Raw genomic sequence first — 57,671 nt, 5'->3', positions numbered from 1 at the left:
AAAACAAAGCAATTCCAAATTGAAAAACCAGACCAGAATTATAATTTATTTGTTTCTAGTGTTTTCTTTTTTTTCATGTAAAAAAAATGAGATCATCTTATTTAATAAAAGTCATATAGATAATCTGTCCGAAAATAAAAAAGAACATTATTTGGATTCGATTACAGACTTATTGAAAAGTAAAAAAAATGATTCTGTTACCAGGAATCTCTATTTGAATATCGCGTCCGAATATTATTACCTCAATAATTCAAAAAAATCTTTATCTGCGAGTTTAAGCGCTTTGCATTTGTCCAGACAGGCAAATGATAGTGTCAGAATGGCAAAGGCATCTTATTATATTGGAGATTGCTATGAAAACTCAAAAAAAGACAGTGCCTATTTTTATTATCTAAAAGCAGAGAAATTATACTATGCAGTAGATGATTATGATAATGTGGCGAGAATGTTGTTTAACAAATCCCGTGTTTTATTTTATGACGGCAACTATGTAGAATCTGAAATTGAGGTTTCTAAGGCATTGCAATACTTAAAAGAATCAGGAAACCATCAATTGCTATACTCTTGTTATACATTAATGGGGAACTGTTTAGAGAAATTAGTGAACTATAATGAAGCATTAAGATATCATAATCTGGCATTGAGCGAGATTAAGAAAATGAAAACCAATGATGGAATCAATAATTACAAAGTTATTTCAATTATTAATATTTGTAATCTATATGATCTTCAGGGGCAGTATTCAAAGTCTATAAAGCAGTTAGAAGGGCTTGTTTCAAAGGATTTAAAGAAAAAATGGCCACGATTATATGCTAATGTTTTAAGTAACCTGGCGTATTCTAAAATGAGAAGTGGTGATTATGATAATGTTGAAGCAATGTTTACAGAATCACTAAAAATTGTTGACAGTATAGGTATTGAATCTGATATATTGTATAAAAAGATTTATATAGGAGAATATTTTTTAACTCAAAGAGATACTATAAAATCAATTCAAAATCTAAAGGAAGCACGTCAGCTTGCTATTAAAATTAAAAATAGCAATGAAGTTCTGACGTCACTAAAATTATTATCCGAAGTAGATAAATTAAATAGTTTAGGATACACAAATGAATATATCAAATTAAGTGATAGTATCAATTCTGTTCAAAAAAATGCCGACGATAAATATGCAAGGATTGAATATGAAACTTCGAGAATCGAAGATGAAAATAAAATTTTGACAGAGAAAAACTTCTATATTTTAATTATCTCATTTGTATTAGTTTTACTACTACTGATAATTCTTATATTAAGGTATTCAAAATATAAAAATAAAGAATTACAGTTTTTAAAGAAACAGAAAGTAGCAAACGAGGAAATCTATTTATTGTTAATGGAACAGCATGAAAAAATAAATAATGCCAGAGACAATGAAAAATCCAAGATTGCAAAAGAACTTCATGACGGCATTATGAACAGACTTTACGGTGTTCGAATGAATCTGGGATTTTTTAATTCAAAATGCGATCCTGAAATTATTGAAAAAAGAAAGATCTATATATTTGAACTGCAAAATATTGAAAACGAGATAAGAACGATCTCCCATGATTTAAGTCAAAATAATTTTTTTGACGGAAATGACTTTAATATCCTTCTTTTGGGTTTGGTTGAAGGTCAAAAAGATATTAGCACTACACAATTTCAATATATAAATAATGAAGAAATAGATTGGATCTCCATACAAAACATCTATAAAATAAATCTTTACCGTATTATTCAGGAAGCTATTCTGAATATAAATAAATATTCAAATGCTCAAAATTGCGAAATTAAATTTGAGAAAGAAGATTATAATTCTATAAAAATGACCATAATGGATGATGGTGACGGATTTGAAATGAAAAATAAAAAAACAGGAATTGGTCTTAATAATATGAGAGAAAGAGCAGAGCAATTAGAAGGAGATTTTAATGTTGAATCGCAAATTGGTAAAGGAACAAAAATCGAAGTACGTTTTAATTTTCAGATACTATAATTATTATTCAATTCTATATTTTTAATTTCATAATTTTATTTTTTTCCGGGATATTTTAATTTGAATTATTATTCTTTAAAAGTCCTGATTTTTTAAAATATTTACCTATAAAAAAACGATATTGATAGTGATTTAATATCGTTTTTTTTTTATACAAAACTCTCCTTTTTTTATTTTGATCATCCCATAGAATTTCTGATAGCCTGGATACTTATTTTTTTTTCCGGACTGGCTGTATGTTTTGATAACCAGTTATTTGCCTTTTTGTAAAGTTTTACTGAAAGTATCCTGAAAAACCGAATTGATTTTTCAAGGTTATTTTAACCTCCGTAATTAATATCCGAAAAGTCCGTAATTTTTAAGTAACCTATCTCCCTAATTTAGCATAAAATTAATAGTCATTATTAAGATTTCGAATTAATATTTGAGAATTGCGCCAAACAATTTAAGTCTTAAAAAGAATGTAATTGTGATCTGATAAAAAGGATTATAGAGCCTTCAAAAAATTAATTTTTAAAATTTAGCAGAAAAAGCAAAACTCGTTTTTGATCAAAAAAAATAAAAATTTAAAGTTTTATGGATACGAATAAACAGTTAAACAAAAATAGTTTGATTTCAAAATATTGGAAGAAAAAGACATTGGGCAAAGAACAGTTTTACGGTTCTGACCAAGTTGAAGTATCACTGAAAACAGTCTTAATTGATGTACAGGAAATTGATTATTTCAATAAAATCACCAATAATAATACAGTAGCTCAATACACTGTTATAAATGCTGTTTATTCATTTTTGCTTAAACGATTAATGAATAGTTTTGATGGTGATATTGCATCAAATTATGAGAAAACAAATCCTTTGTTCTTTTCGTTTTCAACAGATTTAAAAGTTTCATTTAAAGAATATCTTCACGGTGTAAAGAATGAAATTCTGGAAACTTTAGAACATTCAGATTATGATGTAAAAGAAGTGAATGATTTGAATAAATTTTCAAATTATACTATAAATTTTAATTCCAATACTGCTTTAAAATGTAATGGCATTGTATTGAATATAGCTATAAATGAGTTGGGCACCATTGCTATTAATGCATCTTATTTAGAAGGTTTTGTAAATAATAATGTAGTAGAATATTTAGTTCAGCATGTAAGGTCTTTTATAGTAAATCTTGAAAATAATATAAATGTTATCTTATCAGGATATCCATTATTATCAGAGAAAGAAAAACATCAAATTCTGGTTGATTTTAATCTTTCAGAGCGTGTATTTCCGGATAAGAAAACGATCGTTGATTTATTTGAAGATCAGGTTTTAAAAACTCCCAAAAACACAGCTATTATCTTTAATGGTAAAGAACTGAGCTATTCAGAGTTAAATGAAAAAGCAAATCAGCTGGCGAATTATATTTCTTCTCATTACAAGGTAAATAAAGGAGACGTTATTGGAGTGTTTTTACCAAAGTCTGATTTTGGAATAATCTCTTTATTGGCAATTTTAAAATTAGGAGCAGTGTATTTGCCCATTGACACTAATTATCCTCTTGAACGAATCAATTATTTAATAAAAGATAGTGGTTTGAATTTGCTGATTAATGCGGGTATTGACAACGTGAAAATCGATAATTGTAATATAATATCTATATCTTCAATAGAATTAGAAGAAAATAATTCAGATAGTATTAATACCGTTATTTCACCTAAGGATTTAGCCTATATAATTTATACATCAGGTTCTACAGGACAGCCAAAAGGAGTTATGGTCGAACACCAGGGTACAATCAATATGTTCCTGGATCAAATTAGGACTTTTGAAATTACAGAGAATGACAAAATTGTATGGTTTGCTTCTGTTTCTTTTGATGCTTCTGTATCAGAAATTTTAATGGCTTTGAACAGTGGCGCTGCATTATCTATCCCAACTGAAGATGAAATTAAAGACAGAGATCTTTTTGTTGCCTTTTTAAAAGAGACTCATTCAACAGTAGTTACTTTTCCGCCAAGTTATTTAGGATTATTATCAAATGATGCTATCTCAGGATTAAGATGTATTATAACAGCTGGAGAATCTGCTAATCCTTCTGCCGCTTTAAGTATTACTGATCTTGGAATAGATTATTATAATGCTTATGGACCTACAGAATGTACGGTTTGTGTTTCTATTTATAAAGTTACTAAAGATGATTTCAGCAAATCAATTATCCCTATTGGAAAACCAATTGCCAATACCAAAATTTATATTTTAGATGAACAGCTGCAGACATTGCCAATTGGGGCCTCTGGAAAAATATACGTTTCAGGAGCAGGTTTGGCTAGAGGTTATCTAAACAAAACAGATCTTACAAACGAAAAATTTGTTGCAAATCCGTTTAGTGAGCAACAAAAAATGTATGATACAGGAGATCTTGGTTCTTGGCTGCCAGATGGTACAATTGAGTACCTGGGCAGAAAAGACCAACAAGTAAAATTACGTGGATTTAGAATTGAACTTGGTGAAATTGAGAATGCAATTTTGCAATATTCAAAAGATATAAAACAAGCTGTTGTAAAAGTAATCGAACACAATCACGAAAAAGTTCTGGTGGCTTACTTAGTTTCTGCTTCAATTGTAGATAAATCAGACTTACGCAGCTTTTTACAAAATACATTGCCGGATTATATGGTTCCGGGATTTTATGTGCCGCTGGAAAAATTACCATTAACACCAAATGGAAAAATTGATAGAAAAGCATTGCCAGAACTATCCGGCAATGATAGTATAAGAAAACAATATGTTGCTCCGCGAAATACAACCGAAGAAATTGTTGCAGAAATCTGGCAGGAAGTTTTGAACATTCAAAAAATAGGAATTCATGATGATTTTTTCGAATTAGGCGGGCATAGTTTAATAGTAGGGCAGGTAATCAACAGAATTAATCAGCAATTAGGAAAAACAGTATCTTTTAAAACTTTCTTTTCAAATGCTACTGTCGAAAAAGTGACTGCGAATCTAAAAGACAGTAACTACCTACCAATTCCAAAAACTCCCAAGTCGCCATCATATCCTGTAACTGCATCACAAAACAGATTGTGGATTTTAAGTCAGTTAGAAGGTGGTTCATTAGCTTATAATATGCCGGCTGCCGTAAATTTAAAGGGAGATCTTGATATTAATAAGTTCGAGGAATCGTTTAAAATACTAATCAATCGACATGAAATTTTAAGAACGTATTTTAAAACAAACGAAGAAGGAGAAGTACGCCAGTATGTATCACCCTTAAATCAGGTCGAATTCAAGATGGTTCAGCAAGATTACAGTGTGGTTAAAAATCAGGAAGATGCTGTTACTAATTATTTAGCCGAAAGAAATAAAGAAATTTTTGATTTAGAAAACGGGCCGCTTTTACATGCTTCTTTACTTAAAGTAAGAAGAGATGAATACGTGTTTTTCTTATCCCTACATCATATTATTGGTGATGGTTGGACAATTGAGTTAATAATAGCCGAAATTGTAAAAACATACAATGCGCTAAAGCAAGGCAATCAGGTAGATCTGTCTCCATTAAAAATTCAATACAAAGACTATGCTTTATGGTTTAATGAAGAGCTGCAGCAAGAAAAAAATAAAGTATCAGAAAACTATTGGTTAAATCAATTTTCAGGTGAAATACCAGTTTTAGATTTGCCTGGTTTTAAAACACGTCCGCTAGTTCAGACTTATAACGGAGATACTTTAAGACATACCTTTAGTAAAGAGTTTTTAGATAAATTAAAAAACTTTTCGCAACAACATGACTTAACATTATTTATGACTTTAATGTCTGGTATAAATTCATTATTGTACAGATATACAGGTCAGGATGATATTATTACAGGAACTCCAATAGCAGGAAGAGAACATCCGGATTTAGAGAATCAGTTGGGTTTGTTTTTAAATACACTTGCGATACGTGCTCAAATTAAAGAACAAAGTACTTTTTTTGATATAGTTTCAAATCAAAAAGAAACTTTATTACAAGCTTACGACCATCAGAATTACCCTTTTGATTTACTGGTAAACAAATTAAATCTAAAACGTGATACCAGTCGTTCTGCCTTGTTTGATGTATTGGTTGTACTGCAAAACCAAAGCCAGTTAAAAAATATAAATACTGAAGCTTTATCAGACATTGCAATAAGCGATTTTGATTTTAATGATAAAACGGCTCAGGTCGATATTAGTTTTAGATTTACTGAAACAGATGCTTTACACCTTGCAATAGAATACAATACCGATATTTATGAAGGATACTTAATAGAGAAAATGTTTGCTCATTTTGAAAACCTGCTTATTCAATTAATAGAAAATCCGGTAACTGCTATTGAAAAAATTGATTTCTTGACGGAGTCAGAAAAGCAACGATTATTATTTGATTTTAACGATACTGATATCGTTTATGAAAAAGATAAAACAATACTTGATTTATTTGAAGAGCAAGCCGCTAAAACTCCTGATAATATTGCTGTTATATTTGATAGTACGAAAATCACTTACCGTGAACTAAACGAGCAATCCAACCAATTGGCGGCGTATTTGATCAAAAATTATGCGATTGAATCTAATGATTTGGTTGGGATTAAATTAGATCGAAGCGAGCGTATGATAGTGGCAATTTTCGGAATTTTAAAATCCGGCGGTGCTTATGTGCCAATAGATGTTAGTTATCCGCAAGAAAGAATCGACTATATCGCGAAAGATGCTAATCTTAAACTTTGTATTGATGAGAATGAATTGGATAAATTTAGATTAAATCAGGATTTTTATGCCACAACGCCAATTCAATTAAGTAATTTAAATCATTTAGCGTATTGCATTTATACTTCAGGATCTACAGGAAAACCAAAAGGAGTATTAAATCATCATGCCGGTTTATACAATAGATTGGTATGGATGAAATCGTATTTAAAAGTAGACGATAAACAAAACTTCCTTCAAAAAACACCTTATACTTTTGATGTTTCGGTTTGGGAATTAATTCTGCCTTTTATTACAGGAAGTACTCTTGTTATCGCAAAACCTGATGGACATAAAGATGTTATTTATCTCGAGCAAATAATCGATAAAGAACGCGTTACGATCATTCATTTTGTACCCTCAATGTTAGGTGCATTTTTAGAAAACGCACAAAAAGGAAATTGTAATTCATTACTGCATGTTGTGTGTAGCGGCGAAGAGTTGCCGGTTCTTACTGCGCAGGATTGCAAAAATAAGTTCTTAAACGCGGCATTACACAATTTATACGGACCAACTGAAGCTGCTATTGATGTAACGGCTGTAAATTTAAGTGAAATTGATGTAGTTAAAGATGGCGTGACTATTGGAAAACCTATCGCTAATACAAAAATATATATTGTTAATAATGCATTAGAATTACAGCCTTTTGGAGTACCGGGAGAATTATTAATATCCGGAATACAAGTAGCAAGAGGTTATTTGAACCTTCCTGAACTTACGGAAGATCGTTTTATTGCAGACCCATTTAGGGCAGGTTATCATGTTTATCGCACTGGTGACGTTGCACAATGGCAGCCAGATGGCTCGATCGGATATTTAGGACGAATTGATAATCAGGTAAAAATAAGAGGCAACAGAATTGAGTTAGGCGAGGTAGAAAGTACCATTATAGAATATGGCACCATTCAGCAAGTAGTGGTAATGGCCAAAGAACTAAACTCAGAAAAAGTGCTGGTTGCTTATGTAGTTTCAGAGAATGATCTGGATAAAACAGCGCTTCGTAACTTTCTTCAGAACAGATTACCGGATTATATGATTCCGGGATTTTATATCAAAATAGCACAATTTCCTTTAACCTCGAGCGGTAAGATTGATAGAAAAGTGCTTCCGGCAATTTCATCAGACGATATTGTTCGTAAAGCATATGTTGCTCCTCAAAATGAAATCGAAAAAGAACTGGTTTTAATCTGGGAAAATGTATTAGGTTTAAAAAATATTGGAGTTACAGATAATTTCTTTGAATTGGGCGGACATAGTCTGATTGTATCACAAGTGATTAATAGAACTTACAAGCAATTAGGTAAAACACTGTCTTTTAAAACTTTCTTTACAAACCCTACGATACAAGGAATTGCTAATCAATTGATTGAAAATGAATATGCGCCTATATCTAAAGCAGCACAAAACGAATCTTATCCGTTAAGTGCATCACAAAGCAGATTATGGGTTTTAAGCCAGCTCGAAGGTGGATCCCTGGCGTATAATATGCCCGCTGCGGTTGTATTGAAGGGGGATATTGATGCATCAAAATTTGAGGAATCATTTAAAATACTTATTAATCGTCATGAAATTCTAAGAACCAGTTTCAAAATAAACGAGCAGGATGAAGTACGTCAGTTTATTATTAACGAAGATGATATAACATTTAAAATTGAGCAAAAGGATTTTTCTTTAGTACCCAATAAGGATCATGAAGTAAAAAAATACCTTAAAGCAGAAATTAACAAACCATTTAATTTAGAAGATTTTCCTCTTATAAGAGCCTCTTTGCTTCAGGTAGAAGAACAACAATTTATATTCTTTTTATCTCTTCACCATATTATTGGTGACGGATGGTCAATTGAGATTATAATAGCCGAAATTATACAAATATACAATGCATTATTGCAAGGCAAAGAGATTGGTTTACCCGTTTTAGAGATTCAGTACAAGGATTATGCAGTATGGTTTACCAGCGAATTAGAGCAGGAAAAATTCCAACTTTCAGAACAGTATTGGTTACAGGAATTTCAGGGGGAATTACCCGTAATAGATTTGCCAAATTTTAAAACACGCCCTTTAATTCAAACGTACAATGGAAATCATATAACACATCAATTTCCTGCTTCATTTCTAGAACGCCTTCAGGTTTTTTCAAATCAGCACGATGTTACTTTATTTATGACATTAATGGCGGGTATAAATGCTTTGTTGCATCGTTATACAGGTCAGTATGATCTTATTGTAGGTACTCCAATTGCAGGCAGGGAACATCCGGATTTAGAAAATCAAATAGGACTTTACCTGAATACCCTTGCTATCAGAACTCAATTAAATGAACAAGCCAGTTTTTTAGATGTACTGGAAATTCAAAAAATAAAATTATTAGGGGCGTACGATCATCAAAATTATCCTTTTGATGCGCTGGTAAACCAGTTAAACTTAAAAAGAGATACAAGTCGTTCTGCATTATTTGATGTATTGGTTGTGCTTCAAAATCAAGAACAATTGCGCAATATTAATACAGAAGAACTTTCAGGTATGGAAATTAGTGATTATGAATTTAAAAGCGAAGTTTCACAATTAGACCTTAGCTTCACTTTCATAGAAAATAAAACATTAAACTTAACGATTGAATACAATAGAGATATTTATGATGATTATTTGGCCGAAAGAATATTTGTTCATTTTGAAAACCTGCTGACAAAACTGATTGATAATCCTAAAGCATTGATCCAGGAAGCCGATTATTTAGCTGCTGATGAAAAACAAAATTTACTTGTTGATTTTAACAGTACAGAAATAATTTACCCAAAAGATAAGACGATTGTGGATTTGTTTGAAGAACAAGTTCAGATAACGCCTGATACTATTGCTGTCATTTTTGAAAAAACAACATTAACATATCAACAGCTTAATGAAAAATCGAATCAGCTGGCACATTACCTGAGAGCAAATTTTGAAATTGCATCAGATGATTTAATTGCGATCAAACTCGATAGAAGCGAACGCATGATAATCACCATTTTAGCAATATTGAAAGCAGGGGCAGCTTACGTGCCAATAGACATTAATTATCCCCAAGAAAGAATTGATTATATCGAAAGTGACAGTAATTGCAAAGATGTTATAGATGAAACAAGACTGGATCAATTTGAAGAAATAAAAGAGAATTACCCTAAAACAAACATTGGCAAAATTAATCAGCCTCATGACCTGGCGTATGTAATTTACACTTCTGGAACGACCGGAAATCCAAAAGGAGTGATGGTAGAGCACTTTAGCGTGGTTAGTATTTGTGAAAACTGGAAAATACACTATGCGCTAAATCAAATAGAAGTAAATTTATTACAGCTTGCCAGTATATCATTTGATGTTTTTGTGGGAGATATTTGCCGCTCCATATTAACGGGAGGTAAAATGATCATTTGTTCAAATGATGTAAAACTAAATCCGGAGCATTTATATGAATTAATGCAGGAGCAAAAAATCTCCATTTTAGAAGGTACACCAAGTTTGTTATTGCCATTGATGGACTATATCAGTAGTGAAAATAAAGACTACAGTTTCTTTAAAATATTAATTTTTGGTTCGGATAGTTTTAATAATCAGGATTATAATGCCTTAAAAGATAAATTTGGCAGTGCGATTAAAATTATTAATAGTTATGGTGTTACCGAGGCAACAATAGACTCGACTTATTATGATGATTATAAAAAAGATTTAAATGGCTTTACACCTATTGGAAGACCATTTTCTAATACAAAAATAATCATACTTGATTCCTTTGGTAATTTAGTTCCTTCAGGAGTATATGGTGAGGTTTATATAGGAGGCGAAGGTTTAGCAAGAGGATATTTTAACAACCCTGATTTAACGGCTCAAAAGTTTGTTACCAGCCTTTTTGAAGGTACAGAAAAGCTTTATAAAACCGGAGATTTAGGACGCTGGTTTCCAGATGGAAATATCGATTTTATTGGCAGAAAGGATAATCAGGTAAAAATACGAGGTTATCGAATTGAATTAGGCGAAGTTGAGAATGCTCTGCAACAAAAAAATGATATTGATTCTTGTGTAGTTTTAGCCCGAAATAACGCTTTGGGAGAAAAATATCTTGTAGCATATGTAGTCAGTAAAGAAGAGCAGAAAGTATTTGACTTAATAACACATTTGCAGCATATTTTACCTAATTATATGGTACCGTCTTATTTTGTACAAATAGAGGCTATACCGTTAACTCCTAATGGAAAAATAGATCGAAATTCATTACCAAGCCCTAAAGATTCAAGAATTTCATCAGGAACAGATTATGTAGCTCCAGAAAGTGACTCAGAGAAAGTGCTGGTTAAAATTTGGCAACAAGTATTGGGTCTTGAAAAAATTGGTATAAAAGATGATTTTTTTGAATTAGGGGGTCACAGCCTTACAGTAACAAAATTATTAAACCAGATCAACAGGGAATTTGAAGTTAAAATAAGCTTTAGTGAAATATTTTCTAATACTATTCTTGAAAATCAATTACAGGTAATTATTAAAGCTAAAAAGTCATCTTATCAAAGTATTGGCAAAGCTCCGGAACAATCAGAATATCCATTATCTTCTTCTCAACGTCGTTTATGGCTTTTAAGTCAATTCGAAGGTGGAAACGCAGCATACAATATGCCAAGTATTTTTGAAATAAAGGGTGATTTTACAATTTCTCATTTACAAAAAGCTTTCAATGATCTTATTGATCGTCATGAATCATTACGAACTGTATTTAAAGAAGGCGAAGACGATGTTAAACAAATTGTAATGAAAGCAGATGAAGTTAATTTTCAATTGCAATATGAAGATATAAGCACAGCCGAAAGCCCATTAGAAAGTTTGAATGCCATTATTAAAAATGAAATAGCCTATACTTTTGACTTATCATCAGATTTATTAATTCGTTCAAAAATAGTTCAGACATCTCCTGAAAACTATACCCTTATTTGTGTAATGCACCATATTATCAGTGATGGATGGTCGCTAGAAGTGATCACAAATGAATTATTTGCATTGTATGATGCTATCAAAAAAGGAAGCCAACACATATTACCGGAATTAAAACTGCAATATAAAGATTTTGCAGTCTGGCAGCAGGATCAATTAAAAAGTGAAGCCATAAATGCACATAAATCCTATTGGTTAGAAAAATTTAATACTGAAGTACCAGTGCTAAATTTACCAACCTATCAGGTAAGGCCAACCATTAAAACATATGAAGGAAAATCGCGCTCTAAAAGTTACGATCAGGAACTTCTTAAAAATTTCAATACGTTATGTATGTCACAGGGAACAACGTTGTTTATGGGATTACTTGCAGCTGTAAATACGTTGCTTTATAAATATACAGATCTGGTTGATATAATAATAGGAACTCCAATTGCAGGAAGAGAAGATGATGAATTGCAAAACCAAATTGGTTTGTTTGTCAATACATTAGCTTTAAGAACCCAATTTGATGCCAAATATAATTTCAAAGAATTATTAGCAAATGTAAAACAGGTTACTTTAGGGGCATACGAACATCAAATTTACCCATTTGATGAAATAGTAGAACAATTGCCACTAAAAAGAGACATGAGCCGTAATCCATTATTTGATGTAATGGTAGCGTTTCAAAACACAGATAATCTTAAAGTAGATCTGAATGAACTGGGTGATTTTAGCATCGAAGAATATAAAGCTGCACAGAATGACATTAGCAAATTTGATCTTGAATTTATTTTTGAAGAGACTGTAAAAGGCATTGATTTGGTATTAATATACAATACAGATCTTTATACAGAAGAATTTGTAAACAATATCCTGCATCACTTCGAAGTGCTTTTAAAAAGTATCGTGTCAGAACCGGGATGCGCCATAAGTTTATTAGATTACCTTAAAGAGGGAGAGTTAAGAACGCTTTTGGTCAATTTCAACGATACAAATGTTGCATATCCAAAGACCAAAACAATTTTGGATTTGTTCGAAACCCAAGCGCAAACTGTACCACAGAAAGAAGCCTTAAAAGATGATCTAATTTCTTATACTTATGACGAATTAAATCAGCTGTCAAATCGTATTGCACAATATATTACTTTTAATTATGGCGAATTAAATCAATCCCCAATTGCGGTATTATTAGATCGTTCTGCGCCTATGGTGGCTCTTTTATTAGGAATATTAAAATCAGGAAGAGCCTATATTCCGCTAGATCCTCATTTTCCAAAAGACCGTTTAAGCTACATTATTGCGAATAGTGAAGTAGAAATGATTATTACTGAAAATAAGTACAACATAGAACAGCCAGAAGGAATTACAGTACTTACTTTAGACACTGTTATAAATGGAATAACAGGACTTTTAGGAGATCAGTTAAAAACAATTTCTCCTGACGATACTGCTTACATAATTTATACCTCAGGATCTACAGGAAACCCAAAAGGAGTAGAGATTGGACATAGATCGCTGCTTAATTTCCTGACCAGTATTCAAAACAAACCCGGAGTTGGTGGAACAGATCTCTTATTTTCTGTAACAACCTATTCATTTGATATTTCTATTTTAGAGTTTTTTGTACCCTTAATTTGCGGCGCTGCACTTTATATCGCCAGTAATGAAGTCCTACAGGATTCGAATTTGATAATACAACGATTAGAGGAGTTAAAACCAACTATAATTCAGGCTACGCCAAGTTTTTACCAAATGCTGTTTAATGCAGACTGGTCCGGAGCTGACAACCTGAAAGTACTGTGCGGAGGCGATTTATTAAGTGAAGCCCTGGCAGAAAAAATGATCAGCAGTTGTATGGAAGTCTGGAATATGTATGGGCCAACAGAAACAACTATTTGGTCCAGTATAAAAAGAATCCTGTACAAAAAAGAGGCATCAAACATTGGTAAACCAATCAACAATACAGAGTTCTACATCTTAGATCAGTTTTTAAGACCTAAACCTGCCGGAACCGTAGGCGCCATTTACATTGGAGGAGATGGATTGGCAAAAGGATATTATAAAAATCAAGAGTTAACACAGGCAAAATTTATTAAAAATCCATTCTCTGAAACTGGTTTGATATACGAAACAGGAGATGTAGGAAAGTGGAATGCCAAAGGAGAAATTGAATTTCTAGGTAGAAATGACAATCAGGTAAAAATTAGAGGATACAGAATAGAATTAGGCGAAATAGAAAATGCCTTATTAAAAATTACCTCCATAGATGCTGCGGTTGTTATGGTAAAAGTAGATGCAAATGGCAATCAGGTACTAGTGTCGTATTTGATCAGTAAACTGGATTTAAACGGCCTGAATATTAAATTACATCTAAAAGAATTTTTGCCGGATTACATGATCCCTGCATTTTATATCCAACTGGAGAATATGCCTTTAACACCAAATGGTAAAATTGACAGAATATCGCTCCCAAGCCCTCAAAACATGGAACTGATTTCAATTGTTGACTATATACCGGCAAGAAACGAAACAGAAGCAAAGCTGATAAAGATTTGGACTGAAGTTTTAGGAATTCAGAAAGTGGGTGTAAAAGATAACTTTTTTGAACTGGGAGGTAATAGTTTGAATGCAACCCGCTTGATTGGTTTGATATTGAAACAATTCGAATTGAAAATTTCTATAACAGACTTATTTAAAAATTCAGTTTTAGAAGAACAAGCCGCACTACTTGATACTATTCATCTCTCTGCTGTAGTGAGTTTTAGCCCGTATGAAGATGATGCAGATGTAGAAATATTCTCGATATAAATTTTAAATAACTAACAAGATAACGGTCCAGGACCATTATATAAGAAAGTTCAATTATAATGAAACAAAAATTAACCATATTATTCATGTTAATAAGTGCCGTTCTGTCAGCTCAGACTGGTGACTCAAAAATTACAGGTACAGTGACTAATCCAGCTCATATTCCTGTTGAATATGCCGAGATAATTTTAATAAACAAAGACTCATTAGCAATAAAAAGTGAGCTTACGGATCAAAACGGAATTTTTACCATAGCGGCAGCTCAGGGATGGTACAAATTACAAATACGCAGAGGCAGCAAAATTATTTTTACCAATATAATCGAATTAAACCAGGATATAAATCTGGGTAATCTTGAAGTAGAAGAGATAAACGAACTGCAGGCAGTCAATATCATCAGCAAGAAAAAGCTGGTAGAAAGAAAAGTAGACCGATTGGTTTTTAATGTAGAAAACTCAATTAATGCCTCTACAGGAGATGCCATAGATGTACTGACTGTAACTCCCGGAATTCGTGTCGTGAATGATAAAATTGCCATTATAGGTAAAAGTAATGTAGCGGTTATGATCGATGATAAAATTGTACAGCTAACAGATGAAGCTTTAGCAAATTATTTAAAATCAATTCCGTCTGATGCAATAAAAAGCATCGAAGTAATTGCAATGCCGCCTTCAAAATATGAAGCAACAGGGAACAGCGGCTTACTAAATATAAAATTAAAGAAAGCTAAAAAAGATTCCTGGAATGCATTAATAGGATCCAGCTATACACAGCGAAAATATGGTGATGGATCCGTTATGGGTAGTTTTACTTATAATAAAAATAAAGTAAGTATCTCATCAGGACTTAATTATAGAGAAGGTACGAGATATATAGAACAAGATGATTATGCCAGTTTTCCGGATGGATTATGGTATACGAGATCACCATTTAAAAAGAAGGGTGAGATTTTTAACGGAAACTTAAATATTGAATACAAAGTTTCGTCAAAGTGGGTAATTGGAAGTCAGTTTTTGATCAATAGTAATACTATTAATGTTACCGACAGCCCTTATACACCCGTTTATGATTATGCAACAAATAATGTAATAAGTTCTTTAAAGTCAGACGGAAAGGTGAGCCAAAATCCGGATATAATCTCTCTAAATCTTTACAATGAATTTAAGATTGATACAACCGGGAAAAAGATCACGCTAAATCTCGATTATTTTAATTATAACATTATTGATAGTAAAAGCTATAACGGAATATCGATTGTCGAGAATCCTTTTTCTCAACAATATTATGCCGGAATAAATAATAATAGTCAGGATATCAGAAATTTATCCGGAAAACTGGATGTTGACTTTCCTGTAAAATGGGCCGTGTTGAGTTTTGGAGGAAAAATTTCGAATTCAAAAGCAAATAATGACATTTTTTCATTCAACAGCGGTTTAGTTAATGATCCTGTTACAAATCTTCCGGTAGTAAAACAACAATTTGAATATACTGAAAATGTACAAGCCCTTTATTTTTCCGGAAATAAAAAATTTAATGAGAGATGGGAAGGTCAGTTTGGTTTACGAATGGAAGCCACCCAGACGACCACTTTTGCAGCAAGCCTGGACCAGACCAATAAAAACAATTATGTTAAATTTTTTCCAACCGCTTATGTAACTTTTGCAGCAAATGATAATTCTACTTTTAGTCTGAGTTATAGTAAAAGAATTGTGAGGCCTTCATTTTATGAGCTAAACCCTAATCTTTATTTTGTAAATCCTTTTCAGACTATTGAAGGAAATCCGTTTCTGCAACCTGCATTCGTAGATAATATGGAACTAACCTACACATATAAAAATTTAGAAAGCAAGGTGTATTTCAGTTATGAAGATAATTTGTTCTCCCAGATTCCAATAGCAGATCCGGATACCAATTTTATTCGTTTTACCAACGAAAATTATATCAATACACGAAAATGGGGAATTTCTGAGAATTATGTATATGATAAACTTAAATGGTGGATGAGTAATAATGCCCTCGATTTAAATTATGCTAATTCTACCTCTGATTTGCCTTTTGCTCCGGCACGCAAGGGATTTAATTCCAGGATTTCTACAAGCAATGATTTTATATTAAACAAAGATAAAACGTGGCTGCTAAATTTAAATTATTGGTACAGTTTTCCGGGAATCGACGGAATTTACAAAAACGGGGCTATGAGCTCTACTTCATTAAGTATTCAATATCTCTTGTTAAATAAAAATTTAAAATTTCTGCTAAGAGGAAGTGATCTATTCAAAACTCAAAAAGTGACAGGAAATTCAACGGTAAATGGTGTTTACCAAAATTTTAAATATTACTACGATACGCAATCCATCATGCTATCAGTGAATTATAAGTTTGGTAATAATGATATTAAAGCCAGACAGAGAAAAACGGGTAATGAAGAGGAAAAAGGCAGAACAGGAAATTAATAAAACCAGAACAAATGCAAGCACTACTTAAAAAACTAAATAAAATCAATGTAAAAATTGATTTAGTAGATGAAAAACTAAATATTCAGGCGCCTAAAGGAGTGGTAACCGAAGATTTATTAAATGAAATTAAATTACATAAAAGTGAGTTAATCAAATTCATTGCCTTGTATAAAAATGAAAACAATAGAACTTCAGTAATTCCAAAAGCATCCAAACAGTCCAGCTACGAATTGTCTTCTTCTCAAAAAAGAATGTGGCTGCTAAATCAATTTGAGAAAGAAAGTATTATTTATAATATGCCCGGTGTTTTCGAGTTGAAAGGATTTTTGTCTGTTAATTTTCTTGAGAAAGCCTTTTTAGCCCTTATCGAACGTCATGAATCTTTACGAACATCCTTTGAAGAAAATGATCTTGGAGAAATCAGACAGGTTATATTAGATATTGAACACGTTAAATTTCAATTGCAATATGAAGAAATTCGTGATCATGAAAATGATGCAGAGAATTTAAAATCAATTATTCAGGCTGAAACAAATTTTTCTTTTGATCTATCATCAGATGCGCTGCTTCGTGCCAAATTAATAAAAACATCCCACGATACTTATGCTTTTGTTTGTGTAATGCATCATATTATTAGTGATGGCTGGTCTACTGAAGTCATGATCAATGAGCTATTTACTTTATATGATTTTTATGCCAATGAATTAGTAATTCCGCTTCATCCTTTGCAAATACAATATAAAGATTATGCGGTATGGCAGCAAAATCAGTTAAGACAAAAGGGCAGTGATATCCATAAAAACTATTGGACAGAAAAATTTAGCGGAGAAGTACCCGTATTAGATTTACCGGGTTATCAGTCTCGTCCGGTGGTAAAAACATACAACGGAAACTTCATAACACAGGAAATTAGTACTGATGTGTACAGAGAATTTCAAAACCTTTGTAAGTCTCAGGACAGTACATTATTTATGGGACTGTTATCTGTTATCAAAGTATTATTATATAAATATACACAACAAAGCGATATCATAATTGGGAGTCCAATAGCAGGAAGAGAATATGTAGAATTACAAAATCAAATAGGAGTTTATGTAAATACCTTGGCTTTAAGAACACAATTTGATGGTAATGATAATTTTAAAACAGTTTTAACAAACGTTAAAAAGATTGTACTGGAGGCTTACGAACACCAGGTTTATCCTTTTGACGAACTGGTAGAAAACCTTACTGTAAAAAGAGATATAAGTCGTAACCCTTTGTTTGATGTAGTGGTTACGCTTCAAAATAACAGCAATTCCGGTCAGACGCTGCAAAATAATTCCTTACAGATAAAAGAACTTCAACTCGAAGAAAATACCATAAGCAAGTTTGATTTAGAATTTGCATTTCAGGAAAATGAAAACAAATTAAGTTTAGCCATTACCTATAATACAGATATTTACAACTATGATTTTGTACAAGCTATTCTGAGTCATTTTTCGGTTATCTTGGATGAGGTTGTTAAGCAACCTGTAACTTCTGTACGATCGTTAAACTATCTCACATCAACTGAGAAACGTACTGTATTATATGATTTTAATGACACACATATTCATTATCCTGTTGACCACACTATCATAGAATTGTTTGAAGAACAAGCGGCTAAAACCCCTGATAATATTGCTGTTGTGTTTGAAAATAATACACTTACTTATCAGGAACTAAACGAAAAAGCCAATCAGATAGGAAACTATTTAAGAAATAACTACAACATTCAGCCAGATAATTTTATAGGGGTAAAACTGCATAGAAGCAATGATTTGATTGTTTCTATATTGGGAGTCCTAAAATCAGGAGCTGCTTACATACCAATTGATCCTGCATATCCTCAGGACAGGATTGATTATATTGAAAGTGATAGTAACATTAAAGTATTGATTGATCAAAAAGAACTGCAACTGATATATAATGAGATCGGGAAATATTCTAAATTAAATATTGAAAAAATCAATCATCCTAATGATTTGGCGTATGCCATATATACTTCCGGAACTACCGGAAATCCAAAAGGAGTTTTAATAGAACATAAAAACCTAATCAATTTATGCCATTGGCACATTACTGAATTTGATGTTACAGAGTCTAGTAAAGCTACTTTGTTTTCAGGTGTTGGCTTCGATGCATCTGTATGGGAAATATTCCCTTATTTAATTACAGGAAGTTCTTTGTTTCCTATTAACGACGAAGGAATTCGATTTAATTCGAATAAACTGGTCGATTTTTATCAAAATCACAACATTTCACACAGTTATGTGCCAACAGCAATTTGTAATGATCTTATTAATATGGATGTTGCTGTTCCTAACATTAAGCTTTTAGTGGGTGGAGAAGCACTAATAATTAATAAACAAACAAAATTAGAAATATACAATAACTATGGACCAACTGAAAATACAGTTGTAAGTACATCCTGGAAAGTAAATACGAATAAAACAGGTATTATCCCTATTGGAAGCCCTATTTCTAATACTCAAATTTATATTTTAGACGAGCAGAAACAGCCATTACCTATAGGCGTTTCAGGAAAAATATATGTTTCTGGTGCCAGTATTGCAAGAGGATACTTAAACCTGCCTGAACTTACTGCAGAGAAATTTGTTACTAACCCTTTCGTGGCAAACACTCTGATGTATGAAACAGGTGATTTGGGCCGATGGCTTGCCGATGGCAGCATTGAGTTTTTGGGCAGAAACGATTTTCAGGTAAAAATCCGTGGTCACCGCATCGAGCTTGGTGATATCGAATCTGTACTGATCCATTTCTCCCCATCGCTGAGCCAGGTTGTAGTTGCAGTGCAGGAACAAAAAGGAGAAAAAGTACTGGTAGCGTATTATGTTTCCCAGGATAATATCGATAAATCAGACTTGAGGCATTTTCTTCAAAAAGAGCTTCCGGAGTATATGATCCCTAATTTTTATGTGGCGCTTGACAAAGTGCCGCTGACCCCAAATGGCAAAGTAGACCGTAAGGCATTGCCTGGAATCTCAGAGTCGGATATTATCCGCAGGGCTTATGTTTCCCCTGTGAGCGATCATGAAATTAAACTGGCAGTGATCTGGCAGGATGTTTTAAAAGTAGACCAGGTAGGGATTACCGATAATTTTTTTGAACTCGGCGGCCACAGCCTTATCATGGTGCAGGTAATCAACCATATTTTTAAGGAACTGGGCAAAAGCCTTTCTTTCCGGGATTTCTTTTCCAATCCTACCATTGAGGGATTGTGCGGTAAATTGCAGGAATCGGGTTATGTGCCCATTCCAAAAGCTGCAGCGGCAGTATCGTATCGGCTGACTTCCTCACAAAACCGACTTTGGCTTTTAAGCCAGTTCGAAGGCGGGTCACTGGCCTATAACATGTCTACGGCTGTTGCGTTCAAAGGCACAATCGACCATTTTCATTTTCAGAATGCCTTCAGGATATTAATTGAACGCCATGAGATTTTAAGGACCTCATTTCAAATCACCCCATTGGGCGAGGTGATGCAGTTTGTCAAGGCTGCCGCCGAGGTACATTTTGAGATCCCCCAAAAGGATTTTACGGGAATAAATGCCCAGGGCGATGCGCTTAATGCGTATTTGCAGCAGCAGAACAATGCACCGTTTGACCTTGAAAATGCCCCTTTGATCAGAGGCACGCTGGCCCAACTCACACAAGAGGATTATGTTTTTCAGTTATCAATACACCATATCATAGGAGATGGCTGGTCGATGGAGATTTTAGTGACTGAACTGGTAACAATATACAATGCACTGCTTAGCGGCACCACTGCTAACCTTGAGGCATTAAGAATTCAGTTTAAGGATTATGCCGTATGGATGGCCTCAGATGCCCAACAGGAAAAGTTACAGCTTTCCGGGCAGTACTGGCTGGGTCAGTTTAGCGGTGATTTACCGGTATTGGATCTTGGTTATAAAGCGCGCCCATCGGTACAGCGTTATCACGGAGAGAGCCTTACGCATACTTTTTCGAAAGGATTTTTACAGGATTTGAAGCATTTTTCCCAACAGCACGACCTGACGCTTTTCATGACCCTTATGTCAGGAGTCAATTTACTGCTTCACCGTTATACCGGTCAGGATGATATCATCCTTGGCACGCCCATTGCAGGAAGGGAACACCAGGACCTGGAGAACCAGATCGGGCTTTATCTTAACACCCTTGCGGTTCGTACAAGATTAAACAGCCAGGGCAGTTTTCTGGATTTGGTACGCCATGAAAAACAAGTTCTCCTTGAAGCATATGACCATCAGGGATATCCGCTGGATGAATTGATTGGCAATCTGGACCTTAAGCGCGACATGAGCCGTTCGGCATTGTTTGATGTTTTGGTAGTGCTGCAAAACCAGGCTGAGAATTTAAGTACGGCCGAAGAACTGATCAACCTGAAGGTAAGCAGCTATGAATTAGCCAATAAAACTTCAAAATTTGACCTTAGTTATAGTTTCTCGCAAAGCGATAGCTTAAAACTAAGCATTACCTATAATACGGATTTGTATGAAGCGGTATTTGTAGAAAGAATGTTTTCTCATTTAGAGCACCTTTTGTCCCAGGCCATAGCCAACCCTGCTGTTTTACTCAAGGAGATTGACTACCTGACGCCTTTGGAGCAACAAGAACTTTTAATTGGATTTAATACGCCCCTTACCAGCTATTCAAAAGAGCCTGTCACGGCATTATTTGAAGCACAGGCAAAAAGCAACCCAATGGCTGCCGCCCTTGTTTTTGGGGACAAAAAAGTGAGTTACGAATCCTTGCTGGAAGAAGTCAATTCAATATCGGATTACCTTATAAATAAAGGGGTATCCAGGGGAGATAAAATAATTTTGTGCTTTGAGAGCCATTTAGATAAAGCCATTGCCGGCATGCTGGGTATTTTAAAAGCAGGCGCGGTGTATGTTCCGGTAGACCCTGATTATCCAATCGAAAGAATAGAGTTTATCATTGCGGACACACAGTCAAAATATGTGCTGAGCAACACAACAGATGCCGCATTGTTTGCCAACACGGATGTTGAAGTGATCCTGCTGGACAAATTAAGCCCTGTAGTTTACGGTACAAAAAGCATCAGTATTTCAGGTTCCGATCATGCCTATGTAATTTATACTTCGGGTTCAACGGGCCATCCCAAAGGGGTTCTGGTGAACCACAAAAACATCAGCGATTACGTGTCGGGTTTGTCCAGTGCCACAGCCATTGAGAGCAATACATCTTTTGGATTAATGTCTACCATTGCTACCGATCTGGGCAATACGGTTCTTTTTAGTTCATTGGTATTTGGAAAAATGCTTCACCTGTTTTCCAAAAGCAGCTTAAGGGATGTAGATTATATCCAGGCTTATTTTACGGCCCACAGTATTGACTGTATCAAAATAGTGCCTTCGTACTGGCGTGGCCTTGAACTGGGAGCAGCAGTTGGATCACCTTTAAAAATGATCATATTTGGCGGAGAAGAGCTTAGCATTGATCTGGTAAGAAAGATACAATCAGAGCGTGCGGGCATCAGGATCATCAATCATTACGGGCCAACGGAGACCACCATTGGCAAACTGCTCCATGAGGTAGAGGCGGACCGTGATTATTATAAAATACCTATTGGCAGACCTTTTTCAAACACCCGCTGTTATGTGGTCGATGAGCATTTGTCGCTTTGTCCACAAGGCGTTGTTGGTGAGCTGTTAATAGGAGGAGAGGGCGTATCGGAAGGTTATCTGAATAATGCAGGGTTAACCGCCCAGAAGTTTATAGCCGATACTTTTACTGACAGCCCCCAGAAACTTTACAGAACCGGAGACCGTGTAGTGATGCACTTTAACGGAGAAATTGAATTTAAGGGAAGAATAGACAATCAGGTAAAAATTCTGGGACACCGTATTGAACTCAGCGAGATCGAAAACGTGCTGAACAGCCATGATGCAATAAGCTCTGGTGTAGCCACTGTGGTGAGTGATGCAGAGGGAAACCAAAGCCTTGCGGCATATGTGGTTTATAAAACCGATGCGGTAGAAAAAACAGCATTGCTTGAATTTTTAAGATCACGTCTTCCGGGCATTATGATTCCTGCTTCCATTGTGAGCATTGCCGAAATCCCTTTAACATCAAACGGTAAAATAAACCGAAAAGCCTTACCTGCAATTGACGCAGCTGATAGTGCGGGGAGAACCTACATAGCTCCTGAGAGCGCAGTAGAGATCAAACTGGCCCAAATCTGGCAGGAAGTTTTAAAAACAGAACGCGTAGGAATTACAGACAACTTTTTTGAACTGGGAGGAAACAGCCTAAAAGTAGTAAAAATATTACATAGGGTAAATCACGAATTTAATATCGATATAAACATAAAAAATGTGTTTAAATATCCAACAATCCAGGATTTAGCTTTCCATATTATTATTGCTCAAAAACAGAAAGATATTAGTAGTACAGATAAAAAATTAAAAGAAATAAGTTTATGATACAATTACTAAAAAAAATCAGTGAAAATAATATTTATTTAGATGTTATTGATAATGAATTAAAGCTATTCTCTGAAAATGAGTCTATTGATGCAGCTGTTTTACAAGAGATAAAATCAAATAAGGAAGCTATTTTAGCTTATTTAATAGAAAATAAAGGCTTTTTTACTCAAGGAGATACAGTAAAAACCATATCTAATGTGGCAGTAGCGGAGCATTATGAACTATCAAATGCTCAAAAAAGATTATGGATTTTATGCCAGAACGACAACGTAAGTATTTCGTACAATATCCCTAAGAAATTTGTACTGAAAGGAGACTATAATGTCGATAAATTGCGAAAAGCGATTCGATCTGTAATTGACAGACATGAAATTCTTCGAACAGTATTTAAAGACGACGAAAATTTTGAGGTAAAACAGTGGATCGTAAAAAGTGATGATTTTAAATTTGATATGGAATATTACAATTTTTGTGATGACGAAGATCAAAATCAAAAAGTAGCACAGTACATCAACAGCGATTCTGAAAAAATATTCGACTTAGAAAAAGGTCCCCTAATCAGAGCATCATTATTTCAGTTAGAAAAAGAACACTTTGTTTTTTACTATAATATCCACCATATTATTAGTGATGCCCAATCAATGGAAGTATTAATTAATGACGTTCTTAATTTTTACAATTCCTATGTGGAGGAAACAAACAATAGTTTGCCGGATTTGAAAGTACAATATAAAGATTATGCTTTCTGGATGAATGAAAAATTTCAAAACGATGAATTTGAGGGGCATAAAAAGTTTTGGGAAAATATTTTAGCAGGAGATCTGCCTTATTTAGAATTTCCAAATCTACCCAACAAGTCAAAATTTAAAAATTTTAAAGGATACAGCTATTCCAGCTACCTTTCTCCGGAGCTGTCTACTCAATTTATACAGCTTTGCAGTCAGGAAGGAGCTACTTTATACATGGGATTATTAGCCTTATGGAATATTTTATGCTACAAGTATACAGCCCAAAAAGATATTATTTTAGGCACAACAGTTTCCGGAAGAGAACTGCTTGAATTAGAAAACCAAATAGGTTTTTATGTAAATACAATTCCATTAAAAAACACTGTAAATCCGGAATTAAGTTTTCTGGAACTGTTTCATAGTGTAAAAGAATCATCTTTAACGGCTTTGACTTTTCAGGAATATCCTTTTGACAAAATAGTAGAGGGATTAAACTTAAAATTTGATATAAACAGAAATCCACTATTTGATATCATTTTCGAATTAAAAGATGCAGTACCTGAAGGACTTTCAACAGCAGATAATAGAATATCCGGTGCCGAAGTTAATTCAAAGTTTGATATGGAAGCTGTATTTCAATTGAGAGGCAATTCATTACATATGAATATTAATTTTAACGTTAATGTATATGAGGATGAAATGATTAAGAGGCTTATAAATCATTTTGAGCAATTAATAGCAGAAGTGATTGCTGCCCCATTTAAAAAGATTTCGGAAATTAATTATCTGAGTGATACAGAAAAAGCAGAGTTACTGTTAGATTTTAATCCTGTTGCAGTTTCGTATCCAAAAGATCAAACTTTTTTGGACTTGTTTGAAGAGCAATTGTCAAAAACACCTGATGCAGTTGCACTGGTTTATGAAGAATTGAGTTTTACCTATAAGGAATTAAACGAGCGATCCAATCAGCTGGCAGACAGCTTACAACAGGATTACGCCATTAAAAAAGGAGATCCTGTTGGAGTTTTATTGAGCCGAACAGAATGGGTTATGATTTCGATATTGGGAATCTTAAAAGCGGGAGGTGTTTATGTGCCTATTGAGCCACAATTGCCTAATCATAGAAAAGCCTTTGTTGCAGAAGATACCGGACTGAATTTATTGATAACGGAAACTTTTTACCTTTTTGATATTGATTTTTATAATAAGGATGTGCTGGCTGTCGATGTAGAATTTGAGCCTTTGAACTATAATAAAGATTTTAAAAGAGTAGCCCTTGATACACAGGATCTGGCTTATATCATTTATACTTCAGGGTCTACAGGTAATCCAAAAGGGGTTATGATTAATCACGAATCATTGTTTAATTATCTTTTCTGGTCCAGATCACGTTATTTGGATAATGATTTGGCAAACACCAATTTCGGATTATTTACCTCTTTGTCTTTTGACCTTACCATTACCAGTTTGTTTTTACCGATAATTAGTGGAGGAAGCCTTAATGTTTTTAATTCGAGCGAAAATATATCAGATGTTTTAAGAACATATTTTGAAAGTGATATTTCATGTGTCAAGCTAACTCCTGCGCACATTAGTGTACTGGAAAGCCTGGGTCTTGCCTCGAGCAAAGTAGAAGTTGCCATTGTTGGTGGCGAAGCTTTAGGAAACAACCACGTTGCTATTTTAAGACGTTTAAACCCATCAATGAAAATCTATAACGAATATGGCCCTACAGAAGCGACTGTTGGCTGTATAGTTTATGAAATAAAAGCTGAAGAGGATCCTATCCTGATAGGCACACCAATATCTAATTTTGAGATTTATATTCTTGACCCGGCACTGGAGTTAGTTGGCGTGGGCATAGTGGGAGAGATTTACATTTCCGGTACAGGTCTTTCAGCCGGATACCTTAACCGTGCAGAGCTAACGGCTGAAAAGTTTATCGCCAACCCGTTTAAAGCCGGAGAACGCATGTACAAGACAGGCGATTTGGCAAGATGGCTTTCTGATGGGAATATAGATTATAAAGGCAGAGAAGACGATCAGGTAAAAATTAAGGGGTATCGAATAGAACTGGGAGAAATAGAATCTGTGATGGCTGGTTTCTCGCAGGATATTACTCAGACTGTAGTGAAAGTGAATGTGTACAACGACGAAAAAGTACTGGCTTTATATTACGTGTCAGAAATTGAAAAAGATAAATCTGAGATAAGAGAATATCTTAAAGCAAGATTACCCGAATTTATGGTTCCTGGTTATTATATAAAAATTGAAAGAATACCACTATCCGTAAACGGTAAAATAGATTTCAAGGCTTTCCCTGATATAAAAAGTGAGGATTTAATTAAAAAAGTCTATGAAGCACCAAGGAATGAGTCTGAGCAAAAAATAATCAAAATTATTTCGAATGTACTGAATTGCAAAGAAACTGAAATTGGAATTTATGACAATTTCTTTGACTTGGGGATGAACTCAATCAATTTGGTCAACACAGTAAGTTTAATAAATAGTGAATTTCAAATAAACTTAAAAGTCTCAGTTTTATTTGAATATCCAAATGTTTACGAACTGTCTAATAATTTTCGAGGAGAGAATGAGACAGAAGAAACAGATTACAATGACGAAAATATTTCAGAAGAAATCGACGATTTTTTATCACTAATTGAAGACTAAAAAAATAAAACCATGGAAAGAGATTCAATAAAAAAAGATATAGCTATAGTAGGAATTTCATGTAAATTCTCAAAGGCTGAAAATCCAAAAGAATTTTGGGATAACATAAAGAACGGAACTGAGTTTAATCAATTTTACACAGACCAGGAACTGAAAGAATTGGGTATAGATCCCATGGTAATTAAGGATCCTAGTTTTGTAAAGTCAAAAACACAGGTAAACGGTTTTGATAATTTTGATTTCCAATTTTTTGGCTATACTAAAGATGAGGCCAATATTATGGATCCCCAAATTAGAATCCTGCATGAACAGGTATGGCTTGCGCTTGAAGATTCAGGCTACAATCCTTTTACCTACAAAGATAAAATAGGATTGTATTTATCAGCTTCTGATAATTTTAACTGGATAGCCCATAGTTTGTCACAACCAAACAAAAATGTTGATGCATTTTACCAGTCATTTATTACCAATAAAAATAACCTTAGTACCATTATATCTTATAATTTAAACCTAAAAGGGCCAAGTTATTCAATAGATACCGCATGTTCAAGCTCCTTGTCTGCATTGCATATAGCTGCTAGAAATTTATTGTTAAAAGAGTGTGCCATAGCAGTTACCGGTGGTATTAATGTAAAAACGTCAAAAAACATTGGCTATTTTTATAAAGATGGCATGATCAATTCTAAAGATGGGTACTGTAGAACTTTTGATAAAGATTCAACCGGAACTTTTGCTTCAGAAGGTTCAGCAGTAGTTGTTTTAAAAAGGTTAGAAGATGCGATAAAAGATCGTGATAATATTTATGCCGTTATTCGCTCATCGGCTTCTAATAATGATGGTAAAAGAAAAGTAGGTTATACGGCACCAAGTGTTGCAGGACAGTCAGATTGTATAAAAATGGCACATAAAATTGCCAATGTACCCAGCAATACAATATCGTATATAGAGACCCATGGTACAGGTACAACATTAGGCGATCCTATAGAAATTGAAGCACTTAATAAAGCTTTTAATTATGATAAAACATTTAATTGTGCCATTGGATCATTAAAATCAAATTTAGGTCACTTGAATTATGCATCAGGAATAGCCGGTTTAGTAAAAACAACACTAGCCCTGAAAAACAAAATGATTCCTCCGTCCCTGCATTTTAAAATCCCAAATCCCAATATTAATTTTGAAGGAGGGCCTTTTTATGTGAATACAGCATTAAAAAAATGGGAAAATAACAATTCTTATCCGTTAAGAGCAGGTGTAAGTAGTTTTGGAATTGGCGGTACAAATACCCATGTGGTTTTAGAACAATATGAAAAAATTGAAAGTGAATTAAAATCCAGACCTTATCAAATAATACCGTACTCAGCAAAGAGCCAAAAATCATTAAACGATTATACCCATAAGTTAAAACAATTTGCAGGGAACGAGGATTTTAATTTGGCTGATTTGGCTTATACTTTAAAATCAGGAAGAGAATCATTTTTGTTTAAAAGATTTTTTGTTTGTGAAAATAAAGAGGAACTGATTGAAAACCTGAGTGACTTAAAAAACGACACCAATGTACTGACTTTTAAAACAAACAGAAAAACAGTTTTCCTGTTTCCGGGACAAGGCAGTCAGTATTTTAGAATGGGAATCAATTTATATCATGAAGAGCCTGATTTTAAGGAAATTATTGATGAAGGATTTCGTCTGTTACTAGAGATCACAGGAACGGATTATTCTGAAATTATCGGTTATAAAAATTCAGACCAAAAAATTACGGACTTCATCAATAATACCCGCTACACACAGCCAGCCTTATTTTTGTTTGAGTATGCATTGGGTCAGTTGTTAATAAAATGGGGAATTCAGCCTGATATAATGATAGGACACAGTTTAGGTGAATATGTTGCGGCATGTATTGCAGGAGTATTTTCATTTAAAGATGCATTATCAATACTGGTTAAAAGATCAGATTTAATGAGCCGGGCCAAGAAAGGAAAAATGTTGGCAATTGGAGCACCAATTAGTGATATTTTAGATTTTTTACCTTCAGAGTTGTCTATTGCAGCTGTAAACTCAGATGATTCGTGTGTTATTTCAGGCGATACAGTGCTTATTGATAATTTTATAAATGAGCTGGAAGGCAGGGATATTGGATATTCAAAATTAAAAACCTCTCATGCATTCCATTCCCAAATGATGGATGAAGTACTGGATCTTTATATAAGTGAACTGGAAAGCATTAAATTCTCTAACCCTAAGTTTGCATTTGTTTCTAATTTAACCGGTAAATTAATTTTAGACGATGAAGCAACTTCAAAAGAATACTGGGCTAAGCATTTAAGAAAAACGGTAAACTTTAAAGGAGGGGCAGATTTTATTCTGCAAAACGGACATAATGTTTTTATTGAAATAGGACCTGGCAAAACGCTGTCTTCGTTTATAAAACAAAACAAATTATATTCAGACAATAACTCCATAGTACAATTAGTCAGACATTTTAATGAGGAAATAAATGACAGTAAGAAATTTACTTACGGTATTGCTGAACTGTGGCGTCAGGGAAAAAGCATCAATTGGGAGCAATATTATGCTGGCGAAATAAGATATAAAATTAGTGCTCCAACGTATTGTTTTGATAAGAACAAACTGGATTTTACAGTTGATCCTTTTGAGTATCTGGGTAAAATGGGAGGACTAAATAATAACAATTTAAACAATTGGTATTATTTGCCAAAGTGGAAGCGCTCTCTTTTGACTAAAAAGGAACACAATAATGCAAATCAGAATTATTTAGTTTTTTCTGACCAGGAAAACCTGATCAATTCAGTAGAAAAACAATTTAAGGAAGATGGTGTATCCTTAATGAAAGTTTTAAAAGGAACTGGTTTCGATATAGTTGATGATTTCACGTTTACTGTGAACCCTTCTTCCGAAGACGATTTTATATCACTTTTTCAGGAAATTGAAAGAAGAAACATCCCAGTCAACCAAATTATTTTTAATTGGAATTTTACAAATTACAGTCAGGAATCTTTGCTTAACATTTTTTCTACATTAAATAATTTAAGCAAATGCCTAATCACTCATTTTCCCGATCAAATTAAAAAAATTACTGTTTTATCTCATTTGGGACAAAATGTGTTGGGTGACGAAAAAAACAATATAGCGCTATTAACCTCTATAAAACAATTTAATGTTTTAGCCCAGGAAAATCCTTCGATATTTAGTTGTTCCATTGATGTGAAGCAGCAAGAAGATAATCAGGAAATTCTGGTAAAAATATTAGATGAGTTAAAATACAATTATTCAGAACCGGCAGTTGCGTATCGTAATAAAAATCGCTGGGTTGAATTTTACGAAAATATCGAAATTGATAATCACATCAATAACGAGAGCAGTTTACAAAAAAATAAAACCTATGTAATCACAGGCGGATTAGGAAAAGTGGGCAAAATTTTGACAGACTATTTGATTGAAAATTATCAAAGCAAAATAATTGTAATCGGCAGAAAAGAAATCCAGTCAGATGAAGTATGGAATACCATTTTAGAAGCCAGTACAGAGAATGAAACTGTAGCTAAAAATATTGAGTATCTGCAAAATGCACGACGAGATAACAAACCAGTTTTCTATTACGCCTCAGATGTGTCTGACTATGATAATTTTCAGGAAACGATCAAAAACATCGAACAGGATCACGGAAAAATTTCAGGAATCATTCACGCAGCAGGTAATAATGATACCAAAACGTTCAGAACTATTGATGAGTTAAACACCGATATAGCTTTAAAACAATTTAATCCTAAAATTAACGGGACTTTAAATATATACAGAGTTTCAAAAGAACGTTCGCTTGATTTTGTATGGATTACGTCAAGTCTGGCAACTATTCTGGGCGGATTAACTTATGGTGCTTATGCGATAGCAAATACATTTATTGATGCATTTTGTAATCATAAAAGAGAAGAGCTTAAAAATTGGTTTTGTGTCAATCTGGATGGACTCAACCAGGATAAGATTAGCGACAATAAGTTAATTGAACTGTTCGAAAAAACACTTCATCTCACTAATTATCCACAAATTATAATTTCATCTCAGGATCCAAACAGTAAGATAAATAAAAATAAAGATAAAATCGAGAGCAAAGATAATGTTGAGCAATACAGTGTTGACCGTAATCTTGAAGAAGACTATGTTGCCCCGGTAACAGCGATAGAAACAGAGCTTTGCAATATGCTGGAACTTTTTTATGGGCTTAATACAATAGGTGTTTTGGATAATTTTTTTGAGTTAGGCGGAGATTCCCTTAAAGCAATGACATTTATTAAGCGTGTTAACAAACTCTTTAATGTTGATCTTAATATAAAAGATCTTTATTCAAGCCCCAATGTTAAAAAATTAGCAGAGCAGATAGAAATAATGCACAAGTTAATTACGATCCAGAATAAGCCAACAGGAAAAAACACAATTGTCATTTAAACTTAAAATATAATAGATAAATGTTAGATTTTATAGAAGAATTAGAAAGTAAAAATATTAGGGTCTCATTAAAAGGCCAGGACCTCGAAATTAATTTCGACGGTGAGCTGGATAATGAAATTATAATAAGGCTAAAAGATAAAAAGCAGGAGTTGATACAATTCTTATCTGAAAATGCGATACAAAAAAACGGAATCGCAAAAGCAGAGGAAAAGGAAGACTATGCTGTATCTAATGCTCAAAAGAGATTGTGGATACAAAGTCAGCTTTCAGAATATTCAGCAGCATATAATTTGGTAAATCGTTCTGAAATTATAGGCGATTATGACCTGAAGCTCTTTGAAAAAGCATTACAGGAAGTAATCAGCCGCCATGAAATATTAAGAACAATATTTAAATTAAATAATGATGGAGAGATCAGACAGCTTATTCTAAAAGACACAAAACATTCTTTTAAAATTGACTGGAAGGATTTTAGTAATAAACCTGACGCTGATCATCTGGCTAATTTGTATATAGAAGAGGATAAAAGCAAAGCATTTGATCTTGAAAATGGTCCTTTATTTAGAATTGCTTTCCTGCAAATTGCCCAGGATCATTACGTAATTTATTCCTGTATGCATCACATCATTACTGATGGCTGGTCTTTTGATGTTTTGATTCAAGAAATATTTGCTTTTTATGAGGCTTTTAAGGCAGGAGTAAACTGTGAATTAGACGAATTGCGCATTCAATATAAGGATTATGCAGAATGGCAGGCAAAAAGCATTGTCAATGATGAGTACATCAGCTATAAGGAATATTGGATTAAAAAATTATCAGGTGAACTTCCGCAATTAGATTTACCAGGTGCTAAATCGCGTCCAAAATTTTTAAATCATAACGGACATCGGTTAAATTCATTTATTTCTCCTGAACTGACACAGCAGTTTAGAAAACTTTGCCATGATGAAGGAACCAGTTTGTATATGGGTCTTGTTGCTTTTTTAAACATTCTTTTATATAAATATACAGCGCAGCAAAACATACTTATAGGTACTCCGGTTGCAGGTAGGGAAGATTCAGATCTGGAAGGACAAATAGGATGTTTTGTCAATACAATTGTTTTGAAAAATACGGTAGATCCGGATACTGATTTTAAATCATTTCTTAACAGCGTTAAAGATTCTGTATTGTCGGATTTTTCTAATCAGATTTATCCTTTTGATTTATTGGTAGAAGCATTGCATTTGGATAAAAATTTAAACAGAAACCCAATTTTTGATATTGCAATAACAATGCTAAATACAGCACAAAAAGCGAAACAGTATGCATTGGAGTTTGATGATAAGATAATTAACGGAGGACAGGAAGCCAGCGTTTTTGATGTTGAATTTATATTTCAGGAAGTAAATGATTGTTTGTCTTTTTCAGTACGATACAATACTGATATCTACGAAAGTGCTGATATCGAAAGACTAATGCATCATTTCAGATCCCTTATGGAATCTGTTCTTGTTGATCCGTCGCTTCAAATAGACAGTATTAACTACCTGACTGACACAGAACGCCAGAAACTATTATTTGATTTTAATTCCACAGATACTGAGTATGCCCGTGAACAGACTGTTTTGGATTTGTTTGAAGCACAGGCAAAGAAAAGCCCCTGGCAGATTGCCCTAAAAGATGATGTGGTTAATTATTCTTATTTAGAGCTTGATATACTGTCCAATCAGATTGCGTCTTATATTATTTCAGAATTTGGGTCAGAGGATAAATCCTCAGTAGCAGTAATGCTGGAAAGATCTGCCAACATGGTGGCCTTATTATTGGGAATTTTAAAATCAGGCAGGTCCTATATTCCTTTGGACCCTAAATTTCCGGTAGACCGATTGAATTATATTTTGGCTAACAGTGAAGTAAAGTTACTGGTCAACCAGACCAGCATCAATCTTGATCTGGAAACAGAAAATGTTCAAAGCATTATCAATCTTGAAACGCTTTTAGCGCAGTGCAATACGCAAAACCAGGCGCATAAACCTGAGGTATTGGCAGATGATACTGCTTATGTAATTTACACTTCGGGTTCTACAGGTAATCCAAAAGGTGTAGAAATCGGGCACCGCTCACTGGTTAATTTTCTTTTAAGCATGAAGCAGAAACCCGGAATATCCAATCAGGATACTTTATTTTCTGTTACCACTTATTCGTTTGATATTTCGATACTGGAGTTCTTTTTGCCTTTAATCTCTGGTGCTACCTTGTATGTTGCCAGCCATGAAACGTTAATGGATTCCGGACTGATTATCGCAAAACTCGATGAAATTAATCCTTCGGTCCTGCAGGCCACGCCAAGTTTTTATCAGCTGTTGATCGAAGCGGGCTGGAAAGGGCTTCCGGGACTAAAAGTATTGTGCGGCGGGGAACAGCTCAATATGGCTTTGATAAAAAAACTAAAAAATCTTTGTGCCGAAATCTGGAATATGTACGGTCCTACCGAAACCACGATTTGGTCTACGGTTAAAAAAATAGGAGAAGAAAAAGAGGATAAAGTATCCAATATAGGTTCCCCAATCAACAATACGACCATTTATATTCTGGACCATACCCTGCAATTGGTTCCTGTAGGCCTTCCGGGCGCTATTTATATTGGTGGGGACGGACTGGCAAAAGGATATTTTAAGAATTCGGAATTAACAAACCAAAGATTTGTAAACAATCCATACAAGGAAAACACCCTGATGTATGAAACAGGTGATTTGGGCCGATGGCTTGCCGATGGCAGCATTGAGTTTTTGGGCAGAAACGATTTTCAGGTAAAAATCCGCGGTCACCGCATCGAGCTTGGTGATATCGAATCTGTACTGATCCATTTCTCCCCATCGCTGAGCCAGGTTGTAGTTGCAGCGCAGGAACAAAAAGGGGAAAAAGTACTGGTAGCGTATTATGTTTCCCAGGATAATATCGATAAATCAGACTTGAGGCAGTTTCTTCAAAAAGAGCTTCCGGAGTATATGATCCCTAATTTTTATGTGGCGCTTGACAAAGTGCCGCTGACCCCAAATGGCAAAGTAGACCGTAAGGCATTGCCTGGAATCTCAGAGTCGGATATTATCCGCAGGGCTTATGTTTCCCCTGTGAGCGATCATGAAATCAAACTGGCAGGGATCTGGCAGGATGTTTTAAAAGTAGACCAGGTAGGGATTACCGATAATTTTTTTGAACTCGGCGGCCACAGCCTTATCATGGTGCAGGTAATCAACCATATTTTTAAGGAACTGGGCAAAAGCCTTTCTTTCCGGGATTTCTTTTCCAATCCCACCATTGAGGGATTGTGCGGTAAATTGCAGGAATCGGGTTATGTACCCATCCCAAAAGCTGCAGCGGCAGTATCGTATCCGCTGACTTCTACTCAAAAACAATTGTGGATATTGAGTCAATTTGAAGGAGGTTCTGTTGCATATAATATACCCGTTGCCTTAAAAATTAGAGGAAACGTAGTTATCGATAAACTGGAAGAATCTTTTGGTTTATTAATGGAGCGACATGAAATACTGCGTACCTCATTTAATATAAACGAAAAAGGGATTGTAGAACAATCTGTTCAGGATAAAAATGCAGTTTGCTCTACAATCGAAAAAGTTGATTTTACACAAGAATTCGATATTGAATCTAAAGTTTTCGATTATGTAAACACCAAAAGCAATGAAGTTTTTGACTTGCAAACAGGAGTATTAATTAAGAATTCCTTACTGAAAATTGCAGCTGATGAATACGTTCTTTTCTTTTCGATGCATCATATTATAGGAGATGGAAGATCACTTGAAATTATAGTTAAGGATATATTACACTTTTATAATATGCTGACTAATAATACCGTAAATAAAATTGAGGATCTTAAAATTCAATATAAAGATTTTGTTTTATGGAAAAACAGCAAAGAAGAGGAGTACATAAATGCGAAGCAGTTCTGGTTAGAAAAATTTAGCGGAGAATTACCTGTTTTAAATATTGAAAGCAGTAAGAAAAGACCTTTAATTAAAACATTTAATGGCAGCAAAAAAGAAATTCAGTTTTCACACGAATTTACAACTGAATTAAAAGAGTTTTCAAAATCGAATGATGTGACCTTATTCATGACTTTGCTCTCTGGTATAAATGTTTTATTGTACACCTATTCTGAGCAGCACGACTTTATAATAGGGACGCCATTAGCAGGAAGAGACCATCCGGATTTAGAAAATTTAGTGGGATTGTTTTTAAATATTCTCCCTATCCGAACAACCATTGCGATTAACAGCACTTTTAATGATTTGCTTAAAAATCAAAAAAATAATTTACTGACTTCGTTTGAACATCAAAATTACCCATTAAACGATCTGATTGATGCATTACAGCTCACGAAAGATAACAGCAGGGCACCTTTATTTGATGTAATGATGAGCCTTAATGTTGCAAACAAAAATCTTGGTTATGAAGGATTTGATGCATTTGAAATAGAAGCTTTCGAATTTAAAAGAAAGGCATCCCAATTCGATCTCAATTTTGTTTTTAATGAATATGATAATCTGGAGTTAACCCTGGAATACAACACAGATATTTTTGAAGAATTTGAAATAGAAAGACTCTTCAAAGATTTCGAAAAAATAATGACACAAGTATTTAAGAACACAAATCTCACTATTAAAGAATTTAAACAATCAAATCAGGATATTAAAAAAAGGAATTTAAATAAGCTTTCTAATCTTTTAAAAAAATAATTATGATCAATAGAATTAACAAGTTGAAAAGTCAGGATATCAAAAAAATCAATTTAAATGAAGATGTTAAAACTTCATTTTTTGAAAATAAAAAATATCCTTTAGTGATTAGTCCGATTAATTCCGGATATAATTTAAAAAATTGGTTTCTGGAAAATGACGAATATTTTGAAAGTTCACTTTTAAAATATGGTTCCATATTATTCAGGGATTTTAAAATCAATTCAGTTGAAAAATTTCAAGATTTAATGGCAATGTTTCCAAAGGAACTTTTAGAATACAAGTTCAGATCTTCTCCAAGATTCGAATTAGGAGATAATGTATATGTATCGACTACTTACCCTGAAGATGAAAATATTAATATGCACAGCGAAAATTCGTATGCTATTAACCCGCCACATCGTATTGTTTTTTGTTGTGTAATCGCTTCAGAGTACAGAGGGGAGACTCCTATTGCAGACAACAGGCTTGTTTTGAGTTATATAAATGAAACGTTAAGAAATAAATTTAAAGAAAAAGGAGTACTGTACAGAAGAAATTTAAGCGGTGTACTGGGATTGTCATGGCAGGAAGTTTTTCAGACTTCAGATAAAATTCAGGTTCAGGAAGAGTGTTTGTCAAACGGAATTGATTTTACATGGGCAAATGAAAATGAACTGATATTGACATGGAAAAAAGACGCCATTTGCGAACATCCGGTAACAAAAGAACTTGTATGGTTCAACCACGGCGTATTTTTTAATAAACACATGCTACATGAAGATTTTTTAAGATCAATTAATTCTGATGACGAATTGCCTAATAATACTTTTTTTGGGGACGGTTCAGAAATATCCAAAGATGAAATCGAAGAGTTAAAAGCGGCTTACCAAAAATCGATAGTAGAGTTTCAATGGGAAAGTGGAGACGTATTGTTTTTAGACAATTATCTTTTTTCACATGGAAGAAACCCATACAAAGGAGAACGAAAAATTATTGTTTCAATTTCTTAAGAGTGACGCACCCCTATTATAGCAAGATGTAAAATTTTAAAAGCATAAAAATTATGAATATAAATGATAGTATTGGAGGTTATGAATTATCAGAAAATCAGAAGAATTTGTGGTATGTAGCTAAAAACAGCCCGGAAGTTTTTTACAATCAAATAATCTTAGACATTAAAAATGATTTGTCTATTGAAGATTTTCTTAATGCATTTACCATTGTTAAAAATAGTAACAATATTTTAGTATTCAAGTTAATTCATAATTTGAATTTTCATAATCCTTTTCAGATCGAGTCTGCCAATGCTGCAACAGACTGGAATGAAATTGAATTAATGAATCCTGATTTTATCACAAATGAAATCAATGATGCTTTAAGATATACATACGATCCTTCTAAAAATAATCCAATTAGATTTTGTTTTGTAAAAGAGTCAGGAAAAGTAAAACACATTGCTGTAAGAGTATATTCTTTATGGGGTGATATTAACAGCTGCCACAATTTGTGCAAACAAATATTCGACACAATTGTATCAGGACAAAATCATGGTAGTGACGAGGAAAAAATTGATTATATAAATTTTAGCGCCTGGCAAAATGACCTGATCACGCAGCCGGAAAGGGAAGCAAGTGTATTCTGGAAAAATTATAACTATCAGTTAACGGAGAGTTTAGTGCCATTTTTTAAATCTCAAAAAGGGTTTACACCTAAAAAGAGACAAGTTAGTTTTATTGATGGAGAAAATTATGCTGAAATTAAGAAGTTTTGTGCTGATAATGATTGTGATATCAAATCTCTATTTCTTTTTCACTATATAAATTATTTGCACTTATTTTCTGAAAATGAGGTAACAATTGGTGTCTCTAATTTTAAAAGAGAATATAAAGAACTTGATGACACCATTGGGTTAGTATCTAAAAACATTCCGTTAAATATTAAGAATCTGAATAAGTTAGGTATTATTGAGGCACTATATTATATAGAATCTCAAGTTAATATCGTAGAAGAATGGTCTGATTTTTTTACAATAGGAAGAGAAAAATCAGATGATTCATCAAAAGACCTTTATTTTAATTATTGCTTCGAGTATATCGATTTAAAATCAGACAACGAAAAGTTTTCAAATGAATTTAAAGTTGCGGACTTGTTTTCTGTTCAGGACTTATTTGACATAAAAATTTCGTGTATTGATTCCGGAAGCTCCTTCTCTGTAGCATTTTATTACAACGAAAAAAACTTGACCCAGACTGATATTGATGTTCTTTCAGATCAGCTTCAGATCAGTTTTAATGAGTTACTGGTTATGGATAAAAAAAATAAATTAGGTGCAATTGAAAAACAGATCATAAAAGAGGCCAATGCAACTGCGAAAAAATTTCCGAAATATAACTCAATTATAGCATTAATTGAGGAGCAAAGTTGTTTTTTTCCTGCAAGTATAGCGTTGTTTACGAATGAAAAAGAACTGACCTATTTAGAGTTGAGCAATAAATCAGACCAGTTTAAAAATTATCTGATTGAAAAATATAACATTAAAAAGGGAGACGCAGTATGTGTTGTAGGTGAAGGTACAGAATGGTTTATAATCGCTATTCTGGGTATAATGAAAGCAGGAGCCTATTATATTCCTATTGATAGAAAATATCCAAAAGACAGGATACATCATATCATTACTGAGTCTAATTGCAGGGTTTTAGTTGGTGAAGAGAATGCACTAAACAACCATGACGGAAATACAGTTCAGGTAATTAATCCTTTAGAGGAAGAAATTTATAGTGTAGAGAGAAAAAATCATGAGATTGATATCCATGCACACGATTTCGCCTATTGTATCTACACTTCCGGATCTACCGGTAAGCCAAAGGGCTGTGCTATTAGTCATGCCAGTTTATTAAATTACATTCAATGGTCTAATGAATTTTATTTTGAGAATCCCGATGTTGGAAATTGGGGACTGATTACATCAATTTCTTTTGATTTAACGATTACTGCCATATTTACAAGCTTGTCAAGAGGCAAGAAACTATGGTTGGGTAATTTTGACAAAAGCATCATTGAATTGTTAACGGAAACCTTTAATAATCCAAAAATAGATACTGTAAAGTTGACTCCTGCGCATGTTTCTTTATTGAAAGAATTAGACATTAAAAATTCATCCATAAAAAAAATTATTTGTGGCGGAGAGCAATTGCTAAAGTATCAGATAGACATATTAAAAGACATCAATAAAAATATCTGTATTTATAATGAATATGGCCCTACAGAATCAACTGTTGGCTGTATTGTTAAAGAAATTAAACAAGACGATAAAACTATTTTAATTGGAAAACCAATTGCGAACACATCCATTTACATATTAGACAAAAATCAGTCTTACTGTCCTATCGGAGTTAAGGGAGAAGTATATATAGCGGGTTCAGGATTGGCATCAAGCTATCTCAATCGCCCAGATCTTACAGCAGAAAAATTTATTAATAATCCTTTTGCAAACGGAGAGCTTTTATATAAATCAGGAGATTTGGCCTGCTGGCTGCCAGATGGCAATATCGAATATTTTGGAAGGCTGGATGATCAGGTCAAAATAAGAGGCCACAGAATAGAATTGGGAGAAATAGAACAGCTAATATCCAGCTATGGTACTATTAGTCAGTCTGTAGTAACGGTAAAGGAAAACGACAACGAAAAATATCTTGTTGCCTATTATGTTTCAGGTGATGAAATTGATAAAAAAGCCCTTAAAAATAGTTTAAGCAAGATTTTGCCAGAATATATGGTTCCCGGTTATTATATTCAGTTGCCGTCTATGCCACTGACTTCTAATGGAAAAATTGATAAAAAAATACTGGCAGAAGTTGTAGAAAAAGATCTTATCAAAGAAGAATATGTTTCTCCAAGAACAAAAGAAGAAGAACTATTAGTTTCAGTTTGTCTGGATGTGTTAAAACACGATCGCATTAGCGTGAAAGACAATTTCTATAATTATGGAGGAGATTCGATTAAATCTATCCAAATTGTTTCGAGATTAAAACAACTGGGTTATAGTTTAAAAGTAGATCAGATTTTAAGAAATCCAATACTGGAAGATTTAGCCAGATTAATAAAATCGAATACCATTGTCGTAGATCAATCTGAGGTAAAAGGAGATGTAGCATTAAGCCCAATTCAAAATTATTTCTTTCAGAATTCAACTATTATCAATAAAAACCATTACAATCAATCTGTGCTGTTAAAAAGCAAGGTTGCTGTAAATCAGGAAATTTTAGAGCACTGTATCTCAACCTTAATATTGCATCATGATGCTTTAAGAATGCAGTATAGTTTTATAAATGACCAATGGCTGCAATACAATAATGATGCTTCCGGAAAGCATTATAAAATTAATTTTTATGACCTGACAGAAGATCCTGATGAATTAGCATCTTTAAATAGAATTGGAGAAGAATTACAGTCCGGTTTTGATATTGGTTCAGGCGTATTGGTTCATGTTGGACATTTTAGACTTAAAGACGGAGACCGTTTAGCTCTAATTATTCACCACTTGGTTATTGATGGTATTTCGTGGCGCATTTTCTTAGAAGATTTGTCGACTTTATACGAGTCAATCTCCTCTAATAACGAAAAAAAATTGCCATTAAAAACAGATTCTTTTCAACGTTGGACTGCTTCGCAACTGGAGTACGCCAAGAGTGAAAAAGTAAAAAAAGAGCGTGTTTACTGGGAGAATGTTTCCAGCGAAATCATTCCATTATTGCCAACAGATTATAACGAAGAACCAAAAAAATACAAGCTCGACGAGTTGATCAATTTGGTATTAGATGCACCCCTGACAGAGAAATTACAGACACAGGTACATCATATATACAATACAGAGATTAATGATATCCTGCTAACAGGTCTTGCAATGGCAATTCGCGATGTATTTGAAATTGAAAAAACTGCCGTGAGAATGGAAGGTCACGGAAGAGAAGAAATAATAGAAGGAATCGATATTGGCAGAACAATAGGATGGTTTACCAGCGTATATCCTGTTATTCTTGATTTGTCAGGATCAAAAGGCTACGAAATAGTATCGATTAAAGAATCATTGCGTAAAATACCAGGCAAAGGTATTGGTTATGGGATTTTGAATTATCTGGATAAACCCTTTTCAAACAAATTAAAACCAAGTATTGAATTTAATTATTTAGGAGATTTTGGTCATGAGACTGAAGCAAATAAAGAGCCTTTGTTTAAATTTTCATCAGAAAATGCAGGAGCATCCGTGGCTTCGGTAAATGGTAAAGGCGAAATTTTGCTGGATGTTTCAGGAATAATGATTTCGGGCGAACTTCATATGTCAATTCGCTATTCAGGCAAGTCATTTAATAGAGAAACTATAGAAAAATTAGCTAACGCTTACAAACAAAACCTTCAAAATCTTATCGGGGAACTGTCCGGTAAAAAACAAAATTACCTAACACCATCTGACCTGACATACAAAAAAATCCAATACTCAGATCTTGCCGATTTAAGCCATTACAATACAGTAGAAGACATTTATGAATTATCTCCCTTACAACAAGGAATGTATTACCATTGGTTATTAGATAAAAAAGATCTTTTGTACTACAATCAAGTGTCGTACAGACTATATTTTGCAGATTTCAACAGTGAAAATGTAAAAACAGCATTTGAGCAGCTAATAGCCAGACACGCGGTATTAAGAACAAGCTTTACCAATAAATTAGGGGAAGAAATGCTTCAGATAGTGCATAAAAAAGTGACAGCAAATTTCAAATTTGAGCAACTTAATGCCGATGAAAATGCTATTGAAGAGAAATTGAATCAAATAAAACAAACCAATAAAACAAACTTATTTGATTTTGAAGAACCATCTCTAATAAGATTAAATGTCATAGAAGTAAAAGATGGTGAATATGAATTTATCTGGAACTATCATCACATATTACTGGACGGCTGGTGTACCAGCATATTAATCAATGACTTTAGTAATCTGTTGTCTGCATTACAGCACAATACAAAAGTAACATTACAAAGACCAGTAGGATATTCTAAATACATCGAATGGCTGTCAAAACTGGACAAAGGGGCTTCATTGAAATACTGGAGAAATTATTTAGAAGGATTTAATGAGGCAACACAGCTTCCTTTTAATAAAAATGGCGATGGTTATGCGTTGATTACCAAAGAGTTTTTTATTGAAAATGATTTATGGCAAAAAATAAATTCGATATGCAATGAAACAGATATAACTAACAGCACATTTTTTCAAGGCGTTTGGGGCTATATGTTATCCAGAATAAACGATACAAACGATGTCATATTTGGCGCTATTGTTTCAGGCAGACCGGCAGAATTAAATGGGGTAGAAACTATTGTAGGGTTATTTAGCAATACAATTCCGGTACGTGTTAGATACGGAAGCAAGGAAACACCAAAAGAATTATTAAAAAGACTTCAAAACGATAACATAGACAGTACAGCACACCATTTTTTAAATATATCCGAAGTGCAGACGCAAAGCACGTTAAATAAAAACCTGATCAATACGATCATGATTTTTGAAAATTATGTGGTACACGATTTAAACCTGGACGAAAATTTAGATATGGGAAAAATAGGTCAGATTGATTTAAACCTCCAGACTAATTTTGATTTCAATTTTGAAGTCGTACCATCAGAGTCAAATTTCAAAATAAAATTCGATTACAATCAAAATAAATTCGATCAGCAGATTATTCAGGACTTAGTAGACTACTTGAAATTTACTTTAGAATTGTTTGCAGTCGAATGCAATACAGAGTTCGATCTTTTATCGCTTCGATTTGAAAACAAAAAGAAAATTTTAATAGAACAAACTGTAAAAACTTTCAATAATACAGTACAGGCATTTGCCAAAATCGAAGAAAATACAATTGAAGCCGGACTTTCGAAAGAAAAAATAATTGGAAATAACCTTAATAAACTCTCAAAATTTTTAAAGTAAGATTGGCAAAATCACGGCATTTGCAATACTCGAAAAAAAGAGCAGAGAAGCGATTCGAAATAACAAAACATACTTAAAACCAATTTAAAGAATTAAAACTTTTAACAAAATCAAATCATGGGAATTAATAGCAATATTGAAGGATACGAATTATCAGAAAACCAAAAAAACTTGTGGGGTTTAGGCAATATCGGGCAATACTTTAATCAAATTAAAATTGAATTAAAATTTGATATCGCACAAGATAAACTACTGCAATATATTGAGAAAGTGGTCAGTAAAAATGAAATTCTGCACTACAAAATGATGTTAAGTAATGGATTTACTTATCCAATTCAAATTGATGCTGCTGATACTAAAACAGAGTGGTCAGAGATCGATTTAGATGCCAATTATACAGATGCGACACTTGATGAAAAATTAAATTATACTTATGATCCTTTAAACAATCAGCCTTTGCGTTTTTGTTTTGCAAAAGAATCAGGTAAAATCAAATTTATTTATATCAGATTTTATTCTCTCTGGAGCGATTCTTATAGTCCATTATTGTTTTGTGAATATTTACTGGATGAAATTAATGCCCAAAATAATCCTGAAAATAAAGAAGACACACAGACTGAAAAAATTGAATATTCTGGATTTAGTTCCTGGCAGAACGAATTAATCAGTGAACCAGAACCAGAAGCGGTAGATTTTTGGAAAAACTACGCCGCAGATTTCGGAAATAAAACAATTCCGTTTAACGATTTTACAAACTCTTTTACAGCAGCAAAAAGACAAGTGTATAACATCGAAAAAGCAGACTATAACAGTTTAAAAACGTACTGTGAAAAAAATGATGTTAAAGTAGAAACCGTATTGTTATATAATTACTTAAAATATCTAATGCTGTTTGCAGAAGATGAAGTAAGCATTGGATATATTCCGTTTGAAAGAAAATATAAAGAATTAGCCAACACTTTTGGGTATGTAAATAACATTATTCCTTTTAAATTCAACAACAATAGTGAATTATCTATAAAAGAAACAGTGGATACTATTGCGGCTGAACTGAATAATGTAAGCGACTGGTCGGATTTTTTTACAATTGACAGAGAAAATAAAATAAAAAACAGTAGCGATTTTTATTTTAAATACTGTTTTGAATATATCGACTTATCAAAAGAGGTCTTGCAAAATACTATTTTTGAGATTAAGGACCTTACTCTTATCCAGGATTCTTTTGATTTGAAATTATCATGCACAGACAATGGCAATAGTATAGCTGTAGAAGTATATTTTAACGAAGAAGCGTTTGGAACAGATGCAAAAGATATTGTAGCAGAACAACTTAAAAATGTATTTACAGCGCTTACAGAACCTGATACGGCTGATAGTAGGATTAGTGAACTGGAAAACAAGATTATTACTCAATCGAATACTACCCAAAATTACTTTCCTGAATATGATTCAGTTATCGCATTATTTGAGGCTCAGGTCAACGCTAATCCGGAGCATATTGCCTTATTAAATGATGATTTTAAAATTAATTATCAAGAACTAAACGAAAAAGCCAATCACTTAAAGAATTACTTAACGGAGCGTTATGATATACAACCAGGTGATGCTGTAAGTTACCTTGGTAATGCCACAGATTGGTATGTAATAAGTGTTTTGGCAATTTTAAAAGCAGGAGCATATTTCATTCCTATAGATACCAATTATCCTAACGAACGCATTAATTATATCTTGCAGGAGTCAACCTGTAAAGTTTTAATATGTGATCCTAATCTAACTATTGACTTTGATTTAGCAAATTATAATGTTTTGACTCCTTCTTTTGATGAGATTGCAAAATCGAACAATACAGATCAAAAAATTGAATATAATAAAAATGATGTAGCCTATTGTATCTACACTTCCGGTTCAACAGGAAACCCAAAAGGATGTACCATAAGCCAGTCTAACCTGCTTAATTATGTGCAATGGTGCGATACATTTTATTTTGAAAATGCCCAAGTAGGAAACTGGGGATTATTTACCTCAATTTCATTCGATCTTTCTATAACAGCCTTGTTTCTAAGTCTGATAAGAGGAAAGAAACTTTGGATTTCAAACTTTGATAAAGAAATCAATGTATTGCTTAAAGAATCCTTTAACAATCCTCAAATTGATACTTTAAAAATTACACCAGCCCATATTTCCCTTTTAAAAGATGTGGAAATAAAAAATACAACTATTAAAAAAATTATTTGTGGAGGAGAAAAGCTGCTTCATTATCACATTCAGATTCTTAAAAACATACGAGAAGATATTGAAATTTATAATGAATACGGACCTACAGAATGTACTGTAGGATGTATTGTAAGTCAGGTAATGAACAGCGATTCAAAAGTACTTGTAGGAAAACCAATCGCTAATACTGAGATTTACATCTTAAATAAAGATTCAAAACCTTGTCATATTGGTGAAGTAGGTGAAATTTTTGTAGGCGGATCAGGGGTTTCAGTCGGCTATTTGAACCGATCAGATTTAACATCTGAAAAGTTTATTGCAAATCCGTTTGACAATACTCAAAAACTATATACGACAGGCGATTTAGCTTGTTGGCTTCCTGATGGAAATATAGAATACCTGGGTAGAAAAGACCATCAGGTTAAAATTAGAGGGTACAGAATTGAGCTGGAAGAAATTGAAAAAGCAATCCTGCAATTTTCTACTGATATTGCTCAGGTTGTAGTCGATGCCAAAGAAATGAACGACGATAAGATACTTATTGCTTACCTGGTTTGTAATAAAATTATAGATAAAACAAAGCTGAGTCATTTTTTAAAAGAAAAACTTCCGGCTTACATGAATCCGGGTTTTATCGTGAATATCGATAAAATACCTCTTACGTCTAATGGAAAAATCGATAGAAAATTACTTCCTAATGTAAGCGTTCAAAACTTTTTGAGAGCAGAATATGTTGCACCGCAAAACGAAATACAACGTCAGGTTGCAGAAATCTGGCAGGATCTCTTAAAAATTGAAAAAATTGGAATCAATGATAATTTCATTGAATTAGGCGGACATAGTTTAGTAGCAGTTCAGGTTTTTAACAGGATTTATAAAGAACTGGGGAAAACCATTTCCCTGCGATTATTTTTTGAGAACCCAACCATAAAAAAGTTGGTTGATCAGTTAAAAGAAAATGAATTCTTTTCAATAGAAAAAACAAGCGAACAGGATTCTTATCCGTTAACGGCTTCACAAAACCGATTTTGGATTTTAAGTCAGTTTGAAGAAGCTTCTTTAGCCTATAACATGCAGACCATATTGAAATTTAAAGGTACTATCAATATTGCAAAATTTGAAGATGCATTTACTAATTTAATCAACAGACATGAGAACTTAAGAACTTCTTTCAGAGCTTTAAAAAATGGTGAGGTTCGTCAAATAATAACACCAATAGAAGATGTTGAATTTAAAATGCAATTTTTAGATTTTAGTCATACTGACTTAACCGATAAGGCTGTAGACGAATATTTTGAAAAAGAAAACAGTAAACCGTTTGAACTGGAAAATTCGCCTTTGCTCCGTACCACTTTAATAAAAACGCAAGACGAAGAATATGTATTTTCAATAGCGCTTCCTCACATTATTGGAGATGGATGGTCGATGGAAATACTTGCAGTAGAAGTTGTTAAGATATATAACGCTTTGATTCAGGACAAAGATATTGACTTACCGCAATTAAATATTCAATATAAAGATTATGCAGTCTGGTTAAACCAAGAAGTTAAAAAAGATAAATACAAAATTTCTGGAGATTACTGGCTGAACCAGTTTAGTGGAGATCTTCCGGTTGTGAACCTGCCAAGCGTTAAAAAACGCCCGCTGATAAAAACATACAATGGAGATTATCAGGTACATGAATTTTCGAATGCCTTTTTAGAGAAATTAAATATTTTTTCAAAAGAAAACGATGTAACGCTATTTATGACATTGATGTCTGTTATAAACACATTGCTGCATAAATACACTGGAAACGAAGATATAATTGTAGGTTCGCCAATTGCAGGCAGGGAACATCCGGATTTAGAAAATCAGGTGGGGTTATATCTTAACACTCTTGCATTAAGAACAAAAGTAGAAAAAGATACCGATTTTATGGCGTTGTTGCATCATGAAAAAGAAGTTTTACTTCAGGCTTTCGAGCATCAAAATTATCCTTTTGATGAGTTGATTGACCAGTTAAATTTTAAAAGAGATATCAGCAGATCAGTACTTTTTGATATCATTGTGACTTTACAAAGCCAGGAAAAATTAAACAATTTCGAAAAAGAAGATATTTTAGATCTTGAAGTTCATTCCTATAACTACAAAAACACTACTTCTAAATTTGATATAGAATTTAATTTTATAGAATCAGATGCTTTGACTTTAGGCATTAAGTATAATACTGATGTTTATGATTTGGCTTTTATCGAGAAAATATTTGTTCATTTTGAGCATTTATCGTCAGCGTTGATTGCTGCCCCATCAAAAAAGATTTCGGAAATTAATTATCTGAGTGATACAGAAAAAGCAGAGTTACTGTTAGATTTTAATCCTGTTGCAGTTTCGTATCCAAAAGATCAAACTTTTTTGGACTTGTTTGAAGAGCAATTGTCAAAAACACCGGATGCAGTTGCACTGGTTTATGAAGAATTGAGTTTTACCTATAAGGAATTAAACGAGCGATCCAATCAGCTTGCAGACAGCTTACAACAGGATTACGCCATTAAAAAAGGAGATCCTGTTGGAGTTTTATTGAGCCGTACAGAATGGGTTATGATTTCGATATTGGGAATCTTAAAAGCGGGAGGTGTTTATGTGCCTATTGAGCCACAATTGCCTAATCATAGAAAAGCCTTTGTTGCAGAAGATACCGGACTGAATTTATTGATAACGGAAACTTTTTACCTTTTTGATATTGATTTTTATAATAAGGATGTGCTGGCTGTCGATGTAGAATTTGAGCCTTTGAACTATAATAAAGATTTTAAAAGAGTAGCCCTTGATACACAGGATCTGGCTTATATCATTTATACTTCAGGGTCTACAGGTAATCCAAAAGGGGTTATGATTAATCACGAATCATTGTTTAATTATCTTTTCTGGTCCAGATCACGTTATTTGGATAATGATTTGGCAAACACCAATTTCGGATTATTTACCTCTTTGTCTTTTGACCTTACCATTACCAGTTTGTTTTTACCGATAATCAGTGGAGGAAGCCTTAATGTTTTTAATTCGAGCGAAAATATATCAGATGTTTTAAGAACATATTTTGAAAGTGATATTTCATGTGTCAAGCTAACTCCTGCGCACATTAGTGTACTGGAAAGCCTGGGTCTTGCCTCGAGCAAAGTAGAAGTTGCCATTGTTGGTGGCGAAGCTTTAGGAAACAACCACGTTGCTATTTTAAGACGTTTGAACCCATCAATGAAAATCTATAACGAATATGGCCCTACAGAAGCGACTGTTGGCTGTATAGTTTATGAAATAAAAGCTGAAGAGGATCCTATCCTGATAGGCACACCAATATCTAATTTTGAGATTTATATTCTTGACCCGGCACTGGAGTTAGTTGGCGTGGGCATAGTGGGAGAGATTTACATTTCCGGTACAGGTCTTTCAGCCGGATACCTTAACCGTGCAGAGCTAACGGCTGAAAAGTTTATCGCCAACCCGTTTAAAGCCGGAGAACGCATGTACAAGACAGGCGATTTGGCAAGATGGCTTTCTGATGGGAATATAGATTATAAAGGCAGAGAAGACGATCAGGTAAAAATTAAGGGGTATCGAATAGAACTGGGAGAAATAGAATCTGTGATGGCTGGTTTCTCGCAGGATATTACTCAGGCTGTAGTGAAAATTAGTGAATATAACGGCGAAAAATATATTGTTGCCTATTATGTTTCAGAGAAAAAAATAGATAAAAAAGTACTTCAAAATAGTCTGAATAAAATTTTACCAGATTATATGCTTCCGGGTTTTTACGTTCAATTGGACTTTATTCCATTAACATCAAATGGAAAAATTGACCATAAACTTTTGCCTGACGTAGCCGAAAAAGACTTAATTAAAGAAGAATATGTAGCGCCAACAACGAAAGAAGAAGAACTTTTAGTGGCTATATGGTCTGAAGTATTAAAATATGATGCCGTTAGTATAAAAGAGAGTTTTTATAATTTGGGTGGTGATTCTATCAAATCAATTTTAGTAGTTTCAAGATTAAAGCAAATGGGATATACACTAAAAGTAGATCAAATTTTGCGAAACCCTATCCTTGAAGACCTGGCAAAATTGGTTAAATCTAATTTTAATATTGTCGATCAGTCTGAAATAACAGGAGAAGTGCAGCTAACGCCAATTCAATATTACTTTTTTGAAAGTGATGCCATTTCTAATAAAAATCATTACAATCAATCTGTTTTATTAAAAAGTAAATCAACCATAGATCCTTTAGTACTAAACCGTAGTATCAAAACATTAGTGGTACACCATGATGCGTTAAGAATGGGATTTAAATTTGAAAATAATGCCTGGTCGCAATATAATCATGATACTGCAGAGGAACATTACAAAATCAATTTTTATGATTTAACACATGAGGCGGATCAATCAGAGGCGTTGAACCAATTAGGATCAAAATTGCAATCTGGGTTTGATATAAATTCCGGAATATTATTTCAAATAGGGCATTTTAGAATGTCTGATGGTGATCGTTTGGCATTAATAGTTCATCACTTGGTTATTGATGGTGTGTCATGGCGTATTCTTTTAGAAGATTTGTCGAATTTGTACAGCTCTTTTTTAAAAAATGACAAAAGCAACCTGCCATTAAAAACAGATTCATTTCAGCTTTGGGCATCCCGTCAGGCAGAATATGCCAAGACCGAAAAAATTCAGCAAACCAGACTGTATTGGGAAGAAATCAGTAAGGAAGAAATTGCTTTATTGCCTACGGATTATGTAGAACAGAATAATACTTTAAAAACAGAAAAATCTAACGGATTTGTATTGGATCAAAGCCTGACTCAAAAATTACAAACTAAGGTTCATGATGTTTATAACACTGAAATCAATGACATATTACTTACTGGTCTTGGACTGGCAATACGAGATGTTTTTGGGGTTGAAAAAAGTGTTGTTAAAATGGAAGGGCACGGAAGAGAAGAAATAATCGACGGAATAGATATAGGACGAACAGTTGGTTGGTTTACAAGTGTTTATCCGTTTATTTTAGATGTTTCACAATCTGATGGAAATGCATTAGTAACAGTAAAAGAATCTTTACGTAAAATACCTAACAAAGGTATCGATTACGGTATTTTAAATTACCTCGACAAACGATTTACAAATGATCTGGCACCAAGTATTCAGTTTAATTATCTTGGGGATTTTGGAAACAATGTAGGCGGTGATAAAGAAGAAGCATTATTCGAATTTTCATCAGAAAATATAGGACGATCCATAGATCCTGCAAATAACAACAGTACCATTTTGCTAAATGTATCCGGAATAATGGTTTCAGGTCAGTTAAGCATGTCAATTCGATATTCAGATACTTTATTTAATGATGAAACCATAGAAAATCTGGTAGTGTCTTATCAAAATCAGCTTGAAAATCTAATAGATGCATTAGCTGCAGAAAAGAAAAATTATTTAACACCATCCGATTTAACGTATAAAAACATTACCTATACAGCACTAACTGCTCTAAATGAAGATAATAATGTAGAAGATATCTACACTTTATCTCCTTTACAGCAAGGAATGTATTACCATTGGTTACTCGATAAGTCAAGTCCTGCTTATTTTGAGCAATTTGCCTACACAATCAATACAGATGGTTTAGATATCAATTCAGTTAAGCAGGCTTATGATGCCTTAATTTCAAGATATTCTATTTTGCGAACAAGATTCACCAATACTATAGGAGGTGTTCCTTTGCAAATAGTTTACAAGAACATTCAAAGTAATTTCTCTTATCAAGAAATGTCTGAAAATGATACCATCGAACAGTATATCGATAAAGTAAAAGAACAAGATAAGACTAAAGGGTTTGATTTTGAAAACCCCTCTCAAATGCGATTAACTGTTGTAGGATTAACTGCTGAAAAATTCGTATTTATCTGGAGTCATCATCATATCTTAATGGATGGCTGGTGCATGAGTATTCTTGTGAATGATTTTTACAGTATTTTGACGTCTATCAACACCGGGCAGCCAGGCAATCTATCAAAACCGGTTAAATATTCAGAATATATCAGCTGGCTTTCAGATATAGATAAAAATGTTTCATTGAACTATTGGAAAAATTATCTGCACGGCATAGAGTCTTCTACCCATATTCCTTTTAAAAGAAAAAAACAACTGGCAGGGAATGCTAAACTAACAAAAGAATCTTTCCAGATCGAAGGTGATTTATTTGATAAGTTAAAAAATCTATGCCAGGAAATAGAAATAACGCCAAGTACATTTATGCAGGGAGTCTGGGGGTATTTACTTTCAAGATATAATAACACACAAGATGCCGTTTTTGGCTCAATAGTTTCAGGAAGACCGGGAGAACTTTCTGGTGTCGAAAATATGGTGGGACTTTTTATCAATACGATTCCTGTTCGTGTACAATATGACAAAGGTGATAGCCCTAAAGCGTTTTTAAAGAAACTTCATACTGAAACCCTGAAAAGTACTGCGCACCACTATATAAATTTATCCGAGGTGCAGGCTCAAAGTATTCCGGGAATGGAACTCATTAATAACTTAATGGTATTCGAAAATTACCTGATACAAGAAGCAGTAAAGGAAGAAATAGATGAGTTGTACAGCCAGAAAGAACAAAAATTAACGATCGAGGAAATTAATGTTTTTGAGCAGACTAATTATGATTTTAGTACAATTATTGCGCCTTCTGCGTCAGCATTTAAAGTTGAATTCAGATATAACCCAAATGTATTTGATGCAGGGCTTATAAAAAATCTTTCGGCTCATTTTTCAGGCTTGGTAGCACAATTTTGCTCTGACTCAGAAATTAAGCTAAGTCATATTGATTATATAACGAAAGAGGAGAAGACAGAACTGATTGAAGATTTTAATAATGGAGATCATTTTTTAACCAATAAATCGCTTGTAGATTTATTTGCAGACCAACTGGCGCGAACTCCGGATAATATTGCTGTTTTTTATGATAATAAAGAGTTGACATATAAAGAATTAGATACCGTTTCTAGCCAATTGTCCAACATTTTAACAAACAAATTTAGTATTATTAAGGGAGAGCCGGTTGGTGTACAGTTAAATCGAAGCCAATGGTCAATTATTTCTATTCTTGCGATATTAAAAGCAGGTGGCGTATATGTACCTATTGATTTTGAATTACCAGACGACCGCAAAAGATTTATAATTGAAGATACCCAGTTAAAATTATTGATTTCTGAGGATTCCTGCGCTTTAGAATTAGAGTATTATACAGGAAATATATTCTTAATCGACCACAACTATTGGGATTTAGCAGCAGCGGCTCCAGCTGAAAAGGTAGCTATATCGCCGGACGATTTAGCGTATGTAATTTATACATCAGGTTCTACAGGTCAGCCAAAAGGCGTAATGGTACAGCATTCAGGTGTAGTAAATACGATTCTTTCCCTGATTGATGCTTTAGAAATCAAAGAAGCAAAAAGAAGTTTGCAATATCTGTCATTTTCATTTGATGCTTCTATTTCTGAAATTTTTGTTGCATTGTTATCCGGATGCAGTTTATACGTTATTGGCGAAGAAAAACGAAAAGATACGGCTTTGTTGGGTGATTATATCATAGAAAATGAAATTGAACTGGCAACATTACCTGCTGCTATATTTAAAATAATTGATATCAATTCGCTAAAAGGATTAAGTACTTTAATTACAGGAGGTGAATCACCAAATATTGAAAAAATCAATCAGTTTCTGCAATACGGTACTTATCATAACGAATACGGACCAACAGAAACAAGTATTTGTGCCACAATTTATAAAAAAGAAAAAGGGAGTAAGCACACGACGAACAATGTACCAATAGGAAAACCTTTGTCGAATGTTGATATCTACATCATGGATGATTTGCAACAGTTACAACCTAAGGAAATTGTAGGCGAAATTTGTATAGGAGGCAAGGGATTAGCTAAGGGATATCTGAATCAAATTGGGTTAACAGCAGAAAAATTTATTTCGAACCCTTTCAAAAAAGGAGAAAAAATATATAAAACAGGAGATTTAGGCAAATGGCTGTCTGATGGCACTGTAGAATTTTTAGGAAGAATAGATGATCAGTTGAAAATTAGAGGGCACCGAATTGAACTTGGCGAAATTGAATCTGTATTAGCGGCTTTTTCTAATGAATTGGTAAAAGTTGTTGTAGAGGCAAAAGAGCAAAAAGGAGAAAAAGTACTTGTTGCTTATTATGTGAGTACTGAAGACATTAATAAAAGGGAATTAAGAGCCTATCTTCAAAACAAATTGCCTTTGCACATGGTCCCTAATTATTATGTTGAAGTAGAGAACATTCCGCTGACCACAAATGGAAAAGTAGACCGAAAATCATTGCCTGAAGTATCTGATGCTGATATGATTCGAAGAGAATATATTGCTCCTTCCAATGATATAGAAAGAGTACTTTCAAAAATCTGGCAGGATGTTTTACAAGTAAAAACAATAAGCATAACAGATAATTTCTTTGAATTGGGAGGTCATAGTATTAAAGCCATTGCTATCATCTCAGAAATACAAAAGGAGTTTGATTTAAAAATCAAAATAGCCGATTTATTCCAACATTCAACAATTCAGGAACTATCAGATGAAATTGAGAAAAATTTTCAGGAATCTAACCTTCACAGAGAGATTGTTGACAAGATAACTATTTAGTAAAAAAAATATAGACCGTTAAAACTTAAATCAAAATGAGCACAATAAACAAAGACCGTTATTTAAAATTAAATGTTGCAATTGAGGGACTAATTGACAGATGGTATGCCTGGCCTCATTTAGTATCTCCTGCCACAGCGGCCATGAATATAAAAGACAGACATTTAAAAATTATGGAATCTTATATTAAGAATCCTAAAATACATGCCGCCGCGGTAAAAGACCCCAAAATGTTAGGAGGGCCATTTATCGATTACAACGGAGGTCGTGTTGATGAAATTAAAGAATTGTATAATGCAACACTCGACAGCAGAACTGACGTGCTTGAATTTCGTGAAGCGATAATAGAACTTACGGATATGCTGAAAAGAGAGGCAAAAGGATATTCTCTGGATGCTTTATATGAAAAAGTTCCTGAAATTCTAAGAGGATTTGTTGAATTATATTATGATTTAAATAATAATCCCAATTTCAGGTTTTTTGAAGCTTTACTGTATAAAAGTAAATATTATGAAGAATCTTCGCAATCCATCTCTTTACAATTGGTAGAAGCGGATGACTCCAGGTCATTTGTTTTAAGTACACCAAGATTAAATGATGATAATTTAATTCATTTAGACCTGCCTTTTAAATCAAATCTTATTGATGAATTATTTAAAATGAAAAGAATTCCTTCTGATTATGACACGATCAAAAATACCCTGGGAATTTTAACCGGGCAGGAAGGTTTGTTTGATTCATTTTTTACAGATCAGGCACCTGATGCATATGAAAAATATGCCAATAAAGGCGTTAGAACCAGATATTTTGGACATGCATGTGTTTTGGTTGAAACAGATGAAATTTCTATTTTAATTGATCCGGTAATCAGTTACGACGGCTACGAAACAGATGTAAAGCGATATACAATAAACGATCTTCCAGAGAAAATAGACTATGTTTTGATAACCCATAATCATCAGGATCATATCTTATTGGAGACATTACTGCAATTGCGTCATTCGATCAAAAACATCATAATCCCAAGTAGCGGAAAAGGAAATCTTCAGGATCCTAATTTAAGACTGATGTTTAAAAATATTGGTTTCGATAACGTAATTGAATTAGATGATATGGAAAGCATCGAAATGGATAAGTGTACCATTACCGGGCTGCCTTTTCTGGGCGAACACTCAGATATTGATATTAGAACGAAACTGTGCTACCATGTAAAACTTCATAATGATTTTAAAGTATTATTTGTGGCAGACTCCTGCAATATCGAACCAAAAATATATGAAAGAATTCATAATATTATGGGTGATGTAGACATACTATTTCTGGGTATGGAATGTGATGGTGCTCCATTATCATGGCTTTACGGACCATTACTTTCAGAAAAATTAGAAAGAGATAAAGACTTTTCAAGGAGGTTAGCAGGATGTAATTTTGATCAGGGAATCTCACTGGTAGATATTTTTAATCCTAAAAATGTATTTGTTTACGCAATGGGGCTGGAGCCGTGGCTGCAATTTATTAGTTCTATAAAATATACAGATGAATCAAGACCAATAGTAGAATCTAACAAATTGGTAAATGAATGTATTAAAAGAGGAATAGATGCAGAAAGATTGTTTGGTGAAAAAACAATTGAATACTAAAAAACAATTTCATGTATGTTGTTGAACCACACAGTTACTTTTTAGAGAAACTACTATAAAAGTAGCTGTGCAGACAACAGATTTTTGAATCGCTTTGACGAGTAGTTCTCCAGATAAACAGAGTCAATGAGATTAAAAACGTAAGAGGTATTTAATACCACGCAACTGTAAAATACAACCACAGTTTTGAATCAGTCAAAAATATAATGTAACAATAATTTGTCTCTGTAAAATAGCATTACATAGCCATCACACTTTAAGCATCACGAAAAATCTTAGCACAATGAAAAAAGAAATCGAAAACCTTTTTAAGGATCTACATAATGATGATATACAATTAGTACTTAACAAGGAGGAAAATATAGAAATAATATCGTTTAAAAATAAAATTTCTTCAGATGTCTTAAAGAAGATTAAAGACAACAAAAATGAAATTATAAATTTTTTAAAAAATAAAAAAGAATGTGGCGATTCTGCTATTTCATTAGTCGAAAAATCAGATAGTTATTTAGCTTCTTCAGGTCAGAGAGGTATATGGTTTGCCAGCCAGATCAAAGAAGGATCAATTGCACACAATATGCCGCTGCAAAAAGTTTTAAACGGTATCTCTGACAGGAAACTGTTTATTCAAGCAATAAATTGTGTTATTGACAGGCATGAGATATTGAGAACTATTTTTAAATTGGATGATCACGGAATTTTAAAACAAATTGTACTGGACAGAAGCGAACTTGCATTCAAGGTGCAAATCGAAGATCTGAGGAACAACTCAAATTACGAGAAGATGATTTCTGAGGCAATCCATTTGGATTCAAATCAGGCTTTTGATTTAGAAAACGGGCCACTGTTAAGGATTTCGCTTTTTCAGATATCAGATGAAACGTATGTTTTTTATTTTAATATTCATCATATTATTTGTGATGGCTGGTCGATGGAGATATTAGAAAAAGAAATAACACTTTATTATGAAGCCCTGATAACCGGAAATCGTCCCAGTTTAGACGAAATTAAAATTCAGTATAAAGATTTTGCTACTTGGGAATCTAAAATAATCCTGGATGGCAGTTTACAAAAACACAAAGAATATTGGCTAAGTAAGTTATCAGGTAAATTGCCTGTTCTGGATTTGTTAAGTTTTAAAAAGAGACCAAGATTTAAAACGTTCAACGGGTATTCGCTGGAAACAAATATTTCGTCTGATGTCCTGGTTAATTTGCGAAAAATGGCACAGTCAGAAAAAAGCAGCTTTTTTATAGCAGTTTTGGCTGTTGTCAAAGTATTGATTAACAAGTATACAAATGAAAAAGATATTGTTATTGGTTTTCCAATATCAGGAAGGCAGGAAAAAGTACTTCACAATCAAATAGGATATTATGCCAAAACATTGGTTTTAAGAAGTCAGATCGATGAAAATGATACCTTTCTTTCTTTTTTTAAACAATTAAAAGAAAATACCTTATCGGCTTATGAATATCAGGATTATCCGTTTGATCTTCTGGTATCTGATTTGAATCTTCAAAAAGATTTGAGCAGGAATTCATTATACGATATCTCTGTTACATACAATAATATAGCATCGAAGAATGAAACATTTCGGGAAGAAAAATCAGATGAAATTAAAAATTTAGGTACCAAGAGATGTAAATGTGATTTTGAATTTCATTTTACTGAAGTAGGAGACGACCTGAATTTGGTATTAAATTTTAATAATGATATTTACGAAAGTGAGTCGGTTATTAAATTTTTACAGCATTTCAGACAAATTTTAGCTGAAGTTTCGTTACATGAAAACAAGCAAATTAAAAATATAAATTATTTAACAGAAGCTGAAAAAACGCAATTATTAAACGGTTTTAGTGATGTTGCGGCAAACTATCCGAAAGATAAAACAATTGTTGATTTGTTTGAAGAACAAGCCGAAAAAACTCCGGATAATATAGCAGTAGTTTTTCAGGATAAAACTTTAAGCTACAGAGCGCTTAATAATCAGGCAAATCAATTAGGACTATACCTGAAAAAAGAATACAATATTGTACCGGATGATTTGATAGGAATAAAACTGGATAGATCTGAGCAAATGATTG

General features: G+C 33.5%; 12 protein-coding genes (1 of these 12 only partly in view). All 12 read left to right on the top strand.

Features of this window, described 5'->3' with window-relative positions; all coding sequences use genetic code 11:
- The first annotated feature begins 151 nt into the window (after positions 1-151).
- A complete protein-coding gene (locus tag RC62_RS05830) occupies positions 152-2,017 on the top strand; it encodes a tetratricopeptide repeat-containing sensor histidine kinase (RefSeq protein ID WP_245176792.1) in 1,866 nt (621 codons plus the stop codon).
- A 576-nt stretch (positions 2,018-2,593) separates the two neighbouring features.
- Positions 2,594-14,509: a non-ribosomal peptide synthetase gene (locus tag RC62_RS05825; protein WP_055093513.1), complete on the top strand. Its 11,916-nt coding sequence runs from the start codon at positions 2,594-2,596 to the stop codon at positions 14,507-14,509.
- A gap of 59 nt (positions 14,510-14,568) precedes the next feature.
- Positions 14,569-16,962: an outer membrane beta-barrel family protein gene (locus tag RC62_RS05820; protein ID WP_082421231.1), complete on the top strand. Its 2,394-nt coding sequence runs from the start codon at positions 14,569-14,571 to the stop codon at positions 16,960-16,962.
- Positions 16,963-16,976: 14 nt separating this feature from the next.
- On the top strand, positions 16,977-23,456 hold the full coding sequence (locus RC62_RS05815; RefSeq protein WP_055093509.1) for a non-ribosomal peptide synthetase: 6,480 nt from the start codon (positions 16,977-16,979) through the stop codon (positions 23,454-23,456).
- A complete protein-coding gene (locus RC62_RS05810) occupies positions 23,453-26,860 on the top strand; it encodes a non-ribosomal peptide synthetase (RefSeq protein WP_055093508.1) in 3,408 nt (1,135 codons plus the stop codon). The genes RC62_RS05815 and RC62_RS05810 overlap by 4 nt, the downstream gene beginning before the upstream one ends.
- Positions 26,861-26,872: 12 nt before the next feature.
- The gene (locus tag RC62_RS05805) at positions 26,873-31,324 is read left to right on the top strand and encodes a type I polyketide synthase (protein WP_055093506.1); all 4,452 of its coding nucleotides are present in this window, start codon (positions 26,873-26,875) and stop codon (positions 31,322-31,324) included.
- A 20-nt stretch (positions 31,325-31,344) separates the two neighbouring features.
- A complete protein-coding gene (locus tag RC62_RS05800) occupies positions 31,345-36,063 on the top strand; it encodes a non-ribosomal peptide synthetase (RefSeq protein ID WP_055093504.1) in 4,719 nt (1,572 codons plus the stop codon).
- A 2-nt stretch (positions 36,064-36,065) separates the two neighbouring features.
- Entirely contained in the window at positions 36,066-37,055 is a 990-nt protein-coding gene (locus tag RC62_RS05795) for a TauD/TfdA family dioxygenase (RefSeq protein WP_082421230.1), read from the top strand.
- A gap of 53 nt (positions 37,056-37,108) precedes the next feature.
- Positions 37,109-43,033, top strand: coding sequence for a non-ribosomal peptide synthetase (locus RC62_RS05790; RefSeq protein ID WP_055093501.1), 5,925 nt, complete (start codon positions 37,109-37,111; stop codon positions 43,031-43,033).
- 117 nt (positions 43,034-43,150) lie between these two features.
- Entirely contained in the window at positions 43,151-53,947 is a 10,797-nt protein-coding gene (locus RC62_RS05785) for a non-ribosomal peptide synthetase (protein ID WP_055093499.1), read from the top strand.
- Between the two features lie 35 nt (positions 53,948-53,982).
- The gene (locus RC62_RS05780) at positions 53,983-55,587 is read left to right on the top strand and encodes an MBL fold metallo-hydrolase (protein ID WP_055093497.1); all 1,605 of its coding nucleotides are present in this window, start codon (positions 53,983-53,985) and stop codon (positions 55,585-55,587) included.
- Positions 55,588-55,870: 283 nt separating this feature from the next.
- Positions 55,871-57,671, top strand: the 5' portion of a protein-coding gene (locus tag RC62_RS05775; protein WP_055093495.1) for a non-ribosomal peptide synthetase. The gene runs 2,825 nt beyond the window's last position; the window shows 1,801 of its 4,626 coding nt (coding positions 1-1,801); its start codon is at positions 55,871-55,873; the stop codon falls past the right edge of the window.

The organism is Flavobacterium aquidurense, from assembly GCF_001404985.1.
Lineage (GTDB): Bacteria > Bacteroidota > Bacteroidia > Flavobacteriales > Flavobacteriaceae > Flavobacterium > Flavobacterium aquidurense_B.
This window is presented reverse-complemented; position numbering and strand designations above follow the sequence as displayed.

Excerpts from the sequence above, each read along its gene's own strand:
- RC62_RS05825 (WP_055093513.1), top strand. The coding sequence starts at position 2,594 with ATGGATACGAATAAACAGTTAAACAAAAATAGTTTGATTTCAAAATAT.
- RC62_RS05820 (WP_082421231.1), top strand. The coding sequence starts at position 14,569 with ATGAAACAAAAATTAACCATATTATTCATGTTAATAAGTGCCGTTCTG.
- RC62_RS05815 (WP_055093509.1), top strand. The coding sequence starts at position 16,977 with ATGCAAGCACTACTTAAAAAACTAAATAAAATCAATGTAAAAATTGAT.
- RC62_RS05810 (WP_055093508.1), top strand. The coding sequence starts at position 23,453 with ATGATACAATTACTAAAAAAAATCAGTGAAAATAATATTTATTTAGAT.
- RC62_RS05805 (WP_055093506.1), top strand. The coding sequence starts at position 26,873 with ATGGAAAGAGATTCAATAAAAAAAGATATAGCTATAGTAGGAATTTCA.
- RC62_RS05800 (WP_055093504.1), top strand. The coding sequence starts at position 31,345 with ATGTTAGATTTTATAGAAGAATTAGAAAGTAAAAATATTAGGGTCTCA.
- RC62_RS05795 (WP_082421230.1), top strand. The coding sequence starts at position 36,066 with ATGATCAATAGAATTAACAAGTTGAAAAGTCAGGATATCAAAAAAATC.
- RC62_RS05790 (WP_055093501.1), top strand. The coding sequence starts at position 37,109 with ATGAATATAAATGATAGTATTGGAGGTTATGAATTATCAGAAAATCAG.
- RC62_RS05785 (WP_055093499.1), top strand. The coding sequence starts at position 43,151 with ATGGGAATTAATAGCAATATTGAAGGATACGAATTATCAGAAAACCAA.
- RC62_RS05780 (WP_055093497.1), top strand. The coding sequence starts at position 53,983 with ATGAGCACAATAAACAAAGACCGTTATTTAAAATTAAATGTTGCAATT.